The sequence below is a fragment of the Thermostichus vulcanus str. 'Rupite' genome (assembly GCF_022848905.1).
Classification (GTDB): Bacteria; Cyanobacteriota; Cyanobacteriia; order Thermostichales; family Thermostichaceae; genus Thermostichus; species Thermostichus vulcanus_A.
In genome coordinates this window covers 1-45537 of the sequence record NZ_JAFIRA010000033.1, presented here as the reverse complement: position 1 = coordinate 45537, position 45537 = coordinate 1, and the positions used below count along the sequence as shown (strand labels likewise).

Below are 45537 nucleotides of genomic sequence, written 5' to 3'. Positions count from 1 at the left end.
AAACTTGAGCTTGAGTGTGGTGGTGACCCGTTTCATGGGGACTATTGTATGTACTATTTCTGTTGCTGAATAAATTCAGCCTGTGCGCTTATATCCCCCGGTTAGAAACCGGGGGCTTTACGCTGCTCTTCGTAAGCTGTGACAATCTTCAAGCGGAAATCAGGGGAGTAGCTCATCAGAATATCTAGAGTCAGGCTCACCCTCTATCCTAGCCGACTAGGATGGTTGTACTTAACCACCAAAAAGGCTGTAAACAAATTTAGGTCTTGTTGTCGTTTTTTATAGTGGAGGTACCCCGCAGGGCTACTTGATGATTCACTTTGACCTAGGGGCCGAGAAGAGCGCCTAGCCACTCCCGTTGCAGCCGCTGCTGTTCTGGGGTGAGGTTGGGCAGAGCCTCCAGGGAATACACATCGGGGCGAGGTGGATCCAACGGGATCCAGAAATGCTTGAGTTGTTCCGCTTGAAACACGCTCAGGCAAATAACCTGATGGGGCTGATACGCCCGCAGACGATCCGGTAACTGGGTAGCGCTCACCTTAAACCCCTCGACCGCCACCAGTTCATCCCCCGCCCAAATCCCCACCTGCTGAGCCGGGGATCCCATATCCACCGAGCTGATGCGATTCCCCTCGCCATTAAAGTTCAGGCCCAAATAGGGACTGGGGTTGGGATGGCTGAAGGCAGTCTTCAAACCCAGACCGAACGGCTGTAGTTCGGTGTTGTAGTCCAGCTCCTCGGTGCCATCTACATAAGCTCTGAAAAACTCACTCAAATCCGCACCGGCTGCCCTCTCAAAGGTCTCTCGCAACTGACGCTCGCTATACCCCTTCTCCACCTTGCCAAACTGCTGCCACAGGTCTTGCATCGCAGTATCCAAGGATCCCTGCCCACCGGATCGATGGCGGATCTGTAGATCCAGCAGCCAACACACGAGCGCGCCCTTCAGGTAATAGGACACCTGGCTGTTAAGGCTGTTTTCGTGGGGGCGATAGAGTTTGATCCAGGTATCGAAACTGGACTCGGTTAAGGATTGCACCGCACGCCCAGGGATCCGCTGCAGCCGCCCAATTTGCTCGGCTAGGGTTTTCAAGAAATCGGTGGGGGAAAGAAGGCCGGCTCTGCGCAACAGGATGCTTTCGTAGTAGCTCGTCGCCCCTTCACAAAACCAGAGACACTCCAGGTAATTTTCTTGATTGTAATCGAAGCGCTCCAGGGCAAGAGGACGTAAGCGTTTCACATTCCAGGTATGAAAAAATTCATGCGCCACCAAGGACAAAAAGCGCCGATAGCTCTCCGGTTGATGAAAGTCTAACCGGGAGTAATTGAGGGTGGTGCTGTACTTGTGTTCAAGGCCACCAAACCCTGCCGCCGACAGATGCACAATGAACCAATAACGGTCGTAGGGCAATCCCCCGAAAAAACGGGCTGCCGTCGCCACAATCTGCCGGGTATCTGCCACTGCTCGGGCCAAATCCAGATTTCCCTCTCCCCAAACCACAAAGTAATGGGGGATCCCTTCCACCTCAAATGTTTCCAGCCGATGCAGGCCCACCTCCACCGGGCTATCCACCAGCTCGTCGTAATCTGCCGCCACAAAAGACTGGCCAGGTACTGCTCCTTCTGATCCACCCGTAACCTGACAGGGCCGCAAACTGGTGGCAATCCGCCAATCGGGCTTGGGCGGGATCACTGTCAGTAGATGGGGTTCCTGCTCCCGCCCTGGCACATAAAGGAAAAGAGCCGCCCCGTTAAAATACCCGTGGGTGAGATCCAGATGATTGGTACGTACCGTCAGCTCATAGGCATAGACCCGGTAGCGAATAGTCACCGTCTGGGTATGGTCGGATCGGGGCTGAACTTGCCAGGTATTTTTATTCACCTTGCGCCAAGGCAAAGGGATCCCTTCCTCATCTTCCACCTGAAAATCCTGGAGATGCCGGGCATATTCCCGCACCAGATAGGATCCCGGCGTCCAGACAGGCATGCGCAGCAACAACGGAACCTCCGGCTGCACCTCTCGAATCTGCAGTTCCACCTCAAACAAGTGATTGGCCGGCTCCGGCATCCGTACCGTGAAGTGTTGACGACTGAGCTGAAGGGGGGCGGCAACAACGGCCTCCGAGATCACCATGGGCGTTTTCCAATGTGTCAGGATCTATACGGAGCTAGCACAGTGCCTCTGACGGCAATGCTTCCCATCCTACTGCCTACCTTTTGTCAGGGATCCCTTGCTGAGGCATGAACGAAACCTGAAAATGTAACTCCCGCTACAAAGATATCCAGGCAGAACCTTTTACTTTAGGATGACTTCCTGCCGTCGTGATGACTTCTGAGGTCAATAGGATTGTGACTCAATCCAGGGCCTCTTGGCTGGTCTTAGGTATACACTGACCTCAAAAGGTTGATGAGTATGGCGGTGGCCGTAGCGGAAAAATCTCTGATCACAGCCTTCAAACAGTTGGGGGGACATCAGTACCCGCCTGTGATCGAAACGTTTGAGCGGGGTAAAACGATCTTTTTCCCAGGGGATCCGGCGGAGCGAGTTTACTTTCTGGTGAAAGGGGCCGTCAAGCTCTCGCGGGTTTACGAGATGGGGGAAGAAATTACCGTCGCCCTCCTGCGCGAAAACAGCATTTTTGGGGTGCTCTCGTTTATCACAGGTCAGCGTTCCGATCGCTTTTATCACTCGGTTGCCTTTACCCAGGCTGAGCTACTCTCTTTGCCGATTGAACAGGTGGAAAAATCTTTGCGGGAGAATGCTGAGCTTTCGATGCTGTTGCTCAAGAGCTTATCTTCGCGCATTTTGCAAACGGAGATGATGATCGAGACTCTGGCTCACCGGGATATGGGATCCCGTTTGGTCAGCTTTCTGTTGATCCTCTGTCGGGATTTTGGTGTGCCCAGCCCGGATGGCGTCACAATCGATCTGAGACTGTCTCACCAGGCGATTGCTGAAGCGATTGGCTCAACTCGGGTGACGATTACCCGTCTTCTCGGGGAGCTGCGCAAGAAAAAATATATTTCAATCCACAAGAAGAAGATTACAGTTCATGATCCGATGCAATTGGGCCATCGATTTGCTTGATTGGCTCGAATGGATTCATACTGCTAGGCGATAGTGGGGGCACCCCTGACAAGGCCCCAAGGGATTAACCGCACAACGCAGCAGTGGCGAACGAGCATTAAATTGGCAAGAGGGATCCCCGAGAATGCCCCCCTCTTCTGTCGGTGTAGCGACGGCACGAACCACAGCCCGGATCCCATAGAGGCAATATTTCCCCTGACGCAATTGGTAGGAATGGCGTTTTTCCAACACTAAGTAGTGCTGCCCTGCCAGTTGAACATAAGTACCGGGATGAGGGCTGACTTGCCAAGGAGATTCTTCCAAAACCTCTCCCGAATCCGCGTCGATCCACTGGATAGGCAGAGTTTGGTTTACGGAAGACATAAGGTGCGGTAGGAGTCAGCTTGGAGGAGCAGAGCGCAGGGATGCAGCTTGACTCACATTAGTGTAGTGGATTTTCCCTGGCTGGAGGTGAGCCCCGGAAAAGGTAAACCTGGGTTAAAAGATTCTGGCATCTGGTCAAGATACACCCCATCTGCGCAACGGGATCCCTACAATAACGGAAAGTTTCCCCTGCCGCCGATCCATGTCCAACAAGATCTTGATCGTTGACGATGAGCCTCACATTCGTCTGTTGCTGGAACAAACTTTGGAGGAATTGGAGGCGGAGGGGGTGGAGCTGATCCTGGCAGCCAATGGGGAAGAAGCACTGGAGTTGATCCGCACAGAACGACCCCAAATCGTGTTTTTGGATGTGATGATGCCCCGTTTGAACGGTTTTGATGTCTGCCAACAGGTGAAACAGGATCCCGAGCTTCAGCACACCATTATTATTATGCTCACGGCCAAAGGACAGGAATTTGACAAGCAACGGGGGCAAGAGGTGGGGGCAGATCTTTACATCACCAAACCCTTTGACCCGGATATGCTGACAACCAAAGCGGCGGAATTGTTGGGCTTGCGGGGATAGGTCGATGTTTGGCTGGTTACGCTCCCGGATTGGGCTACGGATCTCGTTGGTGGTGACAGTGGTGTCTTCCGCCTCCGTGCTGGCCTTGATTCAACTCTCTTCGAAACGTATTCAGGAGCTGGGGGAATTTGCCGCTTCCGAGAACGAAACCACCCTTCGCACGCAGGTGGATGCTGCCCTGACTCGCATTACCGAGGAGCAAGCCGCCCATTACAACGCCATCTTTGCTCAGGTGGGGGCCGCCGCTAGCCTGATCGCGCAACAGGCGGCTGTGTACCTTGAGGAGCAAACCTTTTACGGGCAGCAAAATTACAACCCCCAAGAAACTCTGACCCTCTACCCCAACCGCCGCTGGATCAACACCGCCGCAGATCCAGTCTCTGTTTTTTTCTCGGCTGCTGATGAGATTACCCCTGAGATTACCCAGGAGCTAAACGCCATTTCCCATTTGGATCCGTTGTTGCAGGCTTTGCAGCAGAGCCAATCCAGCATTGTTGCCAGTTGGCTGATCTTAGAGTCTTCTTCAACTCGCTATTACCCCAATACGTTTTTTGCGCCGGAATTGCCCCCCCTATCCGATTTTGATGAGCGGGTTGAGGGCACCTACTATACCATCGTTCGTCCGGAGAACAACCCCAGTGGCAAGGTGCGCTGGACGGAGGTGTACGAAGATACCGCCGGTCAGGGGTTGCTTACCTCTGCAGTGGCCCCGATTCGTGATGCCCAAGGGGAGTTTTTGGGGGTGGCGGGGATCGATCTCAGCCTCGGTACGATTGTGGGAGAAATTTTGCGGGCTCAGGTGTTGGGCGAGAGTGACGGAGCCTTTGCTGATGCCAACTTGGGGGAGTTCGCCTTTTTGCTGGATGACCAGGGGCAGATCATCGCCTTTCCGGAAGCTTATTCCCAGTTGTTTGGGTTGGTCAGTCCGGGATCCCGGCAGTTACAAATCGGGGAACTGCTGAATACCAGCCTGCTGGAATCCGAGCAGCCGCAGGTGGCGGCGCTTGCCCAAGAGATGATGGCTGGGGATCCCCTGTTGCGGGATCTGGAACTGCCACAGGGGCGTTACCGCGTTGCGGTTCGTCCACTGGAGTATCCCAACTGGAGCCTAGGGGTGGTGGTACCCCAAGAACAGATCCTCGCTTCCGTTCAACAGACGCGGGCCGCCGTCGGAGCCACCGTGCAACAGGTGAATCAACAGCTGATCCTGCTCTGGCTAGCGCTGTTGGGGGGCGGGATCCTTTTAATCTTGATCTTTTTGGTGCGGGATCTGATCACACCGCTCCAGCAGTTGGCGGCAGCCGCAGCTCAAATTGAAACCCAAATTGGAGAAGCCCATTGGCAAGAGATGCCAGGTAGGCAGCGCACGGACGAGATTGGCCTGCTATCTCAGGCTTTCCAGAATATGATCCAACGCCTCAAGGGATATACGGAACGCTTGCAGGAGAGCAATCGGGCCCTAGAGCAGGGAGTAGAACAACGGACAGCCCAGTTGGCCCAGGCGGTGAACGAGCTGCAAGATACCCTCGCCTACCTGGATGCACTGATCGAGAACATTGCCGATGGACTGTTGGTGACGGATCCGGTGGGTCAGATTTTGCGGGTGAACCCGGCCCTGCTAACCCTGTTTGGGCTAAATACTGAGGGGGAATCCCCTGTGGGGTTGCCTGTGGCGCAGGTGTTTGGGGCCGATCTGTTGGCCTTGGTGGAGCAAGCCTTGGCGGATCCCACAAAACCTGTAGCGGCGGAGATCAAGCTGGGCAACCAACGGGTGGGCAAAGCCGTGGCCGCCGCCATTCAACGCTCACAGGAAGGGATCGCGGCCAGCTTGGGGTGTGTAATGCTGATCCGCGACATCACCAGCGAAAAGCACATCGACCAGATGAAAACGGATTTCATCTCAACCGTGAGCCACGAGTTGCGTACCCCCCTTACATCGGTGCTGGGGTTTGCCAAGCTGATCCAAAAACGCCTAGAAGAGGTGATCTTTCCCGCTCTGGCTCCAGAACGAGCCTCTGATTCGGCAGCGGAGCGCAAGCTGCAACGAGCCGTCAGCCAGGTGAGCGACAACCTCGGCATTATTCTTTCGGAAGGGGAACGCCTTACCGCCCTCATCAACGATGTGCTGGATGTGGCCAAAATGGAGGCCGGTCAGATTGAATGGCACATGCAACCCTTAGCCGTCGAGGGGATCCTAGAGCGGGCCATTGGCGCCATCACACCCCTGGCGGAACAAAAGGGCTTACCCATCTTGAAAGAGGTGGATCCGCAGTTGCCCGAGGTCTATGGGGATCCGGATCGGTTGGTGCAAGTGCTAATTAATTTGCTCTCCAATGCCCTCAAGTTCACCGAGCAGGGATCCATTACCTGTCGGGCCAGGGCTTTACCCCACCAGTTGGAGATCGCCATCATCGACACTGGCATCGGCATTGCCGCCGCAGATCAAGCCCGCATTTTCGACAAGTTCAAACAGGCAGGAGATACCCTCACTGACCGCCCCCAAGGGACAGGCTTGGGTCTGCCGATTAGCAAACAAATTGTTGAACATCATGGCGGCAAAATTTGGGTGGAGAGCACCCTGGGCCAGGGCAGCCGCTTTGTCTTCACCTTACCCCGCTGGACAGACTCGGCAAATGCACCGACCGGCGGCGTTGATTTGCAGGGCATCGTGCGCCAACTGCGGGAGCATGTGGCGGCTACCCCTGACCTGATCCCGGCAACGGGTGAAGTAGGAGCTGGCTCACCGGGATCCCAAACCATCCTCGTGGTGGATGATGAGCAGCATCTGCGGCAGTTGCTCAAGGAAAACCTCGAATCGGAGGGCTACCGGGTGATCGAGGCCCAAGACGGCATCGAAGCCATCACCCAAGCCCGATTGCACCATCCGGATCTGATCCTGTTGGATGTGATGATGCCCGAGATGGGCGGGTTTGATGTGGCTGCCGTCCTGAAGAGCAACCCGGATACTGTCGAGATCCCGATTGTGATTCTTTCCATCGTGGAGGATCGGGAGCGGGGCTATCGGCTGGGCATCGACCGCTATTTCACCAAACCGATTGATATGGAGGCGCTGCTGGAGTCAATCCACGCCTTAATCGCCCAGCGAAGCTGCCGCCGTAAGGTACTGGTGATCGACGAACATTTGCCCACCGTGCGTCTGTTGATGGAGGCTTTACAAAGCCGCGGCTACCAAGTTTCCGAAGCGACAGATGGACAAGAGGGCATTCAAAAGGCCGTTGCCGATCAACCGGACATGATCATCGTCAATAGTTTGCTGGCCCGCGAACAGGGGATCATCAAAACCCTGCGCTTTGAGAAAGGCTTGGAAAATGTCTATTTTATTTTGCTGGCGGAGGAGCCAACTCGAGAAGATCCCCCAGGACAGTCTGCGGCAGATCGGTAACCCCCCTTTCTGTTGTGCCCATTTTCTCGGATCCGCTCCTATGGCATGATCAGTCTGATGGAGCCGTATCCTGCCAGAGGATGGGGCCACACTCGACTGGAGTTCTTATGGAGGGACACACCCTCGGTGGCCGCTATCAGCTAAATCAAGAACTGGGATCCAGCGGCTTCGGGCAAACCTATCTGGCCCAAGACAGCCATCGACCGGGGCAGCCCTGGGTGGTAGTGAAGCACCTCAGGCCCCACTCTAGCGATCCAGAAGTCCTGACAGTGACCCGGCGCCTGTTTCAGCAGGAAGCTAAGATTCTCGAGCAGCTGGGATCCCACGATTGCATCCCCTGTTTATTGGCCTACTTTGAGGAAGGGGCGGAGTTTTACCTGGTGGAGGAGTGGATCGAGGGAGACACCCTAGAGCAGGCTTTACAGAACAGATCCCCTTGGCCAGAAGTCGAGGTGCGCGCGTTGCTGAAGGATATTCTGCAAACGTTGGCTTTTGTTCACCAACAGGGGGTGACCCACCGCAATCTTAAGCCCGCCAACTTGATCCGCCGACAGACGGATGGGCGCTGGGTACTGATTGACTTTGGCGCTGTGAAGCAAGTCACCCTCGGTCTGCCGGCCCAAGCCGAATCTTCACGGGGATCCAGCAATTACACCATCGGCATCGGCTCGCCTGGTTATATGCCCAGCGAACAGTTGGGAGGCAATCCGCGCTTGAGCAGCGATCTGTACGCGCTGGGGTTGATCGCCTTACAAGCCCTGTCTGGGCTCCCACCCCAGAAGGTCTTTCGGGATCCCTTGACGGGCGAACTGCGTTGGCATGATCTGGCCTCAGCCAGTGCCCCATTCACGGCCTTTCTGGATCGCATGCTGTGTTGTGACTGGCGGCAACGGTTCTCGTCAGCGGTCGAAGCCCTAGAAGCGCTACAGGCTTTGCCAGAATTGGCTCTCCCCACCGCCAATACCGAAATCTTGCCCAATCCTGCTCCTGCCGCCTGGGATCCCTTGCAGGAGCCCACCACCCCACCTCGTTCCCGCCCCTCTCTACGGGCGCGGCTTCAAGTTCCACCCGCATGGCTGGGGGGAGTACTGGCGGCCTCAGGAGTGCTCACGTTGGGAGGGTTGTGGCAAATCCGGTCAGGCTTTGGCTCCTTCCCCGGCCTCAATTCACAAACTGCTCCAGTGCAGGAAGCCTCTACCCTCCGTTCTGTTGCCTCCAGGGATCCCTCGCTGGAGGACCGGATCCCTTCCCCCGCTTCGAATTCATTGGTCTTAAGCCCGGGGCGTTGGGCCAATGCCCTGCGGCTACAGGCCACTCTAGAGGGGCCCGCTGCCATTACCGCTCTGGCCATCAGCCCGGATGGAACCCGACTGGCTTCTGGCGGAGATGACGGCTTGGTTAAGCTCTGGGATCCGCATACGGGAGAGCGCCTAGAGACCTTGGTGGGCCACGAAGGATCGATCGAAACCCTAGCGATTAGCCCAGATGGAACTTTCTTGGTGAGTGCGGGGGCAGACAGAACCGTGCGGGTGTGGGATTTGAACACCCTGAGCGAACGACTGCAATTGCAGGGGCACACCGAGTTGATCAACAGCCTTGCCATTAGCCCCGATAGCCGTTGGATTGCCAGTGGCAGTGCTGACCGTACCATCCGCCTTTGGCAGGCCGACAGTGGTCAGTTGCTCCGCACCATCGATGCCACTGCCCATGAGAAGGAGGCAGAGACTGGAGTTACCTCCGTAACCTTCGGCCCAGGCCGCACTCCGCCCACCCGTGTGGCTACCCGCAGGGATGCTCCCGAAGACAGGATCCCCTTGGCCCCGACCGCGGTCATTCTGGCGGCTGCCCATGCGGATCCCACCATTCACCTCTGGGATCCCGTCAGTGGGACTTTGCTGGATACGCTAGAGGCGGACTACCCCGTCGAGCAAGTGCTCCTCAGCCAGGATGGACGCTATCTGTTGAGTGGCAGCGCCAATGGCGTTTCCATTTGGAACCTCAGCACGGGATCCCTGGAACGAAAACTCTCACAAAATTTCGCCAGCTTAGCCACCCTCACCCTCAGTCCGGATGGCCGCCTGATTGCCAGCGGTACAGATCACCGCGCCAAAGAGATTAAACTCTGGGACCTGCGCACGGGAGAACTGCTGCGTACTTTGGGTGGACATACTTGGACGGTGAGTGCGTTGCTGTTTAGCCCGGATGGACAGACCCTTTTTAGTGGTGGTGTGGATGGCTCGATTCGCATTTGGGGGCCGACGGTGGCGGAGCCGGCTGAGGATGAACCGTGAGTGTTGAGAATAGGATCTCGGGTCGGACATGGGCAAAGTGGTGATCATCGGTGCGGGGTTGGCGGGCCTGACCTGTGCCAAGGTGCTCAAGCAACAGGGTTGGCAGGATCTGCTGCTGCTGGAAAAAAGCGATGGCCCCGGTGGACGGGTGCGCACCGATGTGGTGGACGGTTTTCGTCTGGATCGCGGCTTTCAAGTGTTGTTTACGGCCTACCCAGGGGTGCAACGTCACCTCCATCTGCGCGACTTGAACCTGCGTAATTACCGCCCCGGAGCTGTTTTGGCCAAGCCCGGTCAGGCTTTTTTGCTCGGGGATCCACTGCGGGATCTTGCCAGTGGGATCCCGTCTTTGCTCAATCCGCTCGCTACCCCTCTGGATAAGTTGAAAATTCTGCAACTGCGCGCCCAACTGGCCCAACGGAGCCCTGAGCAGGTTTTTCGGGAGGGACTGGGCGGGGAAGATCTCTCGATTCGGGAGTTCCTGCACCAGTATGGGTTCTCCCCAGCCATTTGCCAGCACTTTTTGTACCCCTTTTACCGGGGCATTTTGCTGGATCCGGATCTCAACAGCAGCGCCCGCCTCTTTGCCTTCTATTTCAAGATGATGGCGGAGGGCTCCATTGCCACGCCGGCTTTGGGCATGGGAGATATAGCACGACAACTGGCCGACCACCTTGCCCCTGATCAAATTCGCTATCAGACGCCGGTTGAGCAGATTGAGGTAGAAGAGGGCAAAGTCTGTGGGATCCGCACCCGCACCGGAGACAAGATTGCCGCCGATTGGGTGATCTGTGCTACCGATGCCCTGCAAGCTCAGGTCTGGCAACAAACCCTTTTCAAGGGTTTATCGGATCATTCCGTTCATTCAGCTTATGGGTTGGAGCAGCCACCTGTTCCCATTCCCACCCAGGCCCGTTCTGTCACTTGTCTGTATTTCCGTGCGCCCTTTTCCCTGACCCGTGGTGGCTACCTTTACCTCAACGCCAGCGGTCGGGGATGGATCAATCACTGGGTGGAACTGACCCACATCAGCCCGGATCTGGCTCCCACCGGTCAACATCTGTATTCGGTTGTAGTGCTGGGGGATCCACCCCTGAGCGATGAGGATTTGGCCCAAACCTGTTGCGCCGAGCTGCAAGATTACTTTCCCAAGGCGCCAGTGGAGCATTTGCAGGTGGTGCGGGTCTATCGGATCCCTTTTGCCCAGTTTGTGCAACCGCCCGGGTTTCAAGCCCATTTACCCACCGTTTTTTCCGGCATCCAGGGGCTGGTCTGGGCGGGAGAATATACCCAGCAAAGCAGCATTGAGGGATCCCTACGCAGTGGCGAGCAGGCGGCGGAGTCGGTTCTCAAGGGTGGGCGAGCTTGAGTTAGATCTATTCTCCCAACATCTCCACAAGCGGGAGCGCCCCGGATCCAGTCTTGCTCCCTCCTCACAGGCGCTTGGGCCGAGTTCCTTAAGTCAATCCACAGAAATAAGACGGGTTTCCCATGATATGAAAGGGGTGGACTTGTTCCTCGCGAGGATCCCTCTGCCATGCAAAACGCCACGCTTAGCCCGATCCCGCTCCTGCAGCGGTCGCTTCAACTGCTCAACCCCATCTATACCCCTCTGCTGATTCTGGCCTCCCCCAGCTTTTTCATTCCAATCATTGGGGAAATTATCCCAGTGCTGGGCGGAGTGCTCAATCTGGCCTATGTGGTGGTCGGTGCGCCCATCCTGGGGGGAGCAGCCCTTTTGCTGGTGGATCAGCACCTGAAGCAGCAATCTCCCGTGTTGGGAAATAGCCTCGATCAAGCGATCTCCAAAGCAGTGCCTTTGGTGTTGGGCAGTATTCTCCTGTCGTTGATTGTCTTTGGGGGTTCACTACTGTTTGTGATCCCTGGCATTTATTTGGGGGTAAAGCTGGCTTTCCTAATTTGTGCGATTGCCTTGGAAGGTCAAGGAGCAGTAGAAGGATTGGGGTATAGCTGGAACCTGGTGAAGGGTCGCTGGTGGGGGGTATTCTGGGCCTTTTTGGCTCTGGGCTTGATTTTCGGGATCCCGATCCTGATTTTGTCTTTGATTGTGGGGGGGATTGCGGCTGCCCTGAACTTGGGGCTGTTGGTGGCTGTGGTCATCGGGGCTGTCACCACGGCGATTGTGCCCATCCTCAACATTTTTACAGTGCTCTTGTTCCGCTCCCTGCAGGAAATTCAGGGGCAAACCGCTTAACTGGCTCCATCTACCTCAAAAAAAAGGGATCCCTAGCCTCACGGTGGGATCCCGTTCCGATCGGTACTGGTCAGGGGTTGCCAAAAGCTTTGCATCCAACCCAGACGGGTTCAGTCAATCCGCTGCACCAGAATTGTTAGGCGACTGCGGGTTATACCTTGCGACTGGGGTTGGTACCAATGGCTTTCAAGGTTTCCTCCTCATACTGAGTCGCATATGCTGCCGAAGGGGGTATGACCTTGATCACGTCGATAAGCACACCGTTTGGATCAGAGGTGATGAAATGCCTCTGACCGAAGTCCTCAGAGCGCAGTGACAGAAGAATTGGAAGCCCGCTCTTGCACATTCGGTCGTACTCAGTATCCACGTCATCAACCTCGAAGTTGATGATCAACCCACCAGCGAATTTTCGACGGAATGCTTCCGGTACGGTCGGATGATCTGGGTCAAGAAGAGCCAACTCGAACGTAGCTTGCTGACCCGCTTTCAGCGGATCTCGAAACCGCCTGTTTCAATGCGACTCTGGCTAATCAAGCCTGGGGTCAAGGTTGGGACACCATCCTGATGACGGCTTGGCAACAGGCGACCACACTCTATAAATAACCCATCTTCAATCGTGCTCCGCACGACCCGGAGGGTCATCGTGCTCCGCACGACCCGGAGGGTCATCGTGCTCCGCACGACCCGAAGGGTCATCGTCTCGAAAGCTTTAGGGGAACGTTTGAAGACCCAGGATGCTGTAGCCTTGTGCGAGAGCCTGGGGGAGAAACCGATAACCTAAAGAACCCCCCGCATTCTATGCGCGGGGAGTCGTCAGGCGGGGCTTCCCGCCGATTAAACTAACCGGAAGCCCTGAGCGATTGCGCCAGTTGTTGGGGAGTCAGTTGCTCGTAAGGTTCAAAGGGCTGATGGATCCAGGGGTTATCCGGCAGGTAATCCACATAGTAGTCCGGTTGATACACCGAAGCTGCCTTATACCACAACACACCTGTGCGAATCTCTTCTATGTAGAAGCCGTAGTGATGTTTGAGCCAATGGACAGCCCGCTTTAGAGTCACACCGGAGTCCGCTAGATCATCCACCAGCAACACCTCGCTCCCCAAATTGGCGGTGGTCATGGCTAAGTCACGCGAGAAGGTCAGAACTCCCCGTTGGCGGTTGCCGGGGCCGGAGTATGAAGAAGCAGAGAGAATCGCCAATGGCAGATCGAAGAGTCTGGCTAAGGTATCGCCAATGCGCAAGCCCCCTTTGGCAATACAGACGATTTGGTTAAATTCCCACTCGCTTTCGTAAACTTTGACAGCCAACTCCTCGATTTTGCGGTGGTAGTCAGCCCAGGTGATGGAAATCTCGTGCAAGGGATCCCCCTATAGCAGTCTGGAGTGCTCAATTCTACCCATATTCTGGAACAGCGTGCAGATCAGGAGCGCACCGCCCGCGCAAAAGCCACCCATCCAAAACTGAGATAACGTTCTAGCTGCAATCCCGCCTGGTGCAAATGCTGTTGTAGCTCTGATTCCGAGAAAAAGCGCAAGCCTGTTGCCCCGAGCCATTGCTGTAGGGTTTGTCCCCACCCCTGAATCTGTTGGCTGTGCATGGAGACAAACACACCCCCGGGTTTCAAGATGCGGGCAATCTCCTGCAATGAGGGATCCAGTGGCAACTCGTTCAAGCTGGCCCCACTGATCACCGCTCCAAAGGCTCCGGAAGCCAGGGGAAGCTGCTCGGCACGAGCCCGTACTAGGGTGTAGTGGTGCCAATTAGGCTGGGCCTGTTGAGCCGCTTCTACCAATACCCCAGCCGCATTATCCAAGCCCACCACCGTCCGCTGTGGATCTGCTGCCAAGAGCAACCGGCTCCAGTACCCCCCGGCAGTGCCCAAATCCAAAACGGGATCCGCTGCTCCGACCCACTCCGTCAGCAATTTGCCCTCCCGTTCTGCGCCAAAACTTTCCCCCGTCAGCAGAGACAGCGCCCAGGGCCGCCACAGTCGGTCGTAACTCCAGGCAAACCCGGGGGAATGGGCAATCGCTTGGGCCAGACTCAGATGCAGATCCGATGGATTGCCGATAAAGTCCACAGCCCCAGAGGCCAAGATTGGGTAAATCTGACCGCAACTGGGGCAATAGATCCGATCTGGCTGGCCCTGTTCGCACCTCGGCGTTTGGGCCAAACCTTCCTGCCCACAGCTCAGACAACGGTAGAGGTGTACAGGCAGAGCAGAGGGAGAGGTGAGCATGAATCAATCCGACGAGATAAAGATCAATCAAATAAACAATGAGTTCAAATAACAACAGCTTGAACAAGGGGATCCAGAAAAAAAGGGCAGTCGCCAGGGTTCAACTCCCAGCAACTACCCTCCCCAGTGAATCAAACCATGGATCTATTCAGCAATTCATCACATGGGATCCCTTAAGCCAACTTCGGATTGGGCAACCCAGACTTCTCCGGAATGGGCACATATTCCGCCACAATCGCCCGGAACTCATCTCCATCCAGGGTTTCTCGTTCTACCAACGTATCCGCCAACCGATCCAACAAAGCCCGATTCTCCATCAGGATTTGCTTGGCTTTCTGGTAGCAACTCTCCAGCAGTTGCCGCACCTGGCGATCGATCTTAGCGGCCACATCCTCCGAGTACTCCGTGCGGTTCATCCAGCCGCCCCCCAAAAACACTTCGTTGTTGGGGGGATCCAACATGAGGGGACCCAACTCGGACATCCCAAAGCGAGTTACCATCTGACGCACCAAACTGGTGTTCTGCTGTAAATCGTTACTGGCACCCGTGGTGATTTCCGAGTAGCCAAAGACGATATCTTCTGCCGCCCGACCGCCAAAGCCAACCACAACCCGATCCAACAACCAAGCGCGGCTATAGAGGCCAGAGTCAATTTGTTCTTCATTGGGCAGTTGCTGCGCAAACCCGCCAGCCCCACTAGAACGGGGGATAATCGTCACCTTGTTCAAAGGATCCGCATGGGGTAGCAGGGTCATCAGCAGAGCATGGCCGCATTCGTGGTAAGCAATCAAGCGCTTACTTTTGCCATCCAAGAGGGGGGGTTTGGTGAGGCCAATGGTAATGCGGTCAATGGCATCGTCAATATCCTGGTTGGTAATTGCCATGCGCTGGCGCCGAGCAGCCAAGATAGCCGCTTCATTGAGCAGATTGGCCAGATCCGCCCCAGCAAAGCCAGGGGTACGGCGGGCAATGGCCTCCAGGTTGACCTCTTCTGCTAACTTTTTGCCCCGAGCATGGACCCGCAGGATTTCATAACGCCCTTTGAAACTGGGCCGATCCACCGTCACCTGGCGGTCAAAACGACCGGGGCGGAGCAAGGCTGCATCCAACACATCAGGACGGTTGGTGGCGGCGATGATGATGATGCCGGTGTTGCCCTCGAAGCCATCCATCTCGGTGAGCAACTGGTTCAGGGTTTGTTCCCGCTCGTCGTTCCCCCCGCCAATGCCAGCTCCCCGCTGCCGACCAACGGCATCGATTTCGTCGATGAAGACGATGCAGGGGGCATTTTCTTTGGCTTTCTTAAACAGGTCGCGCACCCGAGAAGCCCCTACGCCGACGAACATTTCCACAAATTCGGAGCCGGAGAGACTGAAGAAGGGCACCCCTGCTTCCCCCGCAATCGCCTTAGCCAGGAGGGTTTTACCGGTTCCAGGCGGGCCGACCAGCAAGACGCCCTTGGGAATTTTGGCCCCCACTGCCGTGAAGCGTTCCGGTTTCTTCAGGAAGGTGACCACCTCCTGCAGCTCCTCCTTGGCTTCTTCGATCCCGGCCACATCGTCGAATTTAATGCCGGTTTTGGCTTCCATCTGAAAACGAGCTCGCGATTTGCCGAAGTTCATCGCTTGCCCAGGGCCACTGGCCCCGCCGCTGGCCCGCCGCAGGAAGAAGAACAAGCCCCCCAACAGCAACACCGGAATCAACAGGTTGCCGAGGATCGCCCAAAAGGCACCTCCATCTCGGGTCGGCACTACCCCCACTTCGATCCCTTGGGCGGTGAGGCGATCCACCAACTGGGGCACGGTATTGGGCAGCAAATTCACCCGATAGCGGGTGGGATTTTGGGTTTGCGGATCGGTGGCAGTGACTTCCGCCACTTGGTTGTTATCCGTCAGGCGTACATCCGTGACACGCCCCTCCTCGACATAGCGCAAAAAGCGGTCATAGGTGAGGGCAGAGGCCAAGGCTGCATGGGCGGGGGCAGGATGCAGCATTGGACCGGATCCCTGCCAGAGACAGAAGCCAAGCATCAGGGCCATAAGCCAGCGCTGGGGGGATTGAGGCTTGTTCATAAAAAGAGGAAACACCCGCTTGATTAAAAGTCCTTTAACAAACTTAACTTGCCGACTCGGCTAGATACAACCCCGCCCCGGTTACCGATGAGAGTCTGATTAGAGTTCAGTCCCGTAGCTTATGTCCCAAAAAGTCTGTGATTAGACCGATTCAGGGGATCCCAGCTGATCCAACTTGTAGATGCGCCGCCACATTTGATCTGCCAAAGACGCGGGCAGCAACCGCATCAGACCCAGAGCCAACTTGCCGCCTGTAAAGGCGGTGTAGCGATCCGAGGGGTGGGGATCGGTCATCGCCCTCATGATCGGCTCCACGACCTTCTCCACCGGCCAAGCCATTTTGTTGAAGGAGCTGGCCATATCGGCGGTGCTGTCCAGAATGGCTTTGTAGGGGCCATTCGGGTTGACAACCGCCCCGAAGGTTTCTTCTGCTACCCGGCCAAACTCAGTGGCCACCGGCCCCGGCTCGATCAGGATCACCTTGACTCCGAAGGGGGCCACTTCTACCCGCAAAGCATCACTGAGGGCTTCGACAGCAAATTTGGTTGCGTTGTAAACCCCACTAAAGGGCATAGACATCTGACCAGCTACAGAGCTAAGGTTGATGATTCGGCCACTACCCCGTTCGCGCATTTGGGGCAACAGGGCCCGGGTGAGGGTGTGCAGGCCAAACACATTCACCTCAAATTGCCGCCGCATTGCTGCCACATCCACCTCTTCTACCGGCCCCATCTGGCCATAACCGGCATTGTTGACGAGAATATCCACCCGGCCAAAGTGATCCAGGGCCTTTTGGGCCAGGGCTTCCACCTGGGCGGTATCCGCCATGTCGGTGGGCACAACCAACGCCTCTGCCCCTCGACCCACTACCAGATCTTTAACGGTTTGCAGCACCCCTTCTCGACGGGCTGCCAGTACCAATCGGGCCCCTTGTTTGGCGGCTTCTAGGGCAACGGCTTCCCCAATTCCGGCGGAGGCTCCGGTGATCAACACCACCTGATTGGCTAAGGACGACATGGTTTCCTCTTGTTCAAACAAACGTTTCCATCCTAAAGGGCGGGTTGGGATCCCTGAAGAGAGGAATCACCACAGTCTCTGCTTGGGTATATGATCGGGGCACATCTTGTTGGATCCCGATGAAAGGGTTTGCATTTGACTGCTGATGTTTTTCTGATGTTTTTGTAGGGTATTTTTGATTGACTAGACTCAGGGTGCAGTGGCTGTGAAGTATTTCCGCAAGCGGGTTAACCAGGGGCAATCTCTGTTGCCAGAGGAACGGTGGGCGGCTATCCAGGCGAGGGTGGATCAGTTACTCAGGGCTGCAGAAGCCAACCTCCAGGCCAACTCCGAGCTGCGCCAGCAGCAGCAGGAACAGCAACGCCAATTGGAAGCAGAACGCCGCCACAGCCAAGCCCTACGGGATTCGACCGCTGACTTGCGCACTAGCGTCATGGAACTGCGGGAAGGGCAAGCCTTTTGGCAGAATCAGGTGGATGAGCTGCGCTCTTGTTTGCGGGATTTGGTTAAGGAACAAAGCCAATTGGTGCAAATCATTGCCCAGCAGCAGCAGATCCTGAGAGACTTTCAGGACGTAACCCGTGCCATGTTGGAACGGATGAGCACCGACCATGGCGACTTTCGCCACGCTATTAGCGCCCTGCTGGAACAGCTGCACCAAACTCTGCAGTATCTCATCCTGAAAGCGGGGGGCACGGTTCCCGAACCGGTACGCCATCCGGAAGCACCGGCGGATCCCCCGACTCCAGATGCTGCTGCCGCCACTCTACCCCCGCAGGAAGCCGGGCCATAACCAGATCTGCCCCAAAGCCAGGATCCCCAAACCCGACCCATCACTCCGGCAACCACTGGGGCCAAAACACGTGTAACCCGGTGGCTCGCTCCGACTTCAACAGCGGGGATCCGCCACCGGCCCTATTTTGCAATGGGATCTCCTCCGGCAGAAACGAGTGGATCCGTTCCGACTCGGTGAACAGATCCACCTGCGGCTGTCCGGGCCGATTCGGGTCTGGCGCTAAGCCCACCAGCCCTACCAAAGCATCGGTTTTGCTGGCAAACTTAAAGGCCTGTACCCCGACCCTGCCCCGATCCATCGTCGGAATCTCGCTTAGGGCCAGCCGCTTCAGATGACCCGATTGACTGGCTAGGATCAGGATCCCCTCAGGGGGAAGCAGGGTCATACCGACGATCTGTTCTTTGCGGCCCAAGCGTAGAGCTGGATTACCCATCGCCATCCGGCCCATCAGGGGAATTTGCTCCTCGTCAAGGGGCAGCCGCAGCAATCGTCCTCCTGAGGTGGCTAGGATAACAGTGTCGCTGCTTTGCCTAGGATCATGAATGGCTGCCCAACCCAGCTCGTCATCCTCTTTTAGTTTCAAAGCAGTGGATCCCCGTTGGGTGAGGCCGACAAAATCTGCCAAGGCGACTCGCTTAATCCGACCCTGCCGGCTGAGCAACACCAAGGCGGCATCCACTGAGTTGGGATCCAGCGTAAAGGTGGCAATGATCGGCTCCGGGGCTGGCAACAGGGTTAGCAACGGCACACCTCGGGATTGCCCGGTACTGAGGGGGATCCCTTCGATGGGTACCGTAAAGGCTCTGCCGGGGGCGGTTAACACCAAAATCTCTTGGCCCAGAGTAACGGACTCCAGACTGAGCAGCCTATCTTCCCCCAATTCCCGTTGGGCTGGGTTTGTGCGGGAGCGACGGCTGGGCAAGGGAATGCGGCGCACGTAGCCTTTGCGGGTGAATTGCAGCAAAAAGGTGCTATCTTCCCCTTCTTCACCAGTGGGAATTTGAGCCACTTCCGCTTCCAACTCTGAAGCAGAAAGAATTTGGGTGCGCCGGGGATCCGCGTGGGTTTTCTTCAGTTGTCGCAGCTCTTTTTTTAGGTAATTCAAAAGTTTACGGCGATCATCCAGTAGCCCCTGTAGTTCTTCGATGCGGCTGCGCAATTCTGCCTGTTCCTGTTGCAGACGTTCCCGCTCCAATCCCGTCAGGCGGCGTAGGGGCATGGCCAAAATGGTGTCGGCCTGTTCGGGGGTACACCCGAGGTGGGTTTGCAGTTGCCCTTTGGCAGTCGAGCCATCCGGGGCCTGACGCAGCAGCTCGATCACCCGATCCAAATCTGCCAAGGCCAGTAACATGGCTTCCACTTCCTCGGCTTTGCGTTGCACCCGCTGCAGTTCGGCGCGAAAAATGCGGCCCAGGGTGACTTCACGAAAATCCAAAAAGTGTTGCAGAATCCCTTTCAGGCTGAGTTGTTGCGGTTCTCCATTCACCAAAGCCAACAAAATCGCCCCAAAGTTGCTTTGTAGCGGGGTAAGTTTGTATAGCTGTTGCAAAACCGCCTGTGGGTTGGCTTCCCGCTTCAGCTCCACGACAACACGGATGCCAGTGCGATCCGATTCATCCCGCAGATCGGCAATGCCGGTGATCCGATCTTGATTCACCAGTTCCGCCACTTTCTCGATCCAGGCGGCTTTGTTCACCTGGTAGGGAAACTCTGTGATGATGATGGCGGGCCGCCGATGACGACCTTTGCCCGGTTGAATTTCCTCAAATTGGGCTACCCCCCGCATCAGGATCGAACCGCGTCCGGTCAAGTAGGCTTCACGGATCCCTTGGCTATCGACAATTTGGCCCCCGGTTGGGAAATCTGGCCCTGGGATCCACTGCAAAAGCTGCTCCGCTTCCAGCTCAGGATTGTCAATTAAGGCCAGCAAGCCATCCACCAGCTCCCCGAGGTTGTGGGGAGGGATATTGGTGGCCATACCGACGGCAATCCCCGAGGAGCCATTGAGCAGCAAAATCGGCAGTCGGGCGGGGAGAACGGTGGGTTCGACTTGGGATCCGTCGAAATTGGGCATGAACTCGACGATGTCTTCCCCCACCTGATCCAGAAGGGCCGTATGGCTCACCTGCGCCAGCCGACACTCGGTGTAGCGCATGGCCGCCGCCGGATCGTCATCCACCGAGCCAAAGTTGCCGTGCCCCGCCACCAAGGGGTAACGACTGGAAAACTCCTGCACCATGCGCACCAAGGCATCGTAAACCGCCTGATCCCCATGCGGGTGATATTTCCCCAGCACATCCCCCACCACACGGGCACATTTGCGATAGGGTCGCTCTGGCGTGAGGCCCAACTCATGCATGGCGTAGAGAATGCGACGATGCACCGGCTTCAGGCCATCCCGCACATCCGGTAGCGCCCGCCCGACAATCACGCTCATGGCGTATTCCAGATAGGAGCGCTGCATCTCCCCTTGCAGATCGGTGGCAATCACCCGCCCTAGACGAGATCCCCCGTTCGATGAGGATCCCAGTCCGTCGAGAGTCAGTTGCTGAGTCATGGCACCAAGGAGCGGAACGCTTTCCAGGTTACTGTAACCGTTTCTTTGACCGCCGCAAGTTGAGATCCTAGGCTGGCAAAGGGTGAGAAGCTGGGAACGGCACCCTTAGCGGAGGATATTGAATCTCCATGGGAGCAACTCAATGTGTTGTAGTGGGGGTTAATAGAGTATTCGCCACCCTCAGTCTCGGATACAAATTCCATCACAATTGCCGGGGGATCCCCTTCCAAGTGGGGGGTATAGCTGCGGCGGATCTCCCCTTCGGGAATGGGTTTCACCCTAGGCACATAGACCCAATCGGGAGCTTTCACCACCACTTTGTCCCCAACAGTACTACAGAGGCCGAAGTTGGAGGCAATCAAAGCATGGGCAGGGATCAACTGGGCCAGTTCCAGCAGTTCTCGCAGAGCAGCGGCTAAGAGCGGTTGTAAAGTGCTTTCCACTGGTTCATCCGGCAATGGAAAGTCTTCGGGCAGCTTTTCCCAACGAATTTGAGGGGGGGGGATTGGGTGAGCAAAGCGGGGGAGAGGGTCATGCCCTAAGGTACCCACGGTGGCAAGAGAGGCACAAGAGAGGCAGATCCTTTTCTGGGTAACCCATAGGATTCCCTCGCATCAACCCTGAACCCGTTCCATAAAGTTCCATAAAACTTGTCGAGGCGATGAGGGGTCAAGTCGTCCCGGCTAAGACAGGGATCCTCTGACAATGGATGGATAGGGCTAGGGTATGCTTGTGGGCAATAGGCAATTCTTCTGTCTCTTCCCTTCAGGAGAGAGTATGTCAGAAACTGACCCGTCCTCTGCCCACATTCTCGTAATTGAAGATGAAGCCAAACTGGCCCGTTTTGTGGAGACGGAGCTGGCCTACGAAGGGTATCGAGTTAGTGTGGCTAGTGATGGGACAACCGGGCTAATGGCAGCCCGCGACCAAAAGCCTGACCTAGTGCTGCTGGATTGGATGTTGCCCGGTATATCCGGTTTAGAGATCTGTCGGCGACTGCGCTCCACAGGCAATCGGGTGCCGGTGGTGTTGATGACCGCCAGAGATGATGTATCTGACCGGGTAGCAGGGTTGGATGCGGGGGCGGATGATTACGTGGTGAAACCCTTCAGCATTCAAGAGCTCCTTGCTCGGGTGCGAGCCCATTTGCGTCGCCAAAAGGGATCCCATGATGGCCACCTAGTGTTCATGGATTTGACCCTGGATCCGCTGACACGAGAGGTAACGCGGGGAGAGCGGCGGGTGGAGCTAACGGCCAAAGAGTATGATTTGCTGCGCTACCTAATGGAGCATCCTCGGCAGGTACTCACCCGGCAACAGATCTTGGAGCACGTCTGGGGATTTGACTTTATGGGCGACTCCAACATCATTGAGGTATATATCCGCTACCTGCGCCTTAAAATCGAAGAGCAAGGGGAGAAGCGCTTGATCCAAACTGTGCGTGGGGTGGGTTACGTACTGCGTGAGTGAGGATGCCGCTTCATGCCAGAACCCTTTGGGCCTTGGAATTGGGATATAACCGCCGTCCTAAGTGCTATGCACCGCTGCGCGACCAGAACGGCTTTCGTTGATTCTCAATCTGGAAACATTACTCTGGGGGCTGGAGCAGCAGCACTTGCCAGCGCAGCAGTTGTTCCAGTTGTTCACAACTCAGGGCAGGGGTGAGGGATGCCTGAATCTGGGCCACGGTGCGGATCCCGTCCACCTGTTGCAAAAAAGCAAAGGCCGCCTCGCTCAAAGAAATCGCTTCGTAGGCGTAGTTGAAAATGCTGCGGGAGGGCCACAACCCCAGGCAGGGGCTGAGGTGGGCAATAGCAGACAGAATCGCCTCCGCAGACTGCCAATCCTGTTGAGGCAGAGGTGGCTTGCCGAGAAACAATTCGTAGTGGGCCACTACAGGATCCAACAGTTCGATCAGTCGATAACGCTCTTTTTCCGGCAGTTGCGAGGCTTGCGCCAAGAGCGATTCATCCTTGCCCAATACCCGTTGCAATTGCCAAAACTCCGGGTTGGAAAAGCGCAAAAATTGCAAGCCAGAAGCCCGGATCAACTCAAACAGCGTTTCGATGGTGTAGTCAATTTCTTGGGGGTGCAGATACATATCCGCAAAACATTCATCGTCCACATTTTCTGTAGCCCAGCGAGTGCGCTCTTGTTGTTGAATGCGATTGTGATCCGGCAAAATTTGAAAGAGGCTACGTCCGACTTTGAGACCTGCTTGCAACTGCTCCAAAGAAGCCAGAGATTGGTGCTCGGATCCCGTCACCAGCAGGCGGATTGCCTTTTGCATCAAACGAATTTCATGGCGACCCAACTCTCCATAGACGAACAAATGCAGGATTCCACCGGGAGCCAATTTACTGGCTAGGGCTTGGATCCCGGCCTTCGGATCCGGCAAATGATGAATCATGCCCACGCAGTTGATGAAATCAAACTCACCGGGCAATTGGTCGATATCATAAACGTTCAATTCTCGGAACTGCACCGGCGGTGCCTGTGATGCCTGACAACGCGCCTCGGCAATTTCTAAGGCTTTACGGCTGAGATCAAAAGCCCAAATTTCGGCCTTAGGGTTTTGGTGAGCAATATATTCCGTCCCCACACCGGAGCCACAGCCCGCATCCAGAATTCGCACCGGACGATTGCCAGGATGGACTCCTGTACAAAAGGCGTAGGCCTGTGGCCAACTCCAACGCCAGTTCCATCCCGGAGGGGGGAGAGTGCCAATCGGTTGCGGCGGAAAAGGATAGTGATTGTAAAGTTGCCGGACTTGGTTGAGGATCTGCTCGGTACTGGAGGGGGAAGGCTGCATACACTCTATGGATGGACTCTCAGTTGCACACCATTAGCGATCTGTGGGGCATTCGGCAGGGGCGCAAGCTGCTGAGCTAACTGGATAGGACAGGGTAAGATCTGATGTCCAGAATACAGCGTCTTCCTTTCCCAACATCTAGCGAGACTATAGTGACGATATCTCCCTTTGCCCTTATCGTCATGTCTGTCCAGGCTTCTCATCCTCTGCAAACGGGTCTTACCTTCGACTGGCTCAAGCTGATTACCGAGCTGAAAACGATCTTGGATCCAGAGCGAGTCATTAGCAAGCCGGAAGAACTGCTGGTGTACGAATGCGACGGGCTGACCAGCTATCGACAGATGCCCGCCTTGGTGGTCTTGCCCCGTAGCACCGAAGAGATTGCAGCGGTGATTCAGCGATGTCATCAGTATCGGGTACCATTTGTTGCCCGTGGCTCGGGAACTGGCCTATCGGGAGGGGCTTTGCCGGTGGAAAACTGCGTAGTGATCGCCACAACCCTGATGAAGCGGATCCTAGAGATCGATCTGGAAAACCGTTACATGGTGGTGCAGCCAGGGGTAATCAATACCTGGATCACACAAGCCGTCGCTGCCCAGGGCTATTTCTACGCGCCGGATCCCTCAAGCCAGTCGGTTTGCTCGATTGGGGGAAATGTTGCAGAAAATTCGGGAGGGGTTCATTGCCTGAAGTATGGGGTGACTGCCAACCACATCCTTGGGCTGAAAGTCGTGTTACCAGACGGGGAAATCCTTGAGCTAGGGGGCAAAATCCCAGAAATGCCTGGCTATGACCTAGTGGGCTTGTTTGTGGGATCCGAGGGCACCCTCGGCATTGCCACAGAAATTACCCTGCGCCTTGTCAAAACCCCAGAACAGATTCAAGTCTTGCTCGCTGATTTTGACAGCGTCGAGGCTGCCGGTTCCACCGTATCCGACATTATTGCTGCCGGGATCATTCCAGCGGGCATGGAAATCATGGATAACTTCAGCATCAATGCTGTTGAGGATGTGGTGAATTTGGGCTATTACCCTCGGGACGCGGCAGCCATTTTACTGGTGGAAGTGGATGGTCTCCCACTCGAAGTGGAGGAAGCCAGCGAACAGGTGAAAGCGCTGTGTTTTAAGAATGGGGCGCGTCAAGTACAAACTGCTTCGGATGCCGAAGAACGCTTGCGGGTGTGGAAGGGTCGCAAGGCTGCTTTTGCCGCTATGGGTAAGTTAAGCCCCAATTACTATGTACAAGATGGAGTGATTCCCCGCAGTCAGCTTTCTCTTGTCTTGGCGGAAATTGAGCGCCTCAGTCGAGAGTATGGTTATCCAGTAGCCAATGTTTTTCATGCCGGCGATGGCAATTTACATCCTCTGATTCTTTACGATGAGTCTGTACCGGGATCCCTGGAGAAAGTAGAAAAACTGGGGGGAGAAATTCTCAAGCTCTGTGTCCAACTGGGGGGCAGTATTTCCGGTGAGCATGGCATTGGAGCCGATAAACGCTGTTATATGCCGGAGATGTTTGCTGCTGCCGATTTAGAAACGATGCAGTGGGTCAGACAGGTGTTTGATCCCGAGCATCTTGCCAATCCTGGGAAGATCTTTCCCACACCCCGCACCTGTGGCGAAGCAGCCCATGCCCATGCTCAATGGGAAGGGATCCCGGCTTTTTGACCTCTCCCGCACTCCAAGCCCATCTAACTAATTTCTCCGGGGTAATCCTGAAGGACTATCCTCCCTAGAGGGTGTCTCTTGTAGTACGACACTGGCCTATCAATTGGATTGGCGTTGTTGGCACAGTTCCTCAAAGGCTTGCAAAAAGTCTTCCTGTCGAATCACCAAGGTCTTGGCATCGACGACCAAGGACTCTGTCCCGCTGACACGAACAGCCCCGGCACGGTGACGACGAATGGCAGCAATGGCGGCTCGGTTACTGAGGAGGGCCAAATCTGCGCCACTCCAACCTTCGGTGCGCTCAGCCCAATTCTCCAGATCCACATCGGGCCCCAAGGGACGGGTGCGATTGTGGACGGCCAAGATTTCCCGTCGCCCTGCTTGATCCGGTAACTCGACGCTCAGGTGCAGTTCCAGGCGGCCAGCCCGGGTGAGAGCGGGATCCAAACTGGCTTTACGGTTGGTGGCGGCCACCAGCAGTACTCCTTGACTGGGACGGATCCCATCCAGTTCGGAGAGCAACTGCCCCAAAACGCGGTCGCTAACGCCACTGTCGCCGGAGTAGCTCCCCCGCGCGGGCGCTAGGGTATCAATTTCGTCAATAAACACCACACAGGGAGCGCATTGACGGGCTCGGGCAAACAACTCCCGCACCGCTTGCTCGGAGGATCCCACCCATTTGCTGAGCAACTCAGGGCCGGATACCGCGATGAAATTGGCTTTGGCTTGAGAGGCAATCGCTTTGGCTAGCAGGGTTTTGCCGGTGCCGGGTGGGCCACTGAGGAGTACCCCTTTCGGGGCTTGGGCTTGGGCCTGCTCATACAGTTCTGGATGCAGCAGGGATCCCTCGACAGCCTCTTGCAAAATGTGTTTGGCTTGGCCCAATCCCCCGATTTGCTCCCAACTCACCTGAGGAGACTCAATCTCCACCGAACGCAGCACCGCCGGTTTCACCTGTTGCAAAGCCAATTGAAAATCCGCCGCCGAAACCGTCAAGGATTCCGGGACAGAGGAGCCTAGATCCGGCACCTGCCGCCGCAAAGCCGCGTAGGCGGCCGCTTGACACAACCCGCGCAGATCCGCCCCGACAAAGCCCAGGGTTTGATCCGCCAGAGTGTCCAGATCCACGTCTGCATCCAGAGGCATATCACGGGTGTGAATGGCGAGAATTTCCCGCCGCCCCTCCCGATCCGGCACCTTAAAGATCACCTCCCGGTCAAAGCGTCCCGGACGCCGCAGCGCCGGATCAATGGCATCAGGCCGATTGGTGGCCGCCAGCACCACAATACCTTTGTGGGCAGCAAACCCATCCATCAACCCCAGCATTTGCGCCACCAAGCGCTTTTCCACCTCTCCTTCTACCGCCGCTCGGTTCGGGACTAGGGCGTCGATTTCATCGATAAACACCAAACAGGGGGCTGATTTGGCCGCCTTTTCAAACACCTGTCGCAGGCGGGATTCTGCCTCACCGTAGTATTTGCCGATGATTTCCGGGCCAACAATGGCGATGTAGTTTACCCCCAAGCTTTCCGCTAAAGCACGAGCAGTCAGGGTTTTGCCGGTGCCAGGGGCTCCCACCAGCAGCACCCCCCGTGGGGGTTCTAACCCCAGTTTGGCCAGCAGTTCCGGTCGCTTCAGGGGGATTTCCACCATTTCCCGCAGAATTTGCAGTTGTTCCTTCAACCCACCCACATCCTTGAGACGAGATCCGGTCTGGGTAGGCGTTGCGGTCGGGTCGGGTGGAGCCGGGGCAGGGGAAACTTGCGGCTCACTGCTCCAGGAGGAGTCCCCCCCTCCAGTGGCGGTTTGGACGCTACCGCGGCGGGGAGGAATGGAACCGGAGCGGGGAATGGAACTGCCGAGGGGACGGCTTTGAATACGCACCTCGGTTCGCAGTTCCCCACTTTGTTTTTTTTCGTCTAGCTTCTGAGCCAGCTCGATTAACTGCTCAATACCCTGTACAAAGTCGCTGAGATCTGCCATAACTAGGACTTCCATCCACAAATTGACACGATTGGACCGGCAAAAGGTTCTACACCACCCCCTTGTTCCACCTGTTCCCAGTCGGTGAACGGGATCCCGGAATGGCTAGATGTTTAGTATGACACCTTCCACCCCAGCTTCTATCGCTGGGGAGTGGGCGCAAGATCAGGATCCCAGAACTGAGACAATACGTTACGAAGCAGGGGATCCCGCTTTTGCCAACCGGCTGGAATGGGCCTGAATCTGGGCGCGAATCCAGCTCAGCCAGGGATCCAATCCAGCACCTGTTTTGGCAGAAAGACAAAAAATGGGGACAGAGGGGTTGATCTCGCGGATATTGGCCTGAATGCGCTCCAGATCAATATCCAGCACCGAGACCAGATCAACCTTGGTGATCAGCAGGCAATCCGCCTCTCGAAACATGATCGGGTATTTCAGAGGTTTATCCTCCCCTTCCGTCACGCTGAGGAGTGCCACCTTGGCGTGTTCCCCCACTTCAAACTCCGCCGGACAAACCAAGTTGCCGACATTTTCCACCAGCAACAAATCCAGTTGCCGCGGATCCAGCAGCGATTCCAGTTGGTGCAAGCCCCCCGCCACCATGGCCGCATCCAAATGACAGGCCCGCCCCGTATTGATGGCAATCACCGGGATCCCGTAGCGACGCAGCCGTTCCGCATCCAGCTGAGTGGTCATGTCCCCCTCGATCACGGCAATACGCAGTTGATTAGAGAGGGCGGCCAAGGTCTTTTCCAGCAGCGAGGTTTTGCCTGCCCCCGGCCCGCTCATGAGATTCAGGCAAGTTACCCCCCAGCCATCGAAGTGATCCCGGTTGTGGTCAGCCTGGTGTTGGTTGGCGTGGAGGAGGTTAATCCCCATGTCCAGCACTTGATGCATGGTAGAGCCTGTGAGAGGAGAGTTTAGGCAGGGAAAGCCCTAGGAAGACCGGGACTTGGCCATTTCAGGGATGGGGGTAGGGCTAGCCGAAAGTTTACGCACTTCCGAACAGAAGGAGGCCATGCTGAACCCTCCAAACCGCTTGACTGTGCTGGCCCGCAGCCGCAAATTGGGGCTGGCAAACCAAATACGCTCCTCCGATTCGGTCATCTCATATTCCGTGTAGAGGGTGAGGGCACCATCGGATCCCATCACATAGGTACCCGCCACGGGCACTTTCTCGGCATACCCTTGATCCCGCAACAGTTGCCCCCGCGTTGGGTCGGCCTCGTCCGGGATCGGCACCAACACCACATCCCCCTTGTACTCTTCGTTATCCCACTCCTGTTCGCCATTCCACTGCACCCGCGCTGCCCCAACAGCCCGGCGCGGATCCACCTTAAACAGCTTACAAATGCGCACGACCGCCGGATCATCTGCAGCCAGGGTGGCGATCTGTACCTTGGACTTACCCCCCTCGGAGCGGCGAAAAGCAAGATGGTGGCTGGTGCGCTGACTCATCCACTCCCCAGCACTAAGGGCGAAAAATTCCATTACGGTCATCATGGCCGACGCGGGATCCTCAAATCGATTGGGACAAAGAGTTGAACATCTTGAACAGTAGAAATGGCTGAACAAGATTTGCTGATTTTAACTTGCCCAGCCACGCTGACTCACTCCTGACGGATTTGATGTTCCCGCCAGAACTGCTCGGCAAAGGCCACGGTTGGGTGAATGGGCGCTCGCGGGTGACTGAGCAGCGGCATATTGGCCTGCTCTGGGGTACGGTTGCCCTTGCGTTGATTACACCGTTCACAGGCCGTCACGACATTGTCCCAGCTATGGGATCCCCCTTTGGAAAGGGGCACCACATGATCCAGAGTCAGGTGGTTGGTGCTGCCACAGTATTGGCAAGTGTGGTGATCCCGCCGCAACACTTCCCGCCGATTCACCGGAGGGACGCGCCAAGTGCGTTCTTTGCCTTTGATGGTAAGGCGAATGTGTTCAGGTACCTCGATCACATGACTGGGGGAGCGCACCTTCCACACCGGCACATTCATCATCGCCAAAGGCTCCGCTTTGCCCGTCAGCAGCAGCACAATCGCCCGCTTGATGTTGACCCGGCTAATGGGCAGATAGTTTTGGGAGAAGACGACGATCGACTGTTCCAGAATGTGGGTAGCAGCAGTCATGGCTTAGCTCCTCCATTTGCCGCCATTCTCCTGAGGAATCTGCCGAATGGCAAGCTTTTCCCCAGAATTGGGATGAACTTGCAGGGAAAGGCCCCTGGAACATCCTCCTCAAGGCGGCTAGATTACGATGTAGTTTATTGTAGTACAAGTAGGCATGACGGCCTAAGGATGCCGCTACTTATCCTTTGGGATCCGGCTGAACCCCAGAGTAGGGTTGTAAGGGCAGAGTGACCGTGAAGGTGCTGCCCTTGTCGGGAGCCGATGACACGCTGATCCGGCCGCGCATATTTTCTACAAAGGCTTTGGCAATTGTCAGACCAAGGCCAATGCCCCCTTGCTGGCGACTGCGGCTGGTGGAAACAGAGTGAAAACGTTCGAAAATCCGGGATTGCTGATCCAATGGGATGCCAATGCCCTGATCCTGAACCTGAATCAAGGCTTGGCCGGCGGATTCCTTGAGACGCAACGTGATGGGAGCATCGGGATCCGAGTAACGAATTGCGTTGGAAATCAGGTTCAGCATCACCTGCTTAAGACGATCCCAATCCGCCATCACCGTTAGAGGAGTCGGGTGATTTTCCACAAAGATGGGGTTAGGCCCCAATTGCTTGGACAGAGCAGCAATCTCTTCCAAAAACCAATCCAAACGCAAGGGTTTCATTTGTATGCGCGACACCCCTGATTCTGCTCGTGCCAAATCCAACAAATCCTTGAGCAAGCGAACCACCCGTTGGGTTTCTTCCAGAGAAAGGGTGAGGTTTTCCCGTTGGTGATCCGTCAGGTTGTCGCCTCGCCGCAAAGTGCTTTCTAGGTAGCCATGCACAATTGCCAAAGGGGTGCGCAGTTCATGGGAAATGTTGCTGAGCAGTTGTTTTTCCTGATCCCAAGCTGCCGACAGGCGATTCAACATGCCGTTAAAGGATTCCGCCAACTGCTCCACTTCGGTAGGGGCATTTTCCAAAATCAGGCGGGCTTGCGGTAGTGTTTGGGGGGAGAGGGTCGCCGATAACTGGCTCATGCTGTGTAAGGGCAAGAGAGACCGCCGGATCAACAGGGATCCCAAAAAGGCAATCAGCGATGCGGTAGAAACACCAGATAACACCAAGGTGCGCAGAAAAGCTAAGTACACTTCGTAGGAATCGGTAACATCTGTAACAGTAGTAACTTTAAGACCATTGGGATTGCTCGGATCCAGCGGTTGCCGACAGAGGATGAAGTAGTAATCCCGATCCCGCATCAGGGTAGGCACAGCGGGCGGGGTAATGAGCACCTCTGGCTGGCTGTCGAAATTGAGAGACGTGGCCAAGACATCTCCCGCTGCATTGGTGACCTTAAACCAGCGATCCGAACGGGTGTACTTGTCGATGGTGCGTTGGATCGCCATTGCCTCTGGGTAAAACTCTCGGTAGGTAGCTACATCCTGCTGAAAGGCACCAACCGTTGTTTCATGCCAACGATTAGTCCGCACAAACAGGTCGTAGCGGAGGCGGTAAGTGGCAATTCCTCCGGTTGTTCCCAACACCGCAAGGCAGGCCCCGATGGAAATCAACATCAACCGATTTTGTAAGGACCGCCAGAGAGAGGAAAACACCCCGTTACCCCACCGCGACGGATTCACTTTATCGACTGGGGCTGATGTTCATCTGAAACCCTGATGAGAATTTACTGAATGTTTTAAGGAGATGATCCCCAAGAAGAAATCTCTACCCAACCGGGAAAATAGCGTAACCATGAAGGGATCCCAGACTTTCCAGAGTTTCTTACGATCGGGAAAAGGAGAGATGGGCTAGTATCCGGGTGATGGTCGGATCCCGTATGCCCCATGACCTACCCGCTCCATGTTGCCTTAATCTGGCACCAGCATCAGCCTCTTTACAAAAGTCCGGTGGCGGGAAAATATCGCATGCCCTGGGTGCGCCTGCACGGCATCAAAGACTACCTGGATCTCATCCTGCTGTTGGAGCGCTTTCCCCGTCTGCACCAAACCGTCAATCTGGTGCCCTCCCTGATCATACAAATCGAAGAGTACGTGGCAGGTTCAGCGTTTGACCCCTACCTGGAGCTGACCCTGACCCCGACAGAAAAACTCAACACCGAGCAGTTGCGCTTTGTAATCGAGCGCTTCTTCGACAGCCACTACCCCCACATGATCGAGCCCTATCCCCGCTATCGGCAGCTCTACGAGCAACGGGAATCCCAGGGGGTGAACTGGTGTTTGCAGTACTGGACTCAGCAAGACTTCAGCGATTTGCTGGCCTGGCACAATCTGTCCTGGTTTGATCCGCTCTTTCAGGAGGATCCAGAAATCGAAGGCTGGATCAAGATGGGATCCGGGTTCACCCTGGCGGATCGACAACGGATCTACGCCAAACAGCAACAGATCCTCAGTGCCATTATTCCCCAGCACGCCAAAATGCAGAGCAGCGGGCAACTGGAGTTGACCACCAGCCCCTATACCCACCCCATTTTGCCCCTGTTGGTGAGTGAACGATCAGCACGGGTGGCTCGACCGGGATTGCCCTTACCCCGCTACAGCTTCCACTGGGAACAGGATGTCCACGTTCACCTGGAACGGGGTAAACAGGTTTACCGAGAGCGTTTTGGCCGGGATCCGCGCGGGCTGTGGCCCTCAGAACAAGCCGTCAGCCCTGCTATTCTGATCCCGATTCAGAAGCAAGGTTTCAACTGGATCATCTCTGATGAAGGGGTCTTGGGTTGGAGTCTGGGGCACCCTTTTCACCGCGATGAGCAGGGTCATATCCTCGAGGCGGATCAGCTTTACCGGCCTTATCGCCTGGAGACGGAATTGGGAGAATTGGCGATCATCTTTCGGGATCACCGCCTTTCGGATTTAATCGGCTTCAGCTACAGTGCCATGTCTGCCGATGCCGCTGCCAAAGATCTAATTGGGCACCTAGAAACCATTCGCAACCGCCTGCCGCAGGATCAACCCTGGCTGGTCACCATTGCTTTGGATGGAGAAAATTGCTGGGAATACTATCCGCAAGACGGTAAGCCCTTTCTGGAAAACCTCTACACCCGCCTCAGTCAGCACCCATCCCTACGTTTGGTGACAGTTTCCGAGTTTTTGGATCAGTTTCCCCCCACCGAGTTTTTGCCTGCAGAGCAGCTCCACAGCGGCTCTTGGATCGAGGCAGATTTCACCACCTGGATCGGGGATCCCGTCAAAAATCGCGCCTGGGAACTCCTCGCCCAAGCCCGTCAAGTGATTCAAGATCACCCCAATGCCAACCCACAAGCCTGGGAAGCCCTTTGGGCCGCGGAGGGATCCGATTGGTTTTGGTGGTTTGGTATGGGCCATTCCTCTGCCCACGATGCCGTTTTTGATCAATTGTTTCGGGAACACCTGCAAGCGCTCTACAGTGCCCTGGGTGAAACTGTGCCGACGGTGCTGTACTTTCCCCTCGAAGACCACGATGGCCTCGGGGATCGCCTGCCCCAGGGATTTATTCACCCCACCATCAATGGCCGACCGGCAGAACGGGAATGGACCCAAGCGGGGCGGGTCGAGATTGGGGGGGCAAGGGGCACCATGCACCGCAACAGCATCATCCGGCGCCTCTGGTACGGCTTTGACCACTTCAACTTCTATTTGCGGCTGGATTTCAGCTCCGCCATCCAACGGCCCAAACAACTGCAAGTGCTGTGGTTTTATCCCAACCGCATTACCGTCAACAGCGCCATTCCCCTACAATCGCTGCCGGAAGAAGCCCCCCTTAATTATCACTATCGCCACCTGTTGCAGTTGTTCTTACCCTCCCCCAGCCCTGGTCAGCATCCCGCCCAGGTTGAGGCTAAGCTCCTAGAGGCCGGGGCTAACCACAGTTGGCATGCGATTGACCATCAAATTCAAGCGGTGGTGGATACCTGCCTAGAGGTGGCGGTTCCTTGGGCTAACTTGGGCACACAGCCGGGGCAAGAAATGCAGTTCATCATTGTGGCGGCGGAACGGGATACGTTCCAGGAGGCGATCCCTCCCAAAGCTACAATTGCCCTGCGCATTCCGTGAGCCTGTTTTTCCTCATGAGTAAGTAAGATCCTTGGCATGCTGCGCGACCTCTATCCCCCAATTCAGCCCTACGATCAGGGCACACTGGCGGTTTCACCTCTGCATACGCTGCACTACGAGCAATGTGGGGATCCCGCTGGTCAGCCGGTCATTTTTCTCCATGGTGGGCCGGGGGGAGGCATTGATCCCATCTATCGACAGTATTTCGATCCCCAGCGTTGGCGGGTGGTGTTGTTTGATCAACGCGGCTGTGGGAAAAGTCGCCCCTACGCTGAGCTGCGAGAGAACACCACCTGGGATCTGGTGGCGGATATCGAAAAACTCCGTCAGCACCTGCGAATCGACCGCTGGTTGGTGTTTGGGGGCAGTTGGGGTAGCACCCTCGCCCTCGCCTATGGGCAAACCCATCCGCAGTCTTGCTTGGGGTTCATTTTGCGGGGCATTTTTCTGTTGCGCGCTTTTGAAATCCGCTGGTTTTACCAGTCAGGCGCCAACCACTTCTTTCCAGAGGCTTGGGAGCACTTCCTAGCGCCGATCCCGGTAGAAGAACGGGGCGACCTGTTGGCAGCTTACCATCGCCGCCTGACGGATCCTGATCGAGAGGTGCGGTTGAGGGCGGCGCGAGCCTGGGCCATTTGGGAGGCCAGCACCAGCAAGTTGATCCCCAGCTCAGATTTGATCGAACGGTTTGGCCAGGGGGAATTTGCCGAAGCCTTTGCTCGCATTGAGTGTCACTACTTTGTCCATGGCGGCTTTCTGGATCCCGAAGATCAGCTGCTCAGGGGTGTGGAGCGTATTCGCCATCTGCCGGGGGTGATTGTGCAGGGTCGTTACGATGTGGTCTGTCCACCCATTTCTGCCTGGGAACTGCATCAGGCTTGGCCAGAGGCGGAGTTCCAGTTGATCCCGGATGCTGGACACTCCATGACGGAACCCGGGATCCGCAGTGCCCTCATTGAGGCTACCGATCGCTTGGCTAACCTATGAAACCTTGAGATGACCCGGACAAACCGAGTTCGGCTAAGGCTCTGAAAAGCTTGAAGAATTGCAACACAAACGCCAGCAAAAACCTGGGATCCAGTCCGGAAGCACGGCCAAGCCTATCGACAGTTACCGATTTTGGGTTTATCACTGAGGGAAGGGTGGCGCTAAACTGCCCCAGTCAAGGTTTCCGCCGTCTTGATTTGTTCTTGTGCGGTCCGGACTCATCCTTAATCCATTTTCGCCGTTTCCAGGGTCGAACCATGCAGAAACCAACCCATCTGTTCAAGCTTGCCTTAGCCCTGCCCGCTTCCTTTTTGCTGGCAGATGCAGTTGTGGCCTATCCCTGCGACTCGGTTGGGGGTGAAGCCTACAACTCCTATAGCCCCACCGTTCAGGTCACCAGCCACAGCGCCAATGGCTTTACGGTTCAGGTGGTACCGGCTTCCTTTATCAATGCTGTTGCCAATGGTTTTATTGGCGTTGCCATCGAGGCCGTGGATGATCAGCCGGCCCAGACTGGTCTTGGCCGTCGCTTGTTGGGCTCCGCTCCTACAATTCGCGGAGTGCAGGTGGTTGGCCTGCTCAATGATGGCCCGGCTCAACAGGCTGGCTTGGCCCATGGCGACATTTTGATCGGAGTGGATGGCCAGCGAGTCACTTCAGTGCAGCATGTGCAGCAGATCATCCAGAATATCCCGGTTGGCCAATCGGTGCCGATTACATTCCGCCGTGGGGAACGGGTACTGTCTACGGTGGTTGCTGTCGGGGATGGCCGTGTCTTGCGGCCCCTGATGTTGCAGCAGCAATGATTCCCCCCTGTAGAGGTTGATTTGGCTGATTGGAAGGCAACATGGGCGGCCTGGATGGTCTGTGGCTTGAATGGGCTGCTCTTCCTTGCCCTGATCGCTCTTATTCCTAGGGTTTGGGGCTTGAGATCGGCCCTTTTGGCTACGGCACGGGCTATGGAGGATTGGCGTGAAGCGGCTCAAGGAGCCTTGGCTCCCACTCCGGCTGAGTTATTGCGCCTCAGGCAAAGTTTACAAGCCAATCGAGCCACCCTTACCCTCTGGCAGCGGCGGTTACAGTTTTGGCAAGGGATCCGTCGGGTGGTGTTCTGGTTGAAGGATCGATTTTACTAATATTTTTATTAAAATTTTATTAAAAACATGGCAAGGCTGGGGTATCTAAGGTGAGCAGCAGTTCGTCCCTGGCCAATCCCATCCGGCTACAAGTGATGGCCAATGCCTTGGCGGGGATCGCTGAAGAAATGGGGGCCCGCCTGATTCGTGGTTCCTATTCCGCCAATATCAAAGAGCGGCGAGACTGCTCCACGGCTTTGTTCGATGCCCAGGGATCCTGCATTGCCCAGGCAGCCCATATTCCGGTGCATTTGGGGGCGCTCTCGGAGGCGGTACGGGCGGTGATGGCAGCTGGCCCTCAGTCGGGGGAGGTCTTTTTGCTGAATGATCCCTATCAAGGGGGATCCCATCTGCCGGATCTGACGGTGGTGACGGCCATTCCTGCCTTGGAGGAAACCACTGTCGTCAGCGCTTACGCCGTCAACCGTGCCCATCACGCTGATGTGGGGGGCATGCGTCCGGGGTCTATGCCCGCCGATTCGACAGAGATTTGGCAGGAGGGCCTGGTGATCCCGCCGGTGCGGTTGGCTCGCCTGCAGACATCGGGAGCCTTGGATTGGAACGAGGACTTGCTGCGTTTGATCTTGGCCAATGTGCGCAATGCCGAACAGCGGCGGGGGGATTTGCAAGCCCAGGTGGGAGCCAACACCATTGGGGTACGCCGCTTCCGAGAGTTGTTGGCCCAGTTTGGAGAAGCAGAAACCTGGCGGTTGATCGCCGGAGTCATCGATTACAGTTGTCAGCGGATGCGGGCCCAAATTCGTGCCTTACCGGATGGGGTATACGAGGCAGCGGATTGCTTGGAAGGCTATGGCGATCCCCCAGAGTCCATCTGGATTCGTGTCCAAATTGAGGTGCGCGGCGAAAGCTTACGGGTAGATTTTACCGGCACAGATGCGGCTAGCACCGGCAACCTGAATGCTCCTTTGGCGGTAACCCGGTCAGCGGTGTTGTTTGCCCTCCGCTGTTTGCTGGATCCCTCTGCCCCTAGCAATGCTGGGGTGGAAGCCCCGATTGAGATTTTTGCTCCCCGGGGGTGCCTGGTCAATGCCGAGTTTCCGGCAGCGGTGGTGGCCGGTAACGTAGAAACTTCGCAGCGAATTGCCGATGTCGTGTTGCGGGCCCTTGCCCCCGTGGCGGGATCCCTGAGTATTGCCCAAGGGCAGGGCACCATGAACAATTGCGTGCTGGGCAACCGCCACTTTACTTACTACGAAACCCTGGGGGGTGGACAGGGCGCCAGTCCCCACCGGCCCGGCCCAGATGGGATCCATGTCGGCATGAGCAATACCCTCAATACCCCAATTGAAGCCCTAGAGCTGGAGTATCCCCTGCAGGTGATCCGCTATGAGCTCCGTCAAGATTCCGGCGGCCATGGCCGCCAGCGAGGGGGCTGGGGACTGATCCGTTCCCTGCGGGTTCTAGAAGATTGCACCCTCTCTTTGCTCACCGATCGACGGCACCACACTCCCCAAGGGGAAGCTGGGGGCGAGTCTGGACAGGTGGGGATCAACCTCCTCAACGGGGATCGCTTGCCCAGCAAAACAAGCCGACCTCTACAAGCAGGAGATGTGATTACGCTGCACACCCCTGGGGGGGGTGCTTGGGGATCGATAGAGTCTGTAGAGTCTGTATCAGATGGAGATGCTAGTGGGATCCCGTACTCAGACAGCGGAGATGGGTGAAGAACAACTGCTCACAGCGGCGCAGCACTTCATCCCGACTGGCGAAGTACTCCAGCCTTTGTACTTCTTGACCTTTCTCAAACAAAATTAAGGTCGGTAGAGAGCGCACCTGATAGCGACGAGAGAGCAGGAAATTCTCGTCCACGTTCACTCGCACTACCTTAACTGCCCCCTCCCATTCAGCGGAGAGACGGTCGGTAATGGGCTGGATGAATCGACACAGCCCACACCAAGGAGCGCCAAAATCCACCAAAACCAACCCAGCACCTGTCAAAAGTTCTTGATTAAAAGTATCTAATGCGACTTGCAAGATCGCGACTCCCAAACTAAAGAAGTTCTTTGGGATCATGCTACCAGGCAACTCGACTGGCTGCAGACACCATTTGTGTATGGAAGGCGTAAAGAATCAATACAAAGCTGAACACACCCAGATAGGCCCAGCGGAAAAATTCTCGTGGGCGCAGCTGCTGTCGCTTCTGCAGAATCGCCAAGCCGGGGATCACGGAGGTGCGGGCCTTTAACTCCCGGAAGGATTGGCCATATTTCCGCTCCAGTCGGTGATCCCCGTGCCAAACCGCAAAGAGATGGTAGGCAATTAATCCTACTGAGGTCACCACCATAAAACTGGATCCAATCCAAAGGGAATGGGCCACACACCAAATCACTTGGCCGACCATTTGCGGGTGGCGGGTGATGCGAGTGATCCCCGTCTCAAACAGATGCAGTTCCGGTTTTTGAATGGCGGCAATTTCCAGCAAGTTGAAAGTGGCCGGATACAAAAAGAAAAAAGAGAGGGCAGACAGAAGAAGAACTGTGGTGTGGATCCCGGGAAGCGCTTGCAGATTCCACAGGATGATCCCGTCGTAGCGATGGTTGAAAAAGTAGATCAACAGCAACAGCGCCAAAGGAAGGCTCACGCAAGCAAAGAACAGGCGATACAGCCGGGTTCCCATCCACTCCTCTCCCCAAGGCCGCAGATAGGCGAATCCGCTGTGAGCACAGGCAAAACCGAGAATCAGGACCAACATTGTCCCATGGGATCCGTAGGGGGCTATTCCCTGCAGGAGATTGCCGGATAGGGTGAACTGCATCGGTGGTTTGCTCCTCTTCCGCCACGGCCTGTCTTATGCTTAAAGATAAGTTACATTAGGCCTCCCATGTTTAGAACTTTTTTTCTGCGCCTTGTTGGACTGTGCTTATCCATCACCCTTCTGCTGGGCTGGGGGAATCCAGACGCTCAAGCCGCCCGCCTCACGGGCAAATATTACGAAGACAGCATGACAATGATTCAAACCCTGCGCACCGTCCTTTCGGAAGGGGATCCCGTGATGAACCCGGAGGAGGCTCGTGCTGAGGCAATGGAGGCGATCCAAGAATTTTCTGGGCGCTACCACGGCCAACGCTACGATAAGCTGCAATCTTTTACCACTCTGCGCACCGTGTTTAATACCCTGGCTTCCCAATACCGCATGTCCAATCGTCCGCTGAAGCCGGAGCGGATGGAGCGGGTGCTAATGCAGCTGGATCGGGCAGAAGTGGCATTGCGGCGGGAAGGCTAACCCGGAAGCTGATCCCGATCACAGGCAGACTCCGCTCCCATTTTCTACCTTTTCGACAGTGAACTCGGTCAAAGGGGCTCAGGGATTTCTCATCCGCCCTTCAGCGCTCTTCAAGCTTCTGAGCTGAAACTGAGAATCAGGAGGGCCGAGTGGTTTTGCTGAGGATCCCTCGGCTTGGAGAATTTGGGAGGTTGTCATGCGTAAGACTCAATGGATCATTCTTTCGGCGCTGTTGGCTGTTGGGATTGGGGCAGCCAGCCTTACTCCACTGCAAAACCCTACCGTTCAGGCCCAGACAACAGTGATGGCCTCCGAAGTCGGGGAGAGCTCCGATGGGCCTTTTTTTGCGACGGAGGGTCTGGCGATTCGGGGTTACGACCCCGTGGCCTACTTCATCGATGCTCAACCGGTTCAGGGTTCTGCTGCCCATGAATGGGAGTGGGGTGGAGTAACCTGGAGGTTTGCCAATGCCGACAATTTGCAGCGGTTTCGCAACAACCCAGAGCGATTTGCCCCCCAATACGGCGGATTTTGTGCCTGGGCGGTGGCCCATAACTATCTTTACCCAGTCGATCCCTTTGCTTGGCGGATCGTGGATGACAAGCTGTACTTGAATGCCAATCAGCGGGTGCAGCGCAACTGGGAACGGGATATTCCAGGATTTATCGAGAAAGCTGATCTTAACTGGCCCGAACTGAGAACCCAGTAACCTCAATCCTCAGGGGATCCCTCCTAAACTTCAAGCGGTGCGCAGCAGCACCTTGATCCCCACCCGATAAATGCCGCTTTCACAGAGTTCTAGATGACCATCCATTTGCTGAAGCAATCGTGCACTAACTCGCCAAGCAGCACTGATATCCGGTTCGATTGGTACATGGCATCGACCCTCCAGGCTCCATTCCAGGCACAGTTGCCCTTCCTGCTCGGGAGAAGGATAGGTTTGTAGAGCCATTGAGCCGTAGCGCAGGGTACGAATGCCCCATCGACACACCCCCAACAAAGCCTGCACCAAACCATAGGGATCCGCCCAGACCGTCAAGGTTTCGGAGAGGGGAGGCAAATCTGGGACCTGAGGTTCTGTTTCCTGAACATGTGGATGCAGGGCCGGCCACTCGTATCGAATGCCCTGATCCTGCGCCTGTAGGCGGGTGAGGCTGTGTACATCCTGCAAGAGTGGGTACAGCGGAGTGGGTTGCGGCTGGAGGGGTTGAATGGGCAAGTTGTGACGGGCAAGACGGGTGTATTCCTCTAGGAGCTTAATCAGGCGCTCCACCGCTTCTTTGGCGCTTTGAAGGTACTCCCGTTCCTCTTCCGGGGAATCACAGAGATCAGACAACACCAATTGCAGGGATCCCATTTGGCTGCTGAGAGGGTTGCGCAGCTCGTGGCCAATGCTGAGGAGCAACTCCTGTTGAAAGGCCCGCATCACTTCCGAGCGCTCAAAGGCAAACTGCCAATCCACTGCCTCTGTGTCAGGGGTCAGGAGGGTATCTTGGGGGCTATCCGGTTTGGAGCCAGCTGAGCGCAACGATTCCCTCACACAAAGAAGGTGACCAGGGGAGCTAAGGATCCCGCTTAATTGTCGAGCTTTGCTCTCGAGGCAAGCTAAACCATACAGATCCTATCCTGGATGCAGAAACCCGGCCAATGGGATCCCCCTATGAACTGGGCAGGAAATGGGCGCTCACCACCCGCTCGATTCCTGCCAGATCGAGGTGAACTTGAATCTGCTGATAACACCCAAGGGCTTGTAACTGCTCCACCACCCACGGGGCTTGTCCCTGCATCACCTCCACCGCCCAAAAGGAGTTTGGGGCAAGGTACTCAGGTGCCACCTGGATCAGCAGCCGCAGGGCCTCCAATCCATCCGGGCCGCCATCCAGGGCTTGCCGGGGTTCATGCCAACCCACTTCCGGCATCAGGTTAGGGATCTCCCCAGAGGGAATGTAGGGAGGGTTGGAAAGGAGGCCGCGCAGTTGCCCCCGCCAGGGTTCCAAAGGGACAAACCAAGAGCCAAGCCGTAACTGCACCCGCTCCTCAAGGGTATGAGCAGCCACATTAGCTGCCGCTACTGCCAATGCCTCTGGGCTGGAATCGACCGCCAAAAGCTGCAAGTTGGGGTGTTGACGGGCCAAAGCGATGGCAATTGCTCCACTGCCGGTGCCCAGATCGGCAAAACAGGATCCCTGGGGCAAAGGGTTGGCTTGCAGCCAAAGGGAGGCTTGTTCCACCACCAACTCAGTCTCCGGGCGCGGGATCAACACCGCCGGCGTCACCTGCAAACTCAACCCCGCCCACTCAACCTGCCCCAACAGGTATTGCAGAGGGATGCGCTCTTCCAGCCGTCGCTGCCAAAGGGCTTGCACTTCCTCTAAGGGATCCCGTTCCCCGAGCTTGCCTACAGGTTCCTGCCCCATCAGTCGTTGCAAGGGCCCCCAGCCCAGCTTTTCCCGCAGCAGAATATCCACTTCTTCGGAAGGGATCCCTGCTGCTTGGGCTGTGCCCAGGGCTTGTAAACGCCACTGCTCTAGCCTGGCAGCCGTTGACCCTTGCGGCAGGGCTCCCATAGTTAGAAACCAAAGAAACCACCAGAGCCCTTAGGGATTGGCAGGACGAGCCAAAGACTGGATGTATTCCAAAGAGGAGCGAGAGGGAATAAAGGCAATCTTCTGCACATCTGCCTGGGCATCGGGAGCCAACATGCGCTCCACCACAATTGCCAAAGAGGTAACTTCAATTTGAGTTTGCTGGACAACATCGGGGTTTTGCGCTGCGGCGCGATCCAAAGCCCCTCTGAGGTCATTGCGATCAAAGAAGAAGGGCACGACTTCATAGCCATCCTGTTCGATGGTAAGCAAGCCTTCCCCAGAGCGACCATAAAAGAGAGGTACGCCAATCGCTTCGGGGGGCACATTTTGGCCAGTTTGCTGCAACACCTGCTTGGCGGCTTCTACATCTGATGGACGAGGCACCACCTCGAAGAGAAGATCCCCATTTTTGGCTCGCTCTTCTTCCGATTTTTCATAGGCATATCCCAACGAGAGAGGGACTACCTGAGCTTGACTCGCCACCTCTGGGTTACTGGCTTTCACCTGCTCCAACACTTGTTGAGCCTGGGCTTGATCCAACCAAAAGGAAGCCACTTGTACGGTGCGGCCTTCCCGATCCACATTGGCCACAACAGGCGTGCCATCCTTAGACACAATCGCAAAAACCGGCACCAAATTCAGTCGTTCCGCCACCTCCTGGCGACTCATGGGGCCAGCCGGCGCTGCTTGAGCCAATAAGTAACTTTCTTGAGCCAGAACCGGAGCCACACTTACACCACCCCAAGTGATGCCCATCAGGATCCCAGCCATACTGCCTACCTGAGCTGCTCGGCGCAAAAAGGATCCCATAGGCGCTATTACAGGCACTACATTGCTGCACATCACTCTCATCTCAACTCCCGGCATCCTGCCTTTTTTATTCTGGTTGCTATGGGGTCAGATCCCTGGGCACTAGCGCGGAGAAACGACATAAAGGCTTTCGGCCTGCTGACTCCATCAACCGACGCTAGCGATGCGGCACACTCCCGGTGTTAGGGATCCAGGTCGGTCATGGCTGACAACAACCCCGGCACACCTATCTTGATGAGCGCTCTTGGGCCACCCTAGAAGCCAAGGTTAAAACATCTGCTCAGCCACTGTCGAGGGGTAAAGCCCCTGTTTTGGGTGGGGATCCCGCATCACCCATACTATATACGGAGTAGCTAAAAACCGATCCACACCAAATACGGATCTCAAGAGATCTCAGCTCACGAGTGGGAGCCAGATCCATTACCCGCTTACACAAACACCATCGGCTTATGGCGGATCTTCTCAAAGGCTGCTGCATCAAAACAATAGAGCGTTGCCGGTCGGCCTGCCCCCTGAGTGCTCTTCTGGCCGGTATCCCGCAAAATGCCCAGCTTGAGCAAGCGAGCCCGAAAATTGGAGTAATCGGAGAAGTTTTCCCCCAAAACGGTGCCGTAGAGTTGGTAAACCTCCCCCAGGGTGAAGGTGGAGGGCAAAATATCGAACGCAATCGGGCTATATTCCAGCTTGGCGCAAAGGCGGCGGCGGGCGTAACGGCAGATTTCTTCGTGGTCAAAAGCCAAAGGCGGAATTTGGTCAGCGGGATACCAGGCAATACCCTCCACTCCATCCGCCAACAGCTGGGTATCTTGAAAACGCACCAGGGCAAAGTAGCTGACGGACAAATAGCGAACCCCATAACCCTCGGCAGCTTCACGGGGATCCCGTTCTGGCCCACCAAAGGTATAGAGCTGTTCTAAGTAAAGATTCTCAACACGAATTTTTTCCGCCAGGATGCGATAGGCTGCTGCCTCTAGGGATTCTGCACGGCGCACCAGAGTGCCTGGTAAAGCCCAACAACCTCGAAAGGGTTCCTCCCGTCGCCGCACCAACAGTACCAAAAGGCGATTCTGTTCCGTATCGATGGAGAAAATGACCGCATCCACCCCAACCCGGAACTCCGCCAGGCTGTTCCGCTCCTCTGATATGCTCCCCATGACGCGGGATCCCTGCATTATTTGGCCCCGATCTTCCACCAACAGCCTACCGAGTTTGCTGCCGGATGGGGATCATCGCCTGAGCCACTCATAGATTGACTTCCATTGGGGCAGGGTTTGTCCACTCACCCGACCATAAATAATCACCTGATCCAACCCCAGTAATGGCGGACGGCTGCGAATGTAGGTTCCCAACTTTAGCAGAAGAGGGACTCGGTCAAAGGAAGGCTCAGCAGGGTATTCCACCATCAGGTGCAACTTGCCCTGGCTAACCGAAAGACGACTGGAAAGGGGCTGAACCAATTGCTGCAATTCACGCCCCAGATCTTCTGGGGACTGGGTGCCTGTCCCGGTTGCTGTGCTGACCATGCTGCCCTTGCCTTTTCGCTGTTTGAATCACCGAGCGATGCCACCTCTACCCATTTCCATCGTGCAAATCCGAAAGGGTTTGCTCATCGGGGGTTTGGCTTGGGCAACTCGGCAAAATCGCGCAAAACCTGAAATTATTCACTACACCGTATCATTCTGTCCGTAGATCTGCGTAAATTCAACGAATTCTTTGCATGAGTGTGCTTATGAATGTGCTGGTAAGTGTTCTTGGGGCTGTAGCCCCTTAACCCCTTCAAAACAAGAGGTGGATCCCCATGGGAGAGATCCACCCCTAGCCTTGCCAAAGGATTGACCGAAACCTAGTTGAGGTTGGCCTGGATTACCTCTCGGTACTGGGTTTTGGGTTTCACGCCGATCAATTGGGCCACCAGCGCTTTGTTTTTGAAGAATTGCACGGTAGGCGTGCCGGTTACACCACCCGCTTCGGCAATCTCAGGATCCTTCTCGATGTCGATATCCACCACGTGCAGCTTGTCTGGGAATTCCTCGACGATCTTATTCAGGATCGGCTTGAGGGCATGGCAGGGACCGCAGGTAGGGGCGGTGTACTTCACCATGATCAGGCGATCGCTTTCGTGATACAGCCGCCGCAGGGCATAGCCTCCTTCATGGTGCATTTTGCTTAGGTCAAAGCCATTTTCGCCATTGTCGGCAAAACTAGCCTCATCAACGGTGGACTCCACTTCAGGGGCAACAGCATGACTGGCTTCAGGATGGCTTTCGGGAAGGGCATGAAACTCCTGAGCCAAGCCGTGTTCAGAGAGCCAACGCTCCGCCAACATGGCGGCCATACAGCCTGTGCCGGCGGCGGTGATTGCTTGACGAAACTCGTGATCCTGCACATCCCCAGCGGCATAAACCCCTTCCACACTGGTGGCTACGGATCCCGGCTGAGTGACGATGTAGCCGATCTCATCCAGTTCCAGTTGGCCTTTGAACAGGTCGGTGTTGGGTTTGTGACCAATGGCGTAAAATAGGCCACCTGCTGGCAACTCGCTCATTTTGCCAGTTTGATTGTTGCGCACCTTCACTCCAGTCAGGCGCAGACCATCGCCCACTACATCAACAGCTTCGGTATGCCAATGGACAGTGATCTTGGGGTTGTTGAGGACGCGATCTTGCATGGCTTTGCTGGCCCGCATTTTGTCGCCTCGCACCAGCATGTGGACGTGGGATCCAAACTTGGTCAGGTACGTAGCCTCTTCGCAGGCAGTATCTCCACCGCCGATCACCACCAATTCCACCCCCTTGAACATGGGCATGGCCCCATCACAAATGGCACAGGCTGACATGCCTCGATTCCAATAGGTAGCCTCACCCGGTAGGTGCAACCGTTTGGCGGTGGCCCCCGTAGCGATGATCAGACTGTGGGTGCGAACTTCCCGCTCTTCCGAACGGACGACAAACGGCCGCTGGCTCAAATCCACAAAGGTGACATCTTCGGTATACAGTTCCGCCCCCCATCGCACGGCTTGCGCTTTCATAGCCTGCATCAGTTGTGGGCCAGTGATGCCCTGGGGGAAGCCCGGAAAGTTTTCCACTTCGGTGGTGGTCATCAGCTGTCCGCCTGGGATCCCTCCGGTTTGGAAACCCTCGAACACGACCGGCTTCAGGTTGGCACGCCCTGCATAAATGGCGGCGGTAAACCCAGCAGGGCCAGAACCAATAATTACCACATTCTCAACCCGACTCTGCTCTGTCATGCGCTGTCTCCTTATTGCAATGGGGGTACTAAGTCAAACTCATAATGACTACGGTTTAGCCTAACATTTTTTGACGGGTGGGGCGAGGTTAAGGCTTGATGTACTCATTTTCGCCCCAGTCGGGGTGAGAGAGGCCAGGCCCCAAAAGGCTCCCTTACGAAAAGCAGCGTAAAGCCCCCGGTTTCTAACCGGGGGATATAAGCGCACAGGCTGAATTTATTCAGCAACAGAAATAGTACATACAATAGTCCCCATGAAACGGGTCACCACCACACTC

At 56.0% G+C, this 45537-nt stretch carries 38 protein-coding genes and 1 pseudogene; 16 read left to right on the top strand and 23 right to left on the bottom strand.

All coding sequences use genetic code 11. The features are described 5' to 3' along the window. Nucleotides 1-325: 325 nt before the first annotated feature. Nucleotides 326-2134: a M61 family metallopeptidase gene (locus tag JX360_RS12200; protein ID WP_244351319.1), complete on the bottom strand. Its 1809-nt coding sequence runs from the start codon at nt 2132-2134 to the stop codon at nt 326-328. A 279-nt stretch (nt 2135-2413) separates the two neighbouring features. Between JX360_RS12200 and ntcA the strand changes: the two genes are divergently transcribed. Further along, a complete protein-coding gene (ntcA, locus tag JX360_RS12195) occupies nt 2414-3088 on the top strand; it encodes a global nitrogen regulator NtcA (protein WP_244351316.1) in 675 nt (224 codons plus the stop codon). Nucleotides 3089-3103: 15 nt separating this feature from the next. Here ntcA and JX360_RS12190 read toward each other — a convergent pair whose 3' ends face one another. After that, on the bottom strand, nt 3104-3391 hold the full coding sequence (locus tag JX360_RS12190) for a DUF6464 family protein (protein ID WP_244351314.1): 288 nt from the start codon (nt 3389-3391) through the stop codon (nt 3104-3106). Between the two features lie 262 nt (nt 3392-3653). Here JX360_RS12190 and JX360_RS12185 point away from each other — a divergent pair, with 262 nt between their 5' ends. From JX360_RS12185 to JX360_RS12165, 5 genes are all read left to right on the top strand, one after another. Then, on the top strand, nt 3654-4037 hold the full coding sequence (locus JX360_RS12185; RefSeq protein ID WP_244351303.1) for a response regulator transcription factor: 384 nt from the start codon (nt 3654-3656) through the stop codon (nt 4035-4037). Between the two features lie 4 nt (nt 4038-4041). Then, nucleotides 4042-7440, top strand: a complete 3399-nt coding sequence (locus tag JX360_RS12180) for a response regulator (RefSeq protein ID WP_244351302.1) — start codon at nt 4042-4044, stop codon at nt 7438-7440. Nucleotides 7441-7547: 107 nt separating this feature from the next. Beyond that, the gene (locus tag JX360_RS12175) at nt 7548-9731 is read left to right on the top strand and encodes a serine/threonine-protein kinase (protein ID WP_244351301.1); all 2184 of its coding nucleotides are present in this window, start codon (nt 7548-7550) and stop codon (nt 9729-9731) included. Nucleotides 9732-9759: 28 nt separating this feature from the next. Beyond that, nucleotides 9760-11100: an NAD(P)/FAD-dependent oxidoreductase gene (locus JX360_RS12170; protein ID WP_244351300.1), complete on the top strand. Its 1341-nt coding sequence runs from the start codon at nt 9760-9762 to the stop codon at nt 11098-11100. A 168-nt stretch (nt 11101-11268) separates the two neighbouring features. After that, the gene (locus JX360_RS12165) at nt 11269-11946 is read left to right on the top strand and encodes a DUF7847 domain-containing protein (RefSeq protein ID WP_244351298.1); all 678 of its coding nucleotides are present in this window, start codon (nt 11269-11271) and stop codon (nt 11944-11946) included. 151 nt (nt 11947-12097) lie between these two features. On the opposite strand, the gene JX360_RS12160 is transcribed toward JX360_RS12165, so the two are convergent. From JX360_RS12160 to JX360_RS12140, 5 genes are all read right to left on the bottom strand, one after another. Beyond that, complete coding sequence (locus JX360_RS12160; protein ID WP_244351296.1) at nt 12098-12406, bottom strand: VOC family protein; 309 nt, start codon at nt 12404-12406, stop codon at nt 12098-12100. A 379-nt stretch (nt 12407-12785) separates the two neighbouring features. Next, a complete protein-coding gene (locus JX360_RS12155; protein WP_244351294.1) occupies nt 12786-13304 on the bottom strand; it encodes a phosphoribosyltransferase in 519 nt (172 codons plus the stop codon). Between the two features lie 62 nt (nt 13305-13366). After that, complete coding sequence (locus tag JX360_RS12150; RefSeq protein ID WP_244351292.1) at nt 13367-14185, bottom strand: methyltransferase domain-containing protein; 819 nt, start codon at nt 14183-14185, stop codon at nt 13367-13369. A gap of 173 nt (nt 14186-14358) precedes the next feature. Then, on the bottom strand, nt 14359-16257 hold the full coding sequence (ftsH, locus tag JX360_RS12145; RefSeq protein ID WP_244351290.1) for an ATP-dependent zinc metalloprotease FtsH: 1899 nt from the start codon (nt 16255-16257) through the stop codon (nt 14359-14361). Nucleotides 16258-16398: 141 nt separating this feature from the next. Next, nucleotides 16399-17295, bottom strand: a complete 897-nt coding sequence (locus JX360_RS12140; protein ID WP_244351288.1) for an SDR family NAD(P)-dependent oxidoreductase — start codon at nt 17293-17295, stop codon at nt 16399-16401. 184 nt (nt 17296-17479) lie between these two features. On the opposite strand from JX360_RS12140, the gene JX360_RS12135 reads away from it, so the two are divergent. Next, complete coding sequence (locus tag JX360_RS12135) at nt 17480-18067, top strand: hypothetical protein (RefSeq protein WP_244351286.1); 588 nt, start codon at nt 17480-17482, stop codon at nt 18065-18067. A 40-nt stretch (nt 18068-18107) separates the two neighbouring features. On the opposite strand, the gene JX360_RS12130 is transcribed toward JX360_RS12135, so the two are convergent. Both JX360_RS12130 and JX360_RS12125 read right to left on the bottom strand, forming a co-directional pair. Then, nucleotides 18108-20627: a DNA gyrase/topoisomerase IV subunit A gene (locus tag JX360_RS12130; RefSeq protein ID WP_244351284.1), complete on the bottom strand. Its 2520-nt coding sequence runs from the start codon at nt 20625-20627 to the stop codon at nt 18108-18110. Between the two features lie 149 nt (nt 20628-20776). Further along, nucleotides 20777-21133 (bottom strand): annotated as a pseudogene (locus JX360_RS12125) (hypothetical protein); the annotation flags it as partial. Nucleotides 21134-21404: 271 nt separating this feature from the next. Between JX360_RS12125 and JX360_RS12120 the strand changes: the two are divergent. Continuing rightward, nucleotides 21405-22097 (top strand): response regulator transcription factor, encoded by a 693-nt coding sequence (locus tag JX360_RS12120; protein WP_244351281.1) that lies wholly within the window; start codon nt 21405-21407, stop codon nt 22095-22097. Nucleotides 22098-22215: 118 nt separating this feature from the next. Here the strand turns inward: JX360_RS12120 and JX360_RS12115 are convergent, their stop codons facing one another. After that, entirely contained in the window at nt 22216-23439 is a 1224-nt protein-coding gene (locus tag JX360_RS12115; RefSeq protein ID WP_244351280.1) for a class I SAM-dependent methyltransferase, read from the bottom strand. A 182-nt stretch (nt 23440-23621) separates the two neighbouring features. Here JX360_RS12115 and glcD point away from each other — a divergent pair, with 182 nt between their 5' ends. Then, nucleotides 23622-25106, top strand: coding sequence for a glycolate oxidase subunit GlcD (glcD, locus tag JX360_RS12110; protein WP_244351330.1), 1485 nt, complete (start codon nt 23622-23624; stop codon nt 25104-25106). Between the two features lie 99 nt (nt 25107-25205). Here the strand turns inward: glcD and JX360_RS12105 are convergent, their stop codons facing one another. The 5 genes from JX360_RS12105 to JX360_RS12085 all read right to left on the bottom strand — a co-directional run bounded on the left by JX360_RS12105 (nt 25206) and on the right by JX360_RS12085 (nt 30809). Then, complete coding sequence (locus tag JX360_RS12105; protein ID WP_244351275.1) at nt 25206-27089, bottom strand: AAA family ATPase; 1884 nt, start codon at nt 27087-27089, stop codon at nt 25206-25208. A gap of 192 nt (nt 27090-27281) precedes the next feature. After that, complete coding sequence (hypB, locus tag JX360_RS12100; protein ID WP_244351274.1) at nt 27282-27986, bottom strand: hydrogenase nickel incorporation protein HypB; 705 nt, start codon at nt 27984-27986, stop codon at nt 27282-27284. Nucleotides 27987-28025: 39 nt separating this feature from the next. Next, nucleotides 28026-28589, bottom strand: coding sequence for a phycobiliprotein lyase (locus tag JX360_RS12095; protein WP_425244398.1), 564 nt, complete (start codon nt 28587-28589; stop codon nt 28026-28028). A 110-nt stretch (nt 28590-28699) separates the two neighbouring features. Continuing rightward, nucleotides 28700-29218: an HNH endonuclease gene (locus tag JX360_RS12090; protein WP_244351272.1), complete on the bottom strand. Its 519-nt coding sequence runs from the start codon at nt 29216-29218 to the stop codon at nt 28700-28702. Between the two features lie 178 nt (nt 29219-29396). Then, the gene (locus tag JX360_RS12085; RefSeq protein ID WP_244351271.1) at nt 29397-30809 is read right to left on the bottom strand and encodes a sensor histidine kinase; all 1413 of its coding nucleotides are present in this window, start codon (nt 30807-30809) and stop codon (nt 29397-29399) included. A 231-nt stretch (nt 30810-31040) separates the two neighbouring features. Here JX360_RS12085 and JX360_RS12080 point away from each other — a divergent pair, with 231 nt between their 5' ends. The 5 genes from JX360_RS12080 (at nt 31041) to JX360_RS12060 (ending at nt 37056) form a co-directional block, all read left to right on the top strand. Beyond that, nucleotides 31041-33248: a glycoside hydrolase family 57 protein gene (locus JX360_RS12080; protein ID WP_244351269.1), complete on the top strand. Its 2208-nt coding sequence runs from the start codon at nt 31041-31043 to the stop codon at nt 33246-33248. Nucleotides 33249-33284: 36 nt separating this feature from the next. Further along, nucleotides 33285-34235: a prolyl aminopeptidase gene (gene pip / locus JX360_RS12075; protein ID WP_244351268.1), complete on the top strand. Its 951-nt coding sequence runs from the start codon at nt 33285-33287 to the stop codon at nt 34233-34235. 257 nt (nt 34236-34492) lie between these two features. Further along, a complete protein-coding gene (locus JX360_RS12070; RefSeq protein ID WP_244351266.1) occupies nt 34493-35041 on the top strand; it encodes a PDZ domain-containing protein in 549 nt (182 codons plus the stop codon). Between the two features lie 120 nt (nt 35042-35161). After that, entirely contained in the window at nt 35162-35371 is a 210-nt protein-coding gene (locus JX360_RS12065) for a hypothetical protein (RefSeq protein WP_244351264.1), read from the top strand. 95 nt (nt 35372-35466) lie between these two features. Then, complete coding sequence (locus JX360_RS12060) at nt 35467-37056, top strand: hydantoinase B/oxoprolinase family protein (protein WP_425244397.1); 1590 nt, start codon at nt 35467-35469, stop codon at nt 37054-37056. On the opposite strand, the gene JX360_RS12055 is transcribed toward JX360_RS12060, so the two are convergent. Both JX360_RS12055 and JX360_RS12050 read right to left on the bottom strand, forming a co-directional pair. Then, nucleotides 37019-37366 carry a thioredoxin family protein gene (locus tag JX360_RS12055; protein ID WP_244351261.1) on the bottom strand — a complete coding sequence of 116 codons (348 nt, stop codon included), beginning with the start codon at nt 37364-37366 and terminating at the stop codon, nt 37019-37021. The two genes, JX360_RS12060 and JX360_RS12055, sit on opposite strands and share 38 nt — an antisense overlap. 40 nt (nt 37367-37406) lie before the next feature. Further along, nucleotides 37407-38147 carry an NnrU family protein gene (locus JX360_RS12050; RefSeq protein WP_244351260.1) on the bottom strand — a complete coding sequence of 247 codons (741 nt, stop codon included), beginning with the start codon at nt 38145-38147 and terminating at the stop codon, nt 37407-37409. Nucleotides 38148-38213: 66 nt separating this feature from the next. On the opposite strand from JX360_RS12050, the gene psb27 reads away from it, so the two are divergent. Next, entirely contained in the window at nt 38214-38615 is a 402-nt protein-coding gene (gene psb27, locus JX360_RS12045; protein ID WP_244351259.1) for a photosystem II protein Psb27, read from the top strand. A gap of 196 nt (nt 38616-38811) precedes the next feature. After that, nucleotides 38812-39324 (top strand): YHS domain-containing (seleno)protein, encoded by a 513-nt coding sequence (locus JX360_RS12040; protein ID WP_244351258.1) that lies wholly within the window; start codon nt 38812-38814, stop codon nt 39322-39324. A gap of 30 nt (nt 39325-39354) precedes the next feature. Here the strand turns inward: JX360_RS12040 and JX360_RS12035 are convergent, their stop codons facing one another. From JX360_RS12035 to trxB, 6 genes are all read right to left on the bottom strand, one after another. Continuing rightward, nucleotides 39355-40143, bottom strand: a complete 789-nt coding sequence (locus JX360_RS12035) for a sensor histidine kinase (RefSeq protein WP_244351257.1) — start codon at nt 40141-40143, stop codon at nt 39355-39357. 130 nt (nt 40144-40273) lie between these two features. Continuing rightward, nucleotides 40274-41182: a peptide chain release factor N(5)-glutamine methyltransferase gene (gene prmC / locus JX360_RS12030; RefSeq protein WP_244351256.1), complete on the bottom strand. Its 909-nt coding sequence runs from the start codon at nt 41180-41182 to the stop codon at nt 40274-40276. Between the two features lie 30 nt (nt 41183-41212). Further along, a complete protein-coding gene (locus JX360_RS12025) occupies nt 41213-42046 on the bottom strand; it encodes a Tic22 family protein (RefSeq protein WP_244351255.1) in 834 nt (277 codons plus the stop codon). A 395-nt stretch (nt 42047-42441) separates the two neighbouring features. After that, entirely contained in the window at nt 42442-43167 is a 726-nt protein-coding gene (locus tag JX360_RS12020; RefSeq protein ID WP_244351254.1) for an NUDIX hydrolase, read from the bottom strand. Nucleotides 43168-43239: 72 nt separating this feature from the next. After that, nucleotides 43240-43536, bottom strand: a complete 297-nt coding sequence (locus JX360_RS12015) for a hypothetical protein (RefSeq protein ID WP_244351253.1) — start codon at nt 43534-43536, stop codon at nt 43240-43242. A 320-nt stretch (nt 43537-43856) separates the two neighbouring features. Next, nucleotides 43857-45260 (bottom strand): thioredoxin-disulfide reductase, encoded by a 1404-nt coding sequence (trxB, locus tag JX360_RS12010; RefSeq protein ID WP_244351252.1) that lies wholly within the window; start codon nt 45258-45260, stop codon nt 43857-43859. Nucleotides 45261-45537: the final 277 nt, after the last annotated feature.

Bases quoted from the DNA above. Each gene is read 5' to 3' on its own strand.
- JX360_RS12200 (WP_244351319.1), bottom strand. From the start codon at position 2,134: ATGGTGATCTCGGAGGCCGTTGTTGCCGCCCCCCTTCAGCTCAGTCGT.
- ntcA (WP_244351316.1), top strand. From the start codon at position 2,414: ATGGCGGTGGCCGTAGCGGAAAAATCTCTGATCACAGCCTTCAAACAG.
- JX360_RS12185 (WP_244351303.1), top strand. From the start codon at position 3,654: ATGTCCAACAAGATCTTGATCGTTGACGATGAGCCTCACATTCGTCTG.
- JX360_RS12180 (WP_244351302.1), top strand. From the start codon at position 4,042: ATGTTTGGCTGGTTACGCTCCCGGATTGGGCTACGGATCTCGTTGGTG.
- JX360_RS12175 (WP_244351301.1), top strand. From the start codon at position 7,548: ATGGAGGGACACACCCTCGGTGGCCGCTATCAGCTAAATCAAGAACTG.
- JX360_RS12170 (WP_244351300.1), top strand. From the start codon at position 9,760: ATGGGCAAAGTGGTGATCATCGGTGCGGGGTTGGCGGGCCTGACCTGT.
- JX360_RS12165 (WP_244351298.1), top strand. From the start codon at position 11,269: ATGCAAAACGCCACGCTTAGCCCGATCCCGCTCCTGCAGCGGTCGCTT.
- JX360_RS12150 (WP_244351292.1), bottom strand. From the start codon at position 14,185: ATGCTCACCTCTCCCTCTGCTCTGCCTGTACACCTCTACCGTTGTCTG.
- ftsH (WP_244351290.1), bottom strand. From the start codon at position 16,257: ATGAACAAGCCTCAATCCCCCCAGCGCTGGCTTATGGCCCTGATGCTT.
- JX360_RS12130 (WP_244351284.1), bottom strand. From the start codon at position 20,627: ATGACTCAGCAACTGACTCTCGACGGACTGGGATCCTCATCGAACGGG.
- JX360_RS12120 (WP_244351281.1), top strand. From the start codon at position 21,405: ATGTCAGAAACTGACCCGTCCTCTGCCCACATTCTCGTAATTGAAGAT.
- JX360_RS12115 (WP_244351280.1), bottom strand. From the start codon at position 23,439: ATGCAGCCTTCCCCCTCCAGTACCGAGCAGATCCTCAACCAAGTCCGG.
- glcD (WP_244351330.1), top strand. From the start codon at position 23,622: ATGTCTGTCCAGGCTTCTCATCCTCTGCAAACGGGTCTTACCTTCGAC.
- JX360_RS12105 (WP_244351275.1), bottom strand. From the start codon at position 27,089: ATGGCAGATCTCAGCGACTTTGTACAGGGTATTGAGCAGTTAATCGAG.
- hypB (WP_244351274.1), bottom strand. From the start codon at position 27,986: ATGCATCAAGTGCTGGACATGGGGATTAACCTCCTCCACGCCAACCAA.
- JX360_RS12095 (WP_425244398.1), bottom strand. From the start codon at position 28,589: ATGACCGTAATGGAATTTTTCGCCCTTAGTGCTGGGGAGTGGATGAGT.
- JX360_RS12090 (WP_244351272.1), bottom strand. From the start codon at position 29,218: ATGACTGCTGCTACCCACATTCTGGAACAGTCGATCGTCGTCTTCTCC.
- JX360_RS12080 (WP_244351269.1), top strand. From the start codon at position 31,041: ATGACCTACCCGCTCCATGTTGCCTTAATCTGGCACCAGCATCAGCCT.
- pip (WP_244351268.1), top strand. From the start codon at position 33,285: ATGCTGCGCGACCTCTATCCCCCAATTCAGCCCTACGATCAGGGCACA.
- JX360_RS12070 (WP_244351266.1), top strand. From the start codon at position 34,493: ATGCAGAAACCAACCCATCTGTTCAAGCTTGCCTTAGCCCTGCCCGCT.
- JX360_RS12060 (WP_425244397.1), top strand. From the start codon at position 35,467: ATGGCCAATGCCTTGGCGGGGATCGCTGAAGAAATGGGGGCCCGCCTG.
- JX360_RS12050 (WP_244351260.1), bottom strand. From the start codon at position 38,147: ATGCAGTTCACCCTATCCGGCAATCTCCTGCAGGGAATAGCCCCCTAC.
- psb27 (WP_244351259.1), top strand. From the start codon at position 38,214: ATGTTTAGAACTTTTTTTCTGCGCCTTGTTGGACTGTGCTTATCCATC.
- JX360_RS12040 (WP_244351258.1), top strand. From the start codon at position 38,812: ATGCGTAAGACTCAATGGATCATTCTTTCGGCGCTGTTGGCTGTTGGG.
- prmC (WP_244351256.1), bottom strand. From the start codon at position 41,182: ATGGGAGCCCTGCCGCAAGGGTCAACGGCTGCCAGGCTAGAGCAGTGG.
- JX360_RS12025 (WP_244351255.1), bottom strand. From the start codon at position 42,046: ATGTGCAGCAATGTAGTGCCTGTAATAGCGCCTATGGGATCCTTTTTG.
- JX360_RS12020 (WP_244351254.1), bottom strand. From the start codon at position 43,167: ATGGGGAGCATATCAGAGGAGCGGAACAGCCTGGCGGAGTTCCGGGTT.
- JX360_RS12015 (WP_244351253.1), bottom strand. From the start codon at position 43,536: ATGGTCAGCACAGCAACCGGGACAGGCACCCAGTCCCCAGAAGATCTG.
- trxB (WP_244351252.1), bottom strand. From the start codon at position 45,260: ATGACAGAGCAGAGTCGGGTTGAGAATGTGGTAATTATTGGTTCTGGC.